A 57,671-nucleotide genomic window follows, 5' to 3' on the forward strand; every position below is an offset into this window, starting at 1 on the left:
TCTTGTGCTTTGGCCGCATAAAACGCTCCGTATTTTGCAAGGTAATTGATAAATACAAGTATTATCCTGAATTTAGCGCGAGTATTTTATTTTGCAAGTCCTTATTTGTAAAAATGTTAAATTATTTTTCAGGGACGACTAGAATAATACCATACCGTAATAGTGGATATGTTTATTGGAAGGTAACAGAAAAAACAAAAAATAAACAGACACAAAAAGTCTGCTAATATTGTAAGTCGTGAAATGACAAAGACTAATTCTTTAGAATATTGTCTATTTGAGTCAATTGCTTTTTGGTGAATTGCAGATTATCGAGAGCGTTGACGTTTTCGACGATTTGCTCCGGCCTGCTTGCGCCTATCAGTGCAGACGTAACGCGATTGTCTCGCAATACCCACGCAAGAGCCATCTGTGCAAGACTCTGACCTCTTTGCTGCGCAATCTTTTTTAATTCTGCAACTTTTTTGATAATGTCCTTTGTAACCTGTTCGGCTTTTAAAAAGCCGGATGGCTTTGCGGCACGTGAATTTTTGGGTATGCCTTTCAAATATTTATCCGTAAGCAGCCCCTGCGCGAGCGGACAAAAAGCGATGCAGCCAATACCTTCCTTTTCAAGCACATCAAGCAAACCGTCTTCGACCCATCTGTTGAGCATTGAATATTTTGGCTGATGAATCAGACAGCGATTATTTAGACGTTTGAGTATTTTAGACGCTTCCAAAGTCTGCTTGGGATTATACGAGGAAATACCGGCATATAAAGCCTTTCCGCTGCGAACAGCCTGGTCGAGAGCGGCCATTGTTTCTTCCAGCGGAGTATCGGCATCGAAACGATGCGAATAAAAAATATCGACGTAATCAATGCCCATTCGTTTTAGGGACTGGTCGAGACTTGCCAGCAGATATTTCCGTGAACCGCCGTCGCCGTAAGGACCATCCCACATTCGATAGCCTGCTTTTGATGATATAATCAATTCATCGCGATGGCAGGCCAAATCTGATTTGAGGATTTTACCGAAAGTTTCCTCTGCTGAACCGGCAGGCGGGCCGTAATTATTCGCAAGGTCGAAATGCGTAATGCCCAAATCGAAAGCGGTTTTAATCATCGCCCTGCAATTGCGCATTTCATCGATTGCACCGAAATTATGCCACAACCCAAGCGATATAGCCGGAAGCGTAATCCCGCTTCGGCCGCAGCGACTATATATCATTTTAGCGTATCTATTTGTCATGAATTGTACGGCTTTTTATTTCTGTAATTCTGTCTGTCGTCTTTGCCATCGTCATCATTTTGTCCGTTGGTAGGACGGTCATATCGACCGAAAATCATTCTGCCGGCCGAGGTCTGAAGCGCACTGGTAACAACAATTACCACCTTTTCGCCAATTTTGTTTCTGCCCTCTTCGACAACAACCATTGTGCCGTCATCAAGATAGCCAATGCCCTGCTGCGATTCTTCGCCGGCCTTGATGATTCTAACCTGCATCGTTTCGCCCGGCAAAACAACCGTTTTCAATGCGTTCGTCAAATCGTTGATATTTATGACATCAACCTGGCGGACTTGCGCGACTTTGCTCAAATTGTAGTCGTTTGTAACAAGTTTGCCGTCGCAGTTCTTCGTAAAAGCGACAAGCTTCTGGTCAACCGCTGCGTGCTCATCAACGCCCGGCGGCGGTGTATCGTCCACCTTTATCTCTATCGTAGGAGTCTCCTGCAATTTGTGGAGCACATCCAGACCTCTTCGGCCGCGAGTTCTTTTCAGTTTGTCCGCTGAATCGGCAACAAGCTGCAATTCGTTCAGAATAAAACGCGGAATCACAAGCGGAGCGTCAAATAACTTCGTCTGGCAAATATCCGCAATTCGGCCGTCAATAATTACCGAAGTGTCAAGAACCAATGGCCGAACACCTTTTGTCTGACGTGAAAATTCAACGTAAGGAATGATAAAACGAACCTCGTCCTTTGTTCGCATTATGAAACTGATCACAAAATAACAGATGCAAATTCCCATCATCCATTTTGTAAGCTTCATATTGCTGCCTTCAAGGCCAAGCCGGAAGACCTCGTTAATCATATCCAAAACGAGTGTCAAAGCCCAACTGAAGAAAATACCTACAATCAATCCGAAGAAAACGCCTGCCAGCGCACTCAATGAACGCTTGGGCAAAAGCCAGTCTATGAATAAAACTATAATCGCAAGAACCAAACCGCCGATAAACACAATCCATATCTGCGTCTGCGTAAGGCTCGCGGCTTCTTCAGGATTCTCAACCTGACTTGTGATACTTAAAAACAACGCGGCAAAGATAACAATGATAAAAATAGCTCTAATAAAGTGCAATAACATATAAATTACTCCCTAAAAAATTATGAATAGATTTTTAACGCTATTTCAAAGAGCAGATGAAAAACTTACACTAATATAAAATTTAACGCCTGACATATATTAAATTAATATACTTATAATATCGGCTAAATATTTATTAATATCTACTTTTTCAGTTTAATATGGCAAATGACCGCCAGTGCCCATAAAACACTATTTTTATCGGCCACTTTGGTCTCATATCTCTCGTTTATAGGTATCAGATGTACGCCCCTGTTGTCATTTCTTACCAGTTTACATGTTACGCCTATCGCGCCGGATAACCGCACCACCGCAGGCAACCCTTCGGCTGCGGCAACCGACGGACTGACGATAACCACATCGCCATCGTTAATGCGAGGCGACATACTGTCGCCGTCAACCTGCAACGCAAAACTATCCGGAAAAAGCCTGTGTATCGGCGGACAATTCACAAATTGCACCACCTCGTCGTCGCCGTCAACGGTTTGTACCAAATTCGCCTGCGACTTGTTTAAAGCCTGTATAACCGCTCTGGTCTGCGAATCCACAGCAACATCGGCAGACACAGAACTTACAATAGAAGCATTAAGATGTTTTTTCACCAACTGCTCAATTTGCGTTTCAACAATTTTTGAATCCGTGCCAATCGCCTGTCCCCAGTCAGCAGGAACGCCGGCAGCCGTTCTGCCCAAAACCGGAATCCGGCCGTCAGACACCTTTGTATCCATACCAGCCGATACATTAGATTCAAATATTGACTTCTCTTCCAGAAGATTTAGAAACGCCGAAATCGCTTCAACAGCTTGCGGCTGTCGGCCAATAATCTTTTGAGCCTTTTCAAGAATTTTATTATCAGGAGATAAAACCGCAACAGACATCTGCGAACTTTCACCTGTCAAAAGCCAATTCAAATCTACATTGGCGATCTGGGAGATTTTCACAAGAACCGGCACAGGCGGAACCCTGTCATTTTCGTAATAACTGTATGTAGAAGGACTTATGCAGAGAAGTTTCGCGAATTTGCTCCTGCCTCTTTCGCCGGCAAACTTAATTCGCACCTCTATGATGCGTTTTATAATGTTTTTTTCTAATTCATCCATAAAAATATTCGCAAATGCGAATTTTCCTCTTGTATTATACGTAAACGCGAATAAAATCCACAAAATCACGTACTAAGTGTGGAAATGTATCACAAAAATGAAATTTAGTCAAGGAATGGCTATGGAACGTGTGAACAAAAACAACAAGACTGCAAAAGTTACACGACGGCCGAGGACACCGCAAACGGACACATCACACAAGCAACGTCTTCAGAATTACGCAAAGCAAATGGTAACACTGCTGGCATTGCAGCAGGCAGTTATGCGAAATCTCACAAAAGAAATCGACGATAGCTAATCCTCATTTAAAATCGCTGTTGTGGAGCAGGAAGATTCAGAAATTTTATTGACACAACCGGTAGTTTTCATACAATAGACTTCAAGTGATGATGGGGGCAATGATATTTGGAGCTTTTTATGGAAGAGAGTGAAAGTCCAAAACAACAGGCAGTATCCGTCGAAACGGCTGTCAAACATATTCAAATGCTTATCGACGGGAAAAAATATAACAAAGCCGGCGAGCTGTTAAAAATCCAAATCCAAAGAAATCCAAACCAAAAAGAATTAGTAAAACTATACTCCGACTTCAGACGTCAATATATCAAAGACAAAATTCAAAAATTACAGCAAGAAGCTGATGTGTACCTTCGAAGCGGCCAAGAAGATAAAGCACAAAAAATATTTCGCGAAATATACCGATTAGACCCGACCCGAACAGAACTCAAAGACGCTTTCAGAAAGACACGCGGTGAAATAGCAAAAGACTACAACAAAAGAGTTTTTAAAACAGAAATGGTCGGCCTTTTTACACAAATACTAATTTTCATATTCATTGCCGGGCTGTGCGCAATCGGTTTGAAATTATACGACAACAACAGACATCTAAAACAAAGTGAACAATATATCTTTTCGCTAAACTTTGACCAGGCACGGCAGGAATTAGACAAATGCAGCAGATTCTTTTGCCCGCGAAAAAACGAAGTACTTCAAAAACTTCAGGTTGCTGTGGACAACCTTATCGCAAAGGCATATCAGCAAATCGAGTCAAAAAATTTCAACCTGGCAAGAGAATACCTCGATCTGGCCCTGCGAGGAACAAAAGACCAAACCAAAATCAAAGAAGCGATAGCAGTATATCAACAGCAGGAGGTCCTGTGGAACGAGGAACTCGCAAGGCAGGAACAACTGCTGAAGGCAGAACAGCAACGGCAGGAAGAACAGAAAATATTAGCAGAAAAAGCTATCGCGGCTAAAACTGAATTTGAAAAAAATCTTAACGAAGCAATTCGAAACGACGCTGAAATTGAAGCCGGTGAGATTATAGAGGCCGCCAAAGCCAAAGGCAAAAACGCTGAAAAATTATACCTGAACAGCAAGTTCGAATCGGCGCAAAAACAATGGCTTCTCGCAACCAACGACTGCAAAAAAGCAACACTGACAGCGGCGGCCATAATTGAAAAGAAAAAAGAAACGCTGGCGTTTAAAATCAAATGCTATGATATCAGCGAAAAAGGCGCAAAGATAAACGCCCCCGCCGAGGCAAACGAAATATGGCTACAGGCCGCGGCAATTTTTAACGACGCAGAAACACAATTCAAAGAACGCAAATTCGTGCAGGCATCGCAGTTATGGCAGCAGGCGGCGGATAAGTACAGCGAGGCAATCGAATTTACAAAGCAAACCCCAAGTTACACCAAGGCACTAATGTTCGCGAATAAATGGAAAATTCTCAAGCCCGGACTTACGGAAGAAAATATTCGCAATTTCTTCGGCGAACCAAAATATATTCAGGCCGATTCTGAAAAACGCGTCTGGTATTATGGAACCGCACCGGAAATCTTCAAAAATTCACAGGGCAGCTATGAATGGTCTATGCCGACAAACGGATATATTTGTTTTGCGGCCGTTAGTATGCGGATTCTTGTCGACAGAACCAACGACTATTATCAAAAACAGACGTCCGAGGAATACAGAATTCATTCAAGAATTATATCTGACCTGAACAGCCAAATTGCTGAAGAAAACCGGCTATACGACTCACGCATAAAAATCACAACGGTTACGCATCCGAGAAGAGGCCGTTATCCAGGATTGAGACAGCAGCCGAACAACGATTATTATAACGAAACCCAAAAGCATACAGAGAATATCAAAGGTCTGAACAATGCTCTCGAAACTGAAAAACAAAGGCATCAGGCAAAATTAATTAAACTTAAACATGACTGCGATGTTAAAAATTATGAACTGGCAAACGGACTGACGCCAAGAGAACCAAAATATTTCGCGGCAGAATGGCAAATGCCTGACGTCGATAACCTGAAATGCTTTATGCTGCCTGAATCTAAAATTGAAAAGCCGGCGATAAAGCCGGGATTCAAATGGCAGATTCCGGCCAAATGGCGCTCTTTGAAACTGAACATAAGCGAAGGAGACATCCGCGAAGTTTTGGGCGAACCTGATAATAAACGTGAAGAAAACGGCACATTGATTTATCGTTACGGCGAATTAGCAGATTACGGAATAGTAAAACTTGAAAAATGTTCGGACTCCATTGTCCGGGTAAAATCATGGCAAGAACCGCTCTGGGTACACGTTACGCTGCAACTTACTGAAAAAGCAAACGAAACAAATACTGACAACACCCTGTAAACAACAGGTACGGGAGCTAAATATTATTTTCAGCCTTTTTTAATTTGCGGTTTGGGTAAATCTTTTAAAATATCGAGCGATTTATTTAACGTTTCCTCCGGCAAATCATAATCGGAAAGTCTGCCTTCCATATACGCGCCGTAGCCGCTTAAATCCATCAGGCCGTGGCCACTGTAACTAAACAAAATAACTTTTTCCAGCCCTTCTTCGCGTGCTTTTATCGCTTCGTCAATCGTCGCGGCTATCGCGTGACTCGTCTCCGGAGCGCAAATAAAGCCTTCGGTCTTTGCCCAAGTAATCGCGGATTCATAACACTTTAACTGATGGTATGCCCGCGGCGCAATCAGCCCATCCACAATAGCCTGGCAAACGAGCGGAGACATCCCGTGATACCGCAAACCGCCGGCGTGAATCGCTTCCGGAACGAAAGCGTGGCCGAGTGTGTGCATCGCCAAAAGCGGAGTCATACAGGCTGTGTCGCCATGGTCGTACGCAAATTTTCCGCGTGTCATCGTCGGACAGGCTTTGGGCTCAACAGGAATAATCTCAATTTTCGCACCGTTAATCTTGTCGGCGACAAACGGAAACGCCAAGCCTGCGAAATTACTTCCACCGCCTGCGCAGCCAATAACAACATCCGGTTTTTTTATGCCAATACTCTGCAACTGCTTTTTCGCCTCCAGGCCGATGATTGTCTGGTGCAGCATAACGTGATTTAATACGCTGCCCAAAGAATATCGCGTTTGGCCGGTTTTGTCGCGGACAGCATCTTCGACAGCTTCTGAAATCGCAATGCCCAGTGAGCCGGGAGTGTTCGGCATTTCCTTCAAAATCTTGCGGCCAAATTCCGTGTCATTGCTCGGACTTGCAATGCAATTTCCGCCCCAAACCTGCATCATTAATTTGCGAAACGGCTTCTGGTCGAAACTGATTCGTACCATATAAATCTTGCACTCAAGGCCGAACTGATTGCAGGCATACGCAAGGGCTGAACCCCATTGGCCTGCGCCGGTTTCAGTTGTGATTTTCTTTATGCCGAAAACTTTATTGTAATAAGCCTGCGGAACAGCGGTGTTTGGTTTGTGGCTGCCGGCAGGACTTGTACTTTCATCCTTGTAATATATTTTTGCCGGCGTTTTGAGGAATTTTTCTAATCGCCTTGCCCTTCTTAAAGGTGCAGGCCGCCATTGATACAAAATATCCAGCACTTCGGATGGTATGTCTATCCAACGCTGCGTACTGACTTCCTGCTCGATGATGTTCATCGGAAAAACCGGCGCGAGCATATCGGGCGTTATCGGTTTACCATTCGGACCCAGCGGCGGCTGAACAGGATTTGGCAAATCTGCGGCGATATTATACCACTGCTTGGGTATGTCCTTTTCGCTTAATTGAATCTTTATGTCTTCCATCGCGTTCTCCGAAAATAAAGGAAACAAATTATTACAATTTCATACCGAAATAATTTTTCGCGTTGTTGAAACAAATATTCTCAACCATTTGGCCAAGCAGCGTCATATCATTTGGAATCAAGCCGAGTTTCACATCGTTGCCGAGCATATTACATAAAATCCTGCGGAAATATTCGTGCCGCGGATACGACAGAAAACTTCGCGAATCAGTCAGCATACCAACAAACCTGCTCAACAGGCCAAGATTCGATAACGCGGTCATCTGCTTTTCCATGCCGTCCTTCTGGTCGAGGAACCACCAGCCGGAACCGAGCTGCATCTTGCCCGCGACAGAACCATCCTGATAACAACCTATTATAGTCCCAAGCAATTCGTTATCACGAGGATTCAAATTATACAGAATAGTTTTGGCGAGTTTATTCTGCGAATCAAGGCGGTCGAGCAGTTTTACCAGCGGCCTGCCGATTTCAAAATCGCCAATCGAATCAAAACCGGTGTCCGGGCCGAGTAACTTGAACAATCTTGTATTGTTATTTCTCAACGCTCCGAAGTGGAACTGCTGAACCCAGCCTTTTTCGGCGTCCATAATCGCAAATTCATACAGCATAGCCGATTTGAATTTCAGGATTTCATCGGCGTTAATTTTTTTGCCGCAGCGAATCTTTTCAAATATTTTTTTGATTTCACTTTCTGTGTAATCTTCGGCGTAAGCTGTTTCCAAGCCGTGGTCGCTTAATCGGCAATTATTCTCGTGGAAGAAACTGTGGCGTTTGCGAATCGCAGCGAGATAACTATCGAAATCTTCAATTTCTATATCGGCCGCGGCTGAAAGTTTATCTATCCACTCGTTCATTGCAATCGTATTTTCCGCAGCCATTCCTTTGTCGGGACGCCATGCGGGATATACCTTTATCTCGAAGCCGTCGGTCGCGATTTTTCTGTGATGTCGCAAATCGTCAATCGGGTCGTCGGTTGTACAAACGAGTTTTACGTTCATTTGCCGCATTACGCCGCGGGTGCTGAACTTCGGCTGTTTCAACAACTCCGAGCACTGGTCGTAAATATCTTTTGCCGTCGCAGGAGAAAGAAGCTGTGTGACGCCGAACGGTTTTTTAAGTTCCATGTGCGTCCAGTGATAGAGCGGATTGCGCAGGCAATGTGGAACGGTTTGAGCCCAGGCCTGGAATTTTTCCCAATCGGATGCACTGCCGGTGCAGAAACGTTCTTCGACGCCATTGGTTCGCATCGCACGCCATTTGTAATGGTCGCCGGAGAGCCAGATTTGCGCGAGGTTCTCGAATTTTGCATCGTTTGCTACGAGATGAACCGGCAAATGGCAATGATAATCGTAAATCGGGCATTTTGCAGCGTGGTCGTGATAGAGGCGTTTGGCAGTTTCGGTTTCCAACAGAAAATCTTCGTGGATAAAATCAGAAGACATAATTTAATCCTTCGAAATAATTACATAAAAAAAACCCCCTGCACAGGTCAGGGGGCTAACTATCATTCGAATTATTTTAAACCGAGGGCTTTTCTTAATTTGCCAACCATATCGGTTTTTTCCCATGTGAAAGTCGCACCTGTTCTGCCAAAATGGCCGTGATGCGAAGTAACGGCGTAAATCGGGCGTTTGAGTTTAAGATGGTCAATAATGCCCTTCGGCGTAAGCGGGAATACTTCTCTAATCGCCTTTTGCAATTTGCTTTCGTCAACTTTCGCAGTGCCCTGTGTTTCAACGTGAACTGAAACCGGCTGTGCGACGCCGATAGCATACGAAAGCTGAATTTCACAAATATCTGCCAATCCCGCGGCAACGATATTCTTGGCGACATATCTTGCCATATAGCTTGCGGAACGGTCAACCTTAGACGGGTCTTTGCCGCTGAAGCAGCCGCCGCCGTGCGCGCCCATTCCGCCGTAAGTATCGACGATAATCTTTCTGCCGGTCAGGCCGCAATCGCCTTTCGGACCGCCAATGACGAATCTGCCGGTCGGGTTGATGTGGAAGATAATATTTTTATCAACCATTTTCTTCGGGAGAACAGGCAGAATGATTTTCTTAATAATTTCCGTGCGAAGTTTATTGTACGCAATGTCCGGAGAATGCTGCGTTGAAACAACAACGGTGTGGATTCTGTACGGTTTGCCGTTTTTGTATTCGACTGTAACCTGACTCTTGCCGTCCGGACGGAGCCATTTCATTTTGCCGCTCTGACGCATCTGCGCGAGTTTTGCACAAAGCGTGTGAGCAAGCTGAATCGGCATCGGCATAAGCTGCGGCGTTTCCCTGCACGCGAAACCAAACATAATCCCCTGGTCTCCGGCACCCTGTTCTTTGTGGAGACCCTGACCTTCGGTAACGCCCTGCGAAATGTCAGGACTCTGTTTGCCGATACCAACAAGCACGGCACAACTATCATAATCAAAGCCCATCATCGGGTCGTCGTAGCCTATATCCTTAATCGTCTGGCGAACTACGGCAGCAATATCAACGTTTGCTTTCGATGTGATTTCGCCGGCGATCAGTGCCATGCCGGTCTTTACGAGCGTTTCGCACGCAACTCGGCTTTCCTTATCCTTGGCCAGGTGCGCGTCAAGTATCGCATCGGAAATATAATCTGCGACTTTATCAGGATGGCCCATTGTTACAGATTCGCTTGTAAACAAATAGTTGCCATTTTTAGCTTGTGTAAGATTCGCTTTTACTTTTTTCGACATTCTAAACTCCTTATCAGTCAATTATTCCATCTGATTGAAAATTACCTTTTTAAATATAAAAAAGTCTCGGCCTTCAGGCCGAATCAACAATTTTGATTTTTTATTTAGTTAGTTATCCTGCTGATCATTCAGCTTCCAGTTATACTTTAAATATTCAATTGTGAACGTGCCCTGCTTTAAATATTGAGCGTTGGCCGGCGAAACAAAATCCTTTATAAAATTCAGCACCGCTCTGTCAACAGGCTCTCTTTCTCTGAAAAGTTTGTTTGTGCCATATCGTTTCAAAAAGACGTCCTCGTGCCATTTATACATTTTGAAAATCGGCGAAATGCGAACTATATTATTCGTCTGGTCGATTTGCAGCCCGTCAGCACGCATAAAATAATTTCGCACCTGCTCGTCAAGCTGATTGTCAATCACCTTGCCGATATAAGGCTCGTTGCGCAGAGCCGCGCTGCTTATTGTTCCATAATTTACCGCAAAACAAATACGCGGGTCTTCAAATCTGGCCAGCAGCGATTCGCTCTCAATTTCGTCCAGCGTGTATTGAATACCCATTATCATAAAAAACATCTCGTCGCGAAGGCCGCGAATGTGCATAACACTGTCGGCCGGATAGAACAAAAGCATAAACCGCGATGGACTAATCGGATACTCGTCAACAATTCCCTTTAACGTACAGATATTATAAGCGTTTATCCAGAACGCGATTTTCTCGTTTCTCGACCATGTAATAAAAACTTCCGGCTCAAGACCCGCCAGCCTGTTCAGCATCGTATTCAGCACGGCACGATGTCTTCGCAGTTTGCCGTAATTTACCAGCCCTGCCGACGTAACATAGTTTTTGAAAACTTCCGAAAACTCGATATTAAAGGCATCGCCGCCGATATAGCCTTCCGGCGAGTTGGGGCCTTCAACCTCGGCGGCATTCATCAGTTCGCTGCGGGCGTTGGTGTCATTAACGTCATTGGATTCAGCAGCAGCCGGAACATTTGCGGCTATCAGCGCAACGCTGTCCTGCGCCCCTGCCGGTTGAATCTGCAAGAGATTAAAAACAGGAAAACCAATTATAAAAATCATCAGAAATTTATTCATATTTCCCTAAATTCTAAACCAACGACTTCCTTATCTATAAGATATAAAACAGTTGATTCTAATAAAATATAAGTAAATTTCCAGACTAATTTTAAATGAAACAGCAAATTAAGGTACTAAATCGCAGAATCTATGAAATAACTTGACAGAAACGTTTATTTTGAGTACTTTCCAGGGATACTATTTTACCTATTTTCAAGTTTTTGCGGGATTTACATACAATGTACAATAAAAAAAACATATTAAGCTTACTGCTGGCACTTGTAATCTCAAGCCCCCTTTTGGCAATCAGCACTACCCAAATTGACGCCATCCGAAACAAAGAAGCTATCGCGGATACCGACTCGGCCATTATCGAGGAGTTTTTGGGCGAGGCCTTTTCCGAACTAATGGCAAAAACAGAGTTTTCAGATGTTGCCGCTCTTCGCAACGTCATTATAAGCAAAAGCTCATCCATAACGACAAGCGGAAAAATATTGTACGACCCGAAATATCTGTCCGCATTTGAAAATGAACTGACCAACGCCTTCAAAGAGGCAAAAGCAATGAAGGACGGCAAAGTCAAAAACCTTATCACTGCAAATTTACTGATGCTTGCTTACGATATCGGCCACGTCGATGCCGCCAAAACAGCACTGCCATATTTGCAGGAATCCAACATTATGATTCGCTACTGGGCGGCACAAAATTTCGCTAACCCGGCAATCATCAGTCAGCTGAATCAGGGAAATGCGACAGACAGGCCAGAGCTGGCCGCAAAAATACTCAAGGCGGCAAAGGCCGAGCAGTCAGGCAATATATTGGTCAGCTACGCACAATTCGCAGCCGGACTGAAAGACCCGACAGGCAATGAAATATTGACCGCAATCGCACAAAAACGAATCGAACAGTATCTTGCGTGGACGGTTACGGACGAAATGTCTGACGATGGCATTTTAAAAGCACTGACGGACAGAATTAAAACCGATACAGACAGCACAAAAGAAATGGCAAAAAATTTCGCAACGCTGTATTCGCTCGTTGTCCAGCGGTATATTCAGGGACAGCAGACTATCAGCGATACGAGCAAAAGCTATCTGGCTTCGGTAATTGTTCAGGGCGATAAATACGTGCCTGTGTTCATTCCGGAATGGAATGGGAATTTCAAACGCGCAATCGACAAAGACCTCGCTTCTGTACTTGCCGAAAGCGATGGCTTGTTCGGCTCGGCAGCGGCAGCGGGCAAACTTTCGACGACAGTAGGTTTCGAGTATGACGGCGCAACAAAGACCGCCCCGCCTGTGCTGACTAAACCTGCCGCACAAAAACAATAAAAGCTATTCGCACAGCGTTGCAGGAACTTTACGGCAAATGAGCCATTCCGAGGCCATAACCGCAAAGTCCTCCATATTTACGACACAGTCGCCGTTAAGGTCGCTCGATACAAATTCAGTGCACGCGCCGGCATCAACGGATAAATCAAAGTAACCCATGCCATAATCATAACCAGCAACGCGAATGTAGTAAGTTTTTCCTTTTACCGCATTAAGAATTATCTGCGAATCTGAATATCCATCATAGTCATCGTTACAATCAATAACGCTTCCGCCACAAACATTCAAAACTTCAAGGGTTGTATCAAATTCGTCGCTGGAGACAGTAATCGTATATTGCCCCGCTTTTGTCGGCTTGAATGTGTACCAGACATCCGCATAATCTCGATAACCGCAGGCTGATTGAATTTCTTCGGTTGCGCCATAATTTGTGTTGGTATAAAATTCACCTGACTGAATCTCGATAGCATCGGCACATTCATCATTTAATAAGTACATCCAAAGTTCAGTGCCGTGTATGTTTTCGTTAGCCGAGAACAGTATAAAATTTTCAATATTCGTAATATACGCAGGATGCGAACTGGCCGAACCGGCATACATATCACCCGTCATATAAGTGCCTTCTTCGGTACCGTCACTTTGCCATAGTTCAGTGCCATAGGCATCATTAGCCTGGAAAAATAATTTACCGCCGGCATCAATCAGGTTAAACGGATTTGAAAGCGTTGCACCAGGATATATATCTTTAACCAGCGAAACAGTGCCGTAATCGCCATCACATTTCCACAGTTCAATGCCATTTGTGCTGTCATTAGCAGAGAAAAACAGGACGCCATTTACGTTCGTCAAATAATACGGAGACGAGCTTGTTTCTCCTCCATATATATCCCTGACCATAATAGTGCCGGCATGCGTGCCATCGCTTTTCCATAACTCCACACCATAAATGCCGTCATTGGCATTGAAATACAACGTACCATTTACATTTGCCAGATTACTCGGAGATGCACTTGACGAGCCGGAACGTATATTCTTAACCACCGCAGTGCCGGATTCAGTACCGTCACTTTTCCATAACTCATAGCCATTAGTGGCATCTTCTGCCGTGAAAAAGAGAGTACCGTTAACCTCTGTCAGATTAGCCGGATATGAGCTTGATGCGCCTGTATATATATCTTTGACCATAACGGTACCTTTTTCCGTACCATCACTTCTCCATAGCTCCTGACCGTTTATACTGTTATTGGCCGAGAAAAACAGGGTGCCATTAACAGACTTCATATTATAAGGATATGAGCCCGATATCCCTGAACATATATCCTTAACCATCACAGTACCGGCATAGGTGCCATCGCTTTTCCATAACTCCACACCATTTGTGCCGTCATTGGCTCGGAAATACAAAGTGCCGTTAACATTCGTCAGACTTTCCGGAGTAGAGCCGGACGAGCCTGGAGATATATTCTTAACAAGGCAAGTACCGGCCGATGTACCATCGCTTTTCCATAACTCATAGCCGTTTATGCCGTCCTGGGCACAGAAAAACAGAACACCGTTGACATCAGTCAGAGACGAAGGATATGAGTGCATCCAACCCGGATATATATCCTTAACAAGGCAGGTACCTTCGGGCGTACCATCGCTTTTCCATACCTCCGCGCCATAAGTGCCGTCACTGCCATAGAAATATAGAGTGTCGTTGACCTTCGCGACATTGCTGATGGCCGAATTTTCGGAGCCGGGATTTATATCCTTCAACAGAAATGGTGAGCCTGCGAATGCAGCAAAAGAAACAGTGAATAAAATCGTAAACATGTGTGAGAAAATTTTCATTTCTTCATCCTCCTAAAGAGTATATAAGGCATGAATTGTAGCGTTTTATTAATGAAAAATCAAGAATATTATAACACGAAATGTGAGATCGTAAAATCAGGATTGATTATTTGGTAAAATTCGGGTAATCTACTTGTAAGTGTTGTCTTAAGCGATATTTAGTAAATTTAGGGAAGTTTTGATGAACGGACGCTCAAATACAAAGGAACTTGTGATACTGTTCATAGTTCTCATTGTTTTGAGCCTGCAATTTTCGTCAAAGTTTCAAATGAAACGCTTTGAGCATCGCATAGACACCCTCGAAAAAACATTCTCCAGCACCCCTGCTGCAAATCTCGCTGCCGGTAATCAAAATTATTATACGCCTGATGAAAATGACGGCGACTGGCTCATCTGGGCAATGCCGGTCGAACCAAAAACGCTCAATCTCATCTCCGTCAATGTTGATATTTACTCACGATGGATAATGTTTCCGAACGTGTTCGAGCCGTTGATGGAATATGATTTTGATGAAGTTCGAATGAAGCCGATGCTTGCGAAAAGCTGCGAAATTTCGTCTGACGGATTAGAGATTACTTACACACTGCGCGACGATATTCATTTTTCCGACGGCGTACCAATTACCGCTGACGATGTGGTTTTTACATATAAGACTATCATCAATCCACTGATTGACGCCGCCGATGTGGCGCAGCAGTTTATCGAAGTTAAAGACGTTGAAAAAATCGACAGCAAAACCGTTAAGTTCCAATTTCACCGGCCATATTTCAAGGCGATGGAAATTTCATCGTTATGGACTATCGGCGTATTTCCAAAACATATTTACGATTTCAAAGACCCGCAGGAATTCAACCGTCGAATTTCCAATCCGGTCGGCAGCGGGCCTTATGTATTCGAGAAATGGGATTCTGGCGAAAAGGCAGTTTTTACACGCAATGAAAATTACTGGAATCCGGCTGCGATGCCGAAAATCAAAAAACGAATCTATAAATTCATCATCAACGACAAGGCAAGAATTCAGGCAATCCGCAGCGGCGATGTCGATATGATGATTCCGGCACCGGAACAGTATGTTGACGCGATTAAAGATGAGAAATTTACCAAAGATTTTAAATGTCTGGCTTACTGGTCACCGGGCACGCCGTTTTACTTCATAGGATGGAATGCCGATACGCCATTTTTCGCAGACCGCAACGTCCGGCTGGCAATGACGCAGATGATTGACCGCAAATCAATTATCGAACATCTGTTGAAAAAAAGCGGCAAAGAAATCACCGGGCCTTTCTATCTTTATGGGCCGGAAAACGACCCGAATATTCAGCCGTGGTCTTATGATGTCGCAAACGCCAACCGGCTTCTCGACGAGGCGGGCTGGAAAGATACAGACGGCGACGGAATTCGAGATAAAAATGGAGTCCCGTTCAGATTTAAGTTTTCTTATTCTGCGGATTATGTATTATACCAAAACATCGCTAATGTGCTTAAAGATTCGGCAGCTAAAGTCGGAATCGAACTGGTACCGGAGCCGGTAGAATGGTCGATTCTCATTACGAACCTGCCAGACCATAAATTCGAGTCTGTGATTATGGGCTGGGGCGGAGATATTATACAGGATGAATATCAGTTGTTTCATTCTTCGCAGACAATAAACAGGGGTTCAAATTACGTAAACTTCAAAAACGCACAAGCTGATGAACTTCTTGAAGAAATACGACAAACTATCGATGAGCCGAAGCGTATTGAGTTAAGTCGAAAATTACACGGCCTGCTTCATAATGAGCAGCCATATACATTTTTATTCACAAGGCCGACATATCGTATTATCGCGCCGCGGTTTGAAAACGTAACAGTTCACAAACTCGGCCTTAGAGAAGAAGAATGGTTTGTGCCGAAAGAAAAACAAAGGTATAAATGAAACCACGAATTGACACGAAAATACACGAAAAAATAAAATAGGAATTTATATATGAATAATAAGGGTTTGATTACATTTTTGTTATTTATCCTGCTGTTGGGGATGATTGGCTTGCAGATTTTGTCAATGATTCAGTCGGATAGATTATATGAACGACTGAACCGTCTTATCGATGCAACCGCCGGCAGGCAAACCTTTACAACTACAACCACCACAGGAACGACAACACCGCCATCAGGTACCGGCTACCCCGGCGATGAAGGTGACTGGCTGATAGAATCGATAGCGGCAGAACCGGCAACGCTTAACGAATTAGTAGAATCTTCAACATGGTCAACGAGATGGATTGTCAGCGAAAATATTTTTGAACCAATGCTTTCATATGAGCCAAATGAATTCAAACTGCGCGGAATTCTGGCCGAGAAATTTTCGATTTCTGAAAATGGTCTGGAAATTTATTTCAAACTTAGAGACAACGCTCATTTTTCCGATGGCACACCTGTTACAACAGACGATATAATTTTTACTTTTGAAACCATAACAGACCCAAATGTTGATGCTGCCGGTTATGCCAATTACTTTCAGGATGTTGATAGATATGAAAAACTTAATGACAGAGAAATTAAGTTTTATATGAAAAAAGTTTATTTCCTGTCGCTCGAATATCTCGGCGGAATGCCGATACATCCCAAACATATATATAAATATAAAAATGCAAATGAATTTAATAACCGCACAAGCAATCCGGTCGGCAGCGGGCCTTATGTATTCGAGAAATGGGATACAGGCCAGCAGGTAGTTTTGAATCGTAACGAGAATTATTGGGATAAAAGTAAAAAACCAAATATAAGAAAAAAAGTTTATAAATTTATCACTAATGATACCGCAGCATTGCAGGCATTACAGGCCGGTGAGGTTGATTACCTGCGGCCGCTGCCGGAACAGTTTGGCATAAAAAGCCAGGAAGAAGAATTCAAAAACAAATTTTATTGCCTGTCCTATTGGGATGCGGGCAATACGGGATATTTCTGGATAGGCTGGAATCAGTCCAGGCCCTTTTTTGCCGAACGAAATGTCCGATTGGCAATGACATATCTTGTCGACCGAGAAGCTATACGTGAACACGTTCTGCGAAATCCCGAAGCGCAAATTCCAACAGGTCCCTTCTATATATACGGGCCACAGAGCGATCCTAATATTAAACCGTGGCCTTACGACCCAGTGAAAGCCGCTCAATTACTCGACGAAGCCGGCTGGATAGACCATGACGGCGATGGTATACGTGATAAAAATGGTGTTCCATTCAAATTCAATTATATGATTGTCAGCGGCACATCTTTGCACGAACAGATAGCGAAACTACTGAAGGACACCGCAGCGAGAGTCGGCATTGAAGTAACGCTCGACCCGTTTGAATGGTCTGTGTTTATCAAACGAGTACAGGACCGCGATTTTGACGCTGTAAGTATGTCATGGGGCGGCGGAGTTAAAAGCGACCCTTATCAAATATGGCATTCTTCGCAGATGAAACAGGGATCAAACTATGTACATTTTAACAATTCTGAAGCGGATGCTCTCATTGAAGAAGCAAGACAGACTTTGGATGAAGAGAAACGCAATGCACTGTATCATCGTTTCCACCGGATTCTTCACGAAGAACAGCCTTATACATTTATCTACACAAGACCGGAACAACGTTTTCTCGACAAAAGATTTGAAAACGTAAAAATTTATAAACTCGGCATCGACCCAATGGAATGGTATGTGCCGAAGGAAAAACAAAGATACAAATAAGTTGATAGTTGTTAGTTGATAGTGAATAGTTGCACGAATGACGACATATATAATACGACGAATACTTTTGATGATACCGACGATACTCGGCATAACCATAATGGTTTTTGCCATCAGCAGAGCTGCGCCGGGCGACCCGGTCAGTCTTTCTATGGGGCCGGGCGGACAAATGGACGCGGCTCGCGCAGCAGATGTTCGTAAAGCCCGAATGGCACTTTACGGCCTTGACAAGCCGATTCATATCCAATACTACACCTGGCTCAAACGTGTCGTCAAACTCGATTTCGGCGATTCAATTAAGCACCATCAGCCGGTAATTAAACTCATCGCCAAACGACTGCCGATTACAATTACGCTGAATGTAATTTCAATTCTGATTATCTACATAATTTCGATTCCGCTGGGCATTTTGACGGCCGTGCGGCAAGGCAAATTCACAGACAAGGTAAGCTCCATAATTTTATTTATGCTCTGGTCGCTGCCGAGTATGTGGGTCGGACAAATGCTAATCGGATATTTCTGCGGGCCGACGTTCAAGAACTGGTTTCCGCCTGCGGGCTTGAGCAGTAACTTCGCCGAGTCGCTTCCGTTCTTTCCATGGCTTGCCGACAGGCTTTGGCATTTGGCGCTGCCGGTGCTTTGCTTGAGCTACGGCGGATTCGCGTATCTGACAAAACAGGTGCGGGCTGGAATGCTCGACAATCTGCGCAGCGATTATATCCGAACCGCACGCGCCAAAGGACTTGGCAACTGGACGGTTATCTTCCGCCATGCTTTCCGCAACAGTATTATTCCTGTCATTACAATTATGGCGACACTGCTGCCTGCGATGATTGGCGGCTCGGTTATTATCGAAAGTATTTTCAGTATTCCCGGTATGGGAAGACTCGCGTTCGAGGCTATTACCACTCGCGATTATAACGTCGTGATGGCTGTAGCGACAATCGCGGGCTTCCTCGACCTTGTCGGCCTGCTGCTTGCCGATATCGCGTACGCTATCGCAGACCCACGAATCAGTTTTGAGCGGATGGATTAAATTAACCACGAATGAACACGAATATACACAACTTAAAAAATGAATGGGGTACTTCTTACGGACAGCTTGTCTGGCAGCAGTTTACTAAATACCGCGCAAATATGATTTGTATGTGGTTTCTGGTTATGCTGTTTACAATCGCGGTTCTCGCTCCGTTTATCGCCAACGATAAGCCTTTGGTAATTCACATCGACGGGAAAGTGCAGTTCCCGCTTTTCGCAACGCTGACAGCAAACGATTATTCGGTATTTCTTACAGCCATTATCGCTATCACATTGGTTCTGCTGATTAAACGCAACAGCAGAAAGGTTGACCCTTTTATGCGGGCGTCTGTTTTGTCGCAGCAGGTTTTTGTCTGCGTATCAATATTGATTTTCGGCATCGCCTCGCTGCAATATTTTCTTCCGCGTAAACTCGATGCGACGGATTACAAACAAATGCTCGAAAGCGGAAAGGCATCAAACGCTGTTTTCCCCATCGTTCCTTATGGCTATGCACGAACGGATATCAAATTAAGCCAGCTGCCGCCGACCAAAGAACACTGGCTCGGCACTGATGATGTCGGCTCGGACGTTTTGTGCAGACTGATTCACGGCACAAGAGTTTCACTTTCGGTTGGCTTTGTCGCGGTCGGCATATCGAGTGTTATCGGCATTGCTTTCGGCGCTTTAATGGGCTACTTCGGCGGCAAAGTCGATTTCCTCGGAATGAGACTGCTGGAGATTATGATGTCTGTGCCGACGTTCTTTTTGATTATTACGATTGTCGCGTTTTTTCCGCGAAGCCTTTTCAATATTATGGTAATCATAGGCCTGACAAGCTGGACCAGCGACGCAAGATTCGTCCGCGCCGAATTCTTCAAGCTGCGCAATCAGGATTTTGTGCAGGCGGCGATTTCACTCGGTTTGCCTTTGCGGAGCATTCTGTTCAGGCACATGCTGCCAAACGGTATCGCGCCGGTTCTTGTAAATCTGACTTTCGGTATCGCAGGCGCGATATTCATCGAAGCAGCGTTGAGCTTTTTGGGATTCGGTGTTGCCCCGCCTACACCGAGCTGGGGACAAATGTTGAGTACAGGCTTGAGCACTTCCGGCCAGTTCCTTTGGTGGCTGTCATTGTTTCCCGGCCTGGCTATATTTTTTACTATTACCGCTTACAACCTGCTCGGCGAAGGACTGCGCGACGCAATCGACCCGAAATTGAGAAAGGCAGTATGACAGGCAGCGAAACACTATTATCCGTACAGAATCTTTCAACGTGGTTCGAGACTGAACTTGGCACGGCAAAGTCTGTGCAGAATGTTTCATTCGATATTGCAAAGGGCAAAACTCTCGCGCTTGTCGGCGAAAGCGGATGCGGCAAAAGTGTTACATCCCTTTCAATTATGAGACTGATTCCGACGCCGCCGGGCAGAATCGTATCGGGCAAAATACTTTTTGACGGCCAGAACATTCTCGATTTTTCCGAAAAGCAAATGCGAAAAATCCGCGGCAACAAAATCGGTATGATTTTCCAGGAGCCGATGACAAGCCTTAATCCGGTTTATACTATCGGTCAGCAGATTATCGAAACGATTACGCTGCACCAGAACAAAAGCGAACAGCAGGCATGGGCAATGGCCGAAGAAATGCTCACGAAGGTTCATATTCCCGAACCTGCCCGCAGAATGTATGAATATCCGCATTTGCTATCGGGCGGTATGCGGCAGCGTGTGATGATTGCGATGGCGATTTCGTGCAAGCCTGCGCTTTTGATTGCAGATGAACCAACAACTGCGCTGGACGTTACAATCCAGGCACAGATACTGGATTTACTCGACGAACTTCAGCACAGCGAAAATATGAGTATTCTGCTGATTACGCACGACCTTGGCGTTGTGGCGCAAAGAAGTGATGACGTCGCGGTGATGTACGCTTCGCGAATCGTCGAGAAAAGCTCTTGCAAGGAACTTTTCAATAATCCGCTGCATCCGTATACGCAGGGACTTCTGAACTCGCTTCCGCAACTCGGCACAAAAAAGAAAAGACTGAATACAATAGCCGGCAATGTACCTGAACCAATGAGTTTCCCCACCGGCTGCAAATTTCATCCCCGCTGCCCTATCGGATGCAACGATAAAAAATGCCAGACCGTCGAGCCGGAGTTAAAAGAAGTTTCTAATGGTCATTTTGCTGCATGTTGGCACGCACCGGGATACGAAAAATAATATGAGCGATAATATTTTAAAAGTTGAAAATTTAAAGACGTGGTTCGCCATCAAAAAAGGCTTGCTGCGCAGAACGGCCGGTTATGTACGGGCGGTTGACGATGTCAGCTTTGAAGTTCCCACCGGCAAAACATTCGGCCTTGTCGGCGAAAGCGGCTCCGGCAAAACTACCACCGCAAGAACTATCGCGAGACTGATTCCCGCAACAAGCGGCAATGTGATTTTCGAAGGCAAAAGCATTCTGAATCTTCACCAGTCACAACTGCGGAGTATTCGCAAGGATATTTCTTATGTTTTTCAGGACCCGTACAGTTCACTGAATCCGAGAATGACTGTCGGCTCGATTTTGGGCGAGCCTTTGCGTGTTCATAAAATCGCAAAAGGTTCGGAACTAATCGACAGGATTTCAACGCTGCTGAAAAAAGTAGGTTTGCAGTCGAGTCATATCAACCGCTATCCGCATGAATTTTCCGGCGGTCAACGGCAGCGAATCGGCATCGCGCGTGCGCTTGCGCTTGAGCCGAAACTTGTAATTTGCGACGAGCCGGTAAGTGCACTTGACGTTTCAATTCAATCGCAAATTCTAAATCTGCTAAAGGATTTGCAGGAGCAATTCAACTTAACATATCTTTTTATCGCGCACGATTTGTCGGTTGTGCAATTTATCAGCGATATGGTTGCGGTAATGTATCTCGGCAAAATTGTCGAAATCGCACCATCGACGGCGTTGTACGAAAAGCCGTTGCATCCATATACAAAATTGTTGCTTAACGCGATTCCGATGCCTGTTCCGGAGCGAAAGAAACACACCGGCCAGATGATTGCCGGCGGCGAAAACTGCCCGAATGGCTGTCCATTTGCACCCAGATGCCCCCTTGCCGACGCCGGCTGCCGACAATCGGCGCCACCGCTCAAAGAGGTCGAAACCGGTCATAGTGCAGCTTGTTTCAAAGTTTGACATTGAATATTGACAGTTTTGACGCATTATGATACCATACATCCGTAAGTGCTGAATAATTAGACGTTTAAAGCATACTATTTTAGCGGATGATTTGCGCAGGGTACAGATATGGAAAATAATATTCGCTGGCAGCAGAGATTTGATAATTTTGAAAAGGCTTTTGCTTTGTTAAAGGGAGCTTTTGAGAAAGATGCTGCGGCGATGTCTGATCTCGAAAAAGAAGGTGTTATTCAGCGGTTTGAATATACTTTTGAGTTGGCGTGGAAAACTCTCAAGGATTATCTCATTTTCAATGGTGTGTCTTTTGACCAGATCACACCAAAAAGCGTAATAAAACAGGCGTTTGCCGCGAAAATTATCGCAGACGGCCAGTTATGGATTGATATGCTCGAACAGCGAAATTTGATGTCCCACACATACAGCAATGAATCCTTTGAGAGTATTTTTGACAATATCGCAAAGCCTTATCTTAATGAATTGGAACAGTTATATAAATGGCTGAAGAAGCAAAAATAAAAAAATTCGGACTTGCACCAAAGGCCGCAGACCTTATTAGCGATGTGTTCCACCGTCATCCGGAAATATCCAAAGTTATGGTGTTCGGCTCAAGAGCAATGGAACGGTTTCAGGACTATTCGGACGTCGATCTGGCAATATGGGGAGAGGTAAATTTAAACGTCATCGGACGCATTATGCGTGAACTTGACGAACTGCCTTTGCCGTATAGTTTTGACGTAAAGGCTTATGAAATGATTAATTACGCTCCTCTAAAGCATCATATCGATAAATTTGGGAAAATACTATATTCCGCGTAGGATGCAAAACTTGCTCGACTTTTCCGCCGATATTGGTATAATTAGAACAGCTTCGGTCGAAAGACCGAATCATCCATTTTGATTTTTAATTTTTGAATTTTTAGTTCAGTTATATGACCGACTATAATATCACAAAAATAACGACTGACAACGCTATAACGACACTTTCTTTCAACGTCGCAAGTTTGGCGGCAGGCATCGATATGGATGCCGTGGCCAGGCAAATTTCGGACTTTATCGCCAAACAGAAACCCCAAAATCTGATTGTCGATTTCGCCGGCGTAAAATTCTTCTCATCGCAAACACTCGGTGTTCTTATCGACGCAAGAAAAAAAATGGCCGCAATGAAAGCGAATATGGTTATCAGCGGAATTAACCCGCAGCTATATCGCGTTTTTAAAATTACCAACCTTGATAAATTGTTCGTCTTTTATCCGGATGCGCAAAGCGCGATCAGCGAACTGGGAAAAAGTCAAAAAAACTAAACGTTCCATGTCGAAATTTTGAAAGGAGAACGTATGGAAATGCTAAAACAATTCTCAATTTTTATGGTAAACAAGCCCGGCATTCTGTCTCGAATCCTCGATGAATTCACCAAATCAAAAATCAATATTAGCGCTCTTACAGTTATGGATTCTGTGGAGCACGGCGTTCTGCGGGTTGTTCCGGAAGACGCCGACAAATTGCGCAACGCGCTGAATAAGACTAACATTCAGTTCAATGAAACCGAAGTGCTTTGCGTAACACTGCCGAATAAATCCGGCGCATTTGCGTCTATAACCGACAAGCTCGCCAAAGCACATATCAATATCGCGTACGCTTATGTAACTTCAGGTGCTAAAGGCGGAAAGACAACTGCGGTGATGAAAGTCGCCGATGTCAAAAAGGCAATGAAAGTCCTGCAAAACACCGGCACTCCTTCGGACAGCAGAAGATATGCCGAACGCAGAACCAAGGCCGCTCGCAAAGGCTGACGCCAATAGTTTTGAGTCTTGAGTTTTTAGTTTCGAGTTACAGACTAAAAAAAATATCAAAATATTTCTTGACATTTTTCTATGGAAAATATATTTATGATTTCTCGTTTAGAAATTTAATGGAAATTTTAATGTTCGAGTCTACGACAAATTGGTTTAAACATCTTTCAACCGCTACAACGGGCAGGAAGATGGTCTGCGTTTATGCCATTATGCCGGTGATTAAGGAGAATAATCCCTAAAAGACTTTGAACATATATTATGATTTTAAAAAGCCTTGCAGGGAACAAACCTTGCAAGGCTTTTTTATTTGTCCAAATAAGGAAATTTAAAATGAAAAAGCATCAAAACTGGTATGAAGACAAAAATCTGTGGAAAAATCTCGAAACAACGCTGTTCAATCCGAGACGTATCGCGGCGGCTAAAGATGAAATGAAGCAGGTTATTAAACTTTCGAGAATGCGCAAAGGCGCACGAGTCCTTGATTTGTGCTGCGGAGTCGGCAGACATTCGCTGGAGTTGTCACGCAGAGGCTTTAAAGTTGTCGGCGTTGACCTGACAGAACAATACGTCAATACGGCACACAAAGCAGCCCGCGCGGAAGGTCTGAACGTACAGTTTATTCGTGATGATATGAGACGATTCTGCCAGCTCGATTATTTCGATGCGGTAATCAATATGTACACGGCGTTCGGTTATTTCGAGAGCCCTGCCGACGACAGGCGAGTTATAAGTAATATTTATTATTCGCTGCGCAAAGGCGGGACGCTGATTATGGAAACAATGTCGAAAGAGATTCTGGCACGCATATATCAGCCGCGACTGTGGTCTGAAGAAAACGGCGTTATCTGTTTGCAGGAACATAAAGTTTCGCAAAACTGGTCGTGGGTCGAGAATAAATGGCTGCTGCTTAAAGGCAGGAAACGATATGAAATCCGGTTCGGTCATCGGCTTTATTCGGCGGCGGAATTGACCACCCTGCTCAAAGACTGCGGCTTTAGTTCGGTAAAAATATTCGGCGATTGGGATTGTAACGATTATGACCATAACGCAAAAAGATTAATTGCGGTAGCAAAAAAATAAGAAAGGAATATACAATGAAACAGTGGTATGAAACTTTGTATGAGAATAACGCGAAAAAATATGACTCTGAACGTTTTGTACAGGGAACAGTTGGCGAAGTTGATTTTATTGAAAGGGAGTTGAGTTTTGATAAGACAAAAACAATTTTGGACGTCGGCTGCGGCACCGGCAGGCATTCCATTGAATTAGCCAAAAGGGGCTATAAAGTTACAGGTATCGATTTGTCAAAAGCACAGATTGAAAGAGCAAGGCAGAAAGCCAAAGAGGCAAACGTGCAAATTGACTTCATACAAAAGGATGCGCGTAAATTACAGTTCAAAGAATGCTTTGACGCGGCAATTTTGATTTGCGAAGGCAGTTTCGCATTAATGGAAACAGATGAAATGAATTTTAAGATTCTTCAAAATGTCTCAAAGGCTTTAAAGGAAGATGGCAAATTCATTTTAACGACATTAAACGCCTTATTTCCGCTTACGCACGATAAAACCATCGAAGACCCCAATTTTAAACAGATAGATTTTAATATAACGACTTTGAGAGAAACAGTTATTCTGAAATTTAAAGATGATTCTGAAAAAGAAAACCAGATTACATGCAACATACGGTATTACTGCCCTTCTGAAATTACATGGTATTTGAAGTCATTGAAATTCAAAGACATAGGAATGTTCGGCTGTAAACTCGGAGCATTCAACAGAAAAGACAAACTGTCAAAAGATGATTATGAAATACTGGTTGTAGCTCAAAAGTAACTTAAGGATTACAAAATGAGTATTATCACATTTTTAATGATAAAAAGCGTAAGGGATAAAGAGCAAAGCGACGACGAGCCTGACAAACGGCAAAAACTAAGAAGCGGTCTGCTAAGAAAAATTGCAGGGAAAACCGCAAAATCGCTGCTTAGGTTAAATAATAAGAAAACAACTAAACAATAAGAATACAGGAATACACAAAAATGGCTAAAATACCTGAATGGCAATACGATGAATTTAAACACTGCGGCGTTGACTTTTCCAATCCGGATGAGGTCGAAAGCTACCAGAAGACTCATCAGCGAATGAGAGACTTTAAACACGAAACGCAGGAAATGATAAAGTTTATTGGGATAAGCGATAAAGATACCGTTATTGATTTCGGATGCGGGACGGGAGCGTTTGTTCTTAATGCCGCCGATATGTGCGGAAAGATTTATGCGGTTGATGTTTCGAAAGCAATGCTCGGCTTTTGCAAAAATAAATGCAAAGAGGCTAAAATATCGAATGTAAAATTCAAACACGCAGGCTTTCTGACTTACGAACATAAGGCAAAGTCCGCTGATGTGATTATTACTAAATTAGCATTGCATCATCTGCCGGACTTCTGGAAACTGGTCGCGTTAAGGCGAATGGCAACGATGCTAAAAAAAGGCGGCAAACTTTATCTTTGCGACATCGTGTATTCATTCAAAATAAAAGATTATAAGAAATCTATTGAAAAATGGAGAAACGTAACGGCTAAGAAAAACGCCATGGATTTTAAACGTAGAATCGAAATACATATCGGGCAGGAATTCAGTACGACCGATTGGATAATGGAAGGCCTGCTCAAACAGGCAGGTTTTAAAATCTTAAAAACTGAGTATAAAGACGGTTTCTTCGCAACATATTTATGCAGCAAACGTAACTAAATTATTCGACAGTAACGCTTTTTGCAAGATTTCTTGGTTTATCGACATCATGGCCGCGAAGCACTGCAGCGTGATACGCAAGAATCTGCAATGGTACAACCGTAACCATCGGCTGAAGTTCTTCGGCAACTTCAGGAACCTGAATCAGAAAATCTGCGTACTGCTTAATGTGGTCGTCGCCCTGATTTGCGACAACAATCGTTCTGCCGCCGCGGGCACGAACTTCTTCGATGTTGCCGATGACTTTTTCATACTGCGAACATTTGGTCGCGATAAATACCGCAGGCATACCTTTGTTGATAAGTGCAATCGGCCCGTGCTTCATTTCCGCTGCCGGCAGGCCTTCGGCGTGAATATAACTAATCTCTTTTAGTTTAAGCGCACCTTCCAAAGCGACCGGATAATTAAATCCGCGGCCCAAAAAGAGCCAATTCTCCCTGTCGCACGTCGCTTCGGCAATTTTTTTAATATGTTCTGACAATGAAAGAACCTGTTCGATTTTAGATGGAATTTTTGAAAGCTCGTCAATGTAAAATCTCGACTGTTCGCTGCTCAAATGTCTGCGTCTGCCAAGTTCAATCGCCAACATCGCAAGAACGGCAACCTGCGCGGTGAAAGCCTTCGTACTGGCGACGCCGATTTCCGGGCCTACTCTCAAATACACGCCGGTATCAGTTGTCCGCGCTATCGTTGAACCTACCACATTAACAATGCCTAACGTTACAGCGCCACGCTCCTTTGCCTGTTCCACCGCGGCAAGAGTATCGGCTGTTTCGCCGGACTGGCTGATAGCGATTACAATCGTACCATCTTCGATAATTGGATTGCGATATCTGAACTCACTTGCATATTGAGTTTCGGTATTGATTCTGGCCAACTGCTCAATTAAAAACTCGCCAATCAGACCCGCGTGCCAGGCGGTTCCGCAGGCGTTAATAACAATTCTCTTTGCTCTGGTAATTTCACGCCAGTATTTGCTGATACCGCCCAGGACTATTCGGCCATCCCGCAAATCCAATCTGCCGCCAAGGCAAGTGGCCAATGATTTTGGCTGCTCACAAATTTCCTTGAGCATATAGTGCTTGAAGCCGTCCAGTTCAATCGCGTCGAGTGAAAACTCAAGCTGCTTCATTTCTTTGTGTATCTCAACGTTGTCAATTGTTTTGGTATGAAAACCTTTGTGCGTTATCGTAACCATTTCATTGTCGGCAAGATATATAACCTGCGTTGTATGCTGGACTATTGCCGAAGCATCTGAAGCGATAATATATTCGTTCTTGCCCAAACCCAAAATCAGCGGACTGCCCTTTTTAGCTCCGATAAGCATATCAGGAAAATCAGTGCAAACTATTGCCAGACCATAAGTTCCGACCAATTCATTCAACGCGTGCTGAACAGCCCATTCAAAGCGATTCTGCCCTTCTTGCGGGCACTCCTGACTGTCAGTGTTAGCATACAGATAACCGATTAAATTTGCTATAACTTCAGTGTCTGTCTCGCTTTGAAATTTGCAGCCCTTGCTGATTAAAAATGTTTTTAGCGCGCTGTAATTTTCAATAATTCCATTATGAGCCAGCGCGATTTTGCCTGTGTAGTCCAAATGAGGATGGGCATTTATGGTGTTTGGCTCGCCGTGGGTCGCCCAACGTGTATGGCCGATGCCCAAAACTTCGGCGGTGTTCGGCTCGCGCAGCAGAGATTCAAGAACGCTGATTCGGCCGCTCGACTTGATTACTCTAATAGCATTACCGTTGATAAGGCCGACACCTGATGAGTCGTAACCCCTGTATTCTAAACGCTTTAGACCCTCAATCAAAATCGGTTGAGCAGGTTTGCTGCCCAAATATGCTACAATGCCGCACATAATGTTTATCCTAAAAAAACAATCAAAAATTCGTAAATCATTATATCGGCTAATATCAATTTGTAAATAATCAAAGTCCCTATTGCAAATTGGACTTAAATATAGTAGTATCCAATGTCTACCGGGGTGTAGCTCAGCTTGGCTAGAGCGTCTGGTTTGGGACCAGAAGGCCGTAGGTTCGAATCCTATCACCCCGATTTTGAGCAAAGCTCAAAGTCAGAGCAGTAGAAGAGAGATAGTAGAAAATAGAACAATTCACCTACTCCGCAGACAATTATGATGGTTGGGTTACTTAATATCTCTACTGCGGTCAACCGTTGTCGCCGGCTTTGTAAATATCAAGTCCTTTGATATACGGATAGGCAAATTCGCGCAAAAAGACGCACAAAAGTCAAAAATGTGCAAAAAACAGGATAAAAATATTATATCCTATTGACAAATAATGGAATGTGGATAATATCATATTCTATATATTTAATTCGTTCATTGGAGAAAGTGATGGGTATGGAAATGAAGAAGATTTTCCTATTATCAACAGCGGTTGTAATATTACAGTTTTGTTTAAGCTCTTATGCGGAAACGTACAGCGGCGGAAGCGGAACAAGCACATCACCCTACTTAATCGCAACAGCAGCAGACATCAACACACTCGGCTCAACTTCGGCAGACTGGAACAAATGCTTCAAAATGATCGCCGATATCAATATGGCAAGTTTTACCGGTACGCAATATAAAATTATTGGCAACGGCTCAACAGCATTCACCGGCGTATTCGACGGCAACGGTCATAAAATTTATAAACTGAATTTCATTATTTCAACCACTTCTTATGCTGGTTTCTTTGGAAATGCCCACAATGCAACAATTAAAAATTTGGGTATAGAAGACGTTAACTTATCAATGTTATCAGTAAACTATTCTGGCGGTTTAATAGGGCGGGTGTCATCGTGTACCATTTCAGATTGTTATATTACAGGTAAAATTACAGCCGATTTCATCGGCGGTTTGGTAGGATATCAAAGCAACCGTACCATCATAAAAAATTGCCATAGCACACTTGACATCACTTGTTTTATGGGAGCTGGCGGATTAGTTGGTGGACAGGAAGGAAACATATATGATTCCTATAGCACAGGTACCATTAGTTGCAGTTCTGGTTCCTCTTCAAATGTAGTGGGTGGGCTTGTTGGTGCACAAAATATTAATACAGAGACAAAAAATTGTTATAGCACAGTCAACATTTCTTCGAATGTAAGAGCTGGCGGTTTAGTTGGCAGATGCGATGGAAGCCTTATAACAAACTGTTATGCGGCAGGCTCTATTAATGGTTATTGTGCAGGTGGACTAGTTGGTTATTTTAGAGGTACCATTAAAAATTGCTATTCAACTGGCGCAGTTAATGGCACATATATGTTTGGAGGATTAATTGGCTACACATATAATTCCGGAGTCACCTTCCAAAATTGTTTTTGGGATACCGAAACTTCTTTATGCAGCAATGGTGTTGGAACAGGTTCGTCGGTCGGTATTACAGGCAAAACAACGGCGGAAATGAAAATGCTGGCAACGTATGCAAACGCAGGCTGGAGTATAGGTGATATTTACGGAGACGATTCAGTCGTCTGGCTTATGATGCCTGACGGACAGGATTATCCAACATTTCAGTACTTTTATTGGTTTGAACGCTTTGCAGCAACACCTCCGCTATCCGGCAGCGGAACAGAGGATGACCCATATCAGATAAATTCCGCGGAAGATTTTAACGCATTGGGCAATTCTTGCATTGCGTGGGACAAATACATAGTTTTAACGGCTGATATTAATATGGCAGGCTATCCGGTTGTGCCTATCGGTAACGCTTACTACAAATTTATCGGCGATTTCAATGGTCAGGGCTTTATCATTCGCAACGTAACGATGGATATGCCGAACAAAAATTATGTCGGCCTGTTCGGACGTGTCTGCAACGACGCTGTTATTGCCAATTTAGGCGTTGAAGATGTAAATATTGCCGGTAAAAAACTCGTCGGCGGTTTAGCGGGATTCAACAGCGGCGGAACAATTTCAAATTGCTATGTAACAGGTTGCGTAAAGCCGAACTCGTCGGCTTTCGCAGGAGGCCTTATAGGCTTCAGCGGACGCGGTACAATTACAGACTGCAATGCAGATGTCGATATAATAGGTTCAGGCCAGAACATCGGAGGTCTTGTAGGATGCAATGCGAAAAGAAATACTGTTTTCAACTGCTTCGCAACCGGCACAATTACAGATGCAAACGCAAAAAGATTTGGTTCTTCGGCAGGCGGACTTGTCGGCAATAACTCCGGCAAAATTCAGCAGTGTTACGCTGATTGCGACATTACAGCAAATCTCAATTCATCTTCCGAACACTTCAACATCGGCGGTTTAGCAGGCGATAATACTTACGGCCTGATTTCCCACTGTTACGCAAACGGCAATGTTAATTTTGTTACATCAGCTCCGTCAACTGCATTAATCAATACCGGCGGAGTGTTGGGATCCAATGTTTATAGCGATGTCAACGATTGCTATTCGACAGGTCAGATTACTTTTAATTGCGGCACTGAAACGCAATATATTGTCGGCGGCGTTGTCGGGTGGAATCTTGGCAGAACAATCAATCGCTGCTATTCAACTTGCGCAATTGGTTCCGGTTCATCGCCCGAAGCAGACTACGGTGTCGGCGGAGTCGCAGGCCTCGATTCTAACAGCGTTATACAGGGATGCTTCTGGGATATCCAGACAAGCGGCAAAACTATAAGCGGCGGCGGCAAAGGTTTGACAACCGAGCAAATGAAAACAATGCTGCTTTATCAAAACGCCGGCTGGACAGGCAACGGCTGGGTCATGAACGACGGTATGGATTATCCGCGATTAGCCTGGGAGAACACCGGCGGCGTTGCGATTCCTGCAGAACAACTGCCACCTTTGACAGGAAGCGGAACAATAGAAGACCCATATCAGATATGGACAGCGGCTGATTTTGCGTATTTGAGCTGGTACAAATCTATTATCGATAAACATTTCATATTGATGGCCGACCTCGATTTGCAAAATGTCAGAATTCATCCGATTAGCGAGTTTGGGCCGTTTACAGGTACATTCAACGGCAACGGACATAAAATTAAAAATGTCTCTATCTATGAACCGGCCGCCTCTTATACAGGTTTGTTCGGTCGTGTAGGTACAGGTGCAGTTATAAAAAATCTCGACATCAAAAACGCCAACATTGTCGGCGGCGATTATACAGGCGGATTGATAGGCAAAAATGACGGCGGAACTATCAGCAAATGCGGCACCACGGGCACCGTCGATGGTTTCACTTGTGTCGGTGGGTTAATTGGCAAAAATACCGGAACGATTGACTGGTGCTATTCAACGGCTGATACTACCGCGTGGGAAGATATGACTTCCTGTGTCGGCGGCCTGATTGGACGGTCGAGTAATAACATTACCTATAGTTATGCAACCGGCGATGTAACATGCCGTTATTCTTCAAATTCTTATATCGGTGGTCTGGTCGGACGTGTTTATTCCGTCTCAACAATACAAAAATGCTATTCTGTTGGCTATATATCGGCCACTGGAAAAAATATAAAAAAAGGCGGCCTTCTCGGCGATTTATATCCAGTCAGTATTATCCCCCCGTATAATCCTGTTAATATTACTGTTACATCCTGTTATTGGGATATACAAACCAGCGGAATGACAACAAGTGCCGGCGGAACAGGTGCTAAGGGTAGAACCACTGCACAAATGCAAATCCCAAACTCAAGCACCTTTACAAATTGGAGCATCGGAGATTCTAAATGGTATGGTGCATATATAGCATATCCTGCTCATTATCCGTGCCTGTCATGGCAGCTTGATATACCTGCTCCCGATGTGATCGCAATGCCGCAGGCGGATGCCAATAACGCCATCATTGCCGCCGGTTTTACAGTTGGAACAATAACTAAAGCCTATAGCGATTCGATTCCGGTTGGTTGTGTTGCAAACCAAAATCCTGCCCCAGGAGAAAAAGTAATAACAGGCGTACCAATTAATATTGTAATAAGTTCAAATATTAGCGAAGATGGGACTGTGATAACACCAGTTCTGATTTCCGATGTCAATGGTTTATTAGCAATGGCCGCTGCGCCGGCAGAATACAATAAATACTTTATCCTCACGGCTGATATTAATATGGCCGGTCGGACTTTTTACGGTGCAGTTATTGCCGCCGATACTGACGCAAATAGTACTTTTCACGGCACCCCCTTTACTGGTATATTTGACGGCAAAGGTCATAAAATTAAAAATCTTAGGATATCTTTTTCAAGCAAAAGCTATATTGGTTTATTTGGCCGACTAAATGGCGGAACGGTTAAAAACCTTGGTCTTGAAGATTTGTGGATCAACGGTTCTACAAATTCTTTTTATATCGGCGGTCTTGTTGGATATAATTATGGCGGAAGCATTAATAATTGTTACTCAACTGGTCATGTCTACGCTTCTCAATCTCCTTATACAGGCGGACTTGCGGGAGTAAACCTTAGTGATATCAGCAATTCCTATTCAAAATGTTATATCACTTTGTCGCCTTATTCCGGCGGTTTGGTTGGATACAACACCAACACAGGCAATATTAGAAATTGCTATTCAACAGGCGTCGTCAGCAATTATCCCCCTACTATCGGCGGTTTGGCAGGATACAATAGTGGCAATATTTCCGACTGCTTCTGGGATGTCAACTCTTCCGGAGTAACAACAAGCAACGGCGGGACAGGAAAAACAACAACTGAAATGAAAACTCTTTCCACTTTCACAAATGCTGGCTGGGATTTCAATACCCCTGTCTGGAAAATTTGCGATGGAACAAATTACCCAAAACTTGCGTGGCAAAGACCTTTAGCCGGCGACTTCGTCTGTCCTGACGGAGTTGATATGTACGACCTGACTGTTCTGGCTGGTCAGTGGCTTTACGAAAATTCCGCTTCAGATATTAATGGAGACAGCATTGTGAATATGCGTGATTTCGCGAAATTCGCGGAAAACTGGATGAACGAATAAATTAAAATTTCCGGCTGTCATACGCCCAATGTAAAAGCGCCTGCCGCTGTCTTGGCCGGCATTTGCAATCGCCCTTCTTACAATTCAATTTTATCTGCGCGATATGTCTGCGAATCGCTTTCCATCTTTTTATCTGTCTGCGGTCTTCATCGCCGAGTCGTCGCCCCATATAATATCTGCAATACCACTGAAACCAGCCGCGCGGGTCGTCAGCATATATCCAGCCCTTTTCTCGCCAAACAGATAACGGCTGACTTGCGTCAACGCCGAAGAAATTCAATTTCGGATTGCGCTTTTCAGGACTAAATTTTGCTTTGGCAAACCAATCATCAGGAAATTCGTCGCGACAATCTGTCATATACTTGCCTGCAAAAACGCCAAGACGAAGCATTTCCTTCGGCGTCAATTGCGGATGAAAATCTGTATCGAAATTCCGCCCCATCGGCTCGGCAAGCTCGTAACGACAATTCCTCTCCATCTTATCGTTCACAATAACGGTTATCTTTTTTGCTCGTGGCATAGTGAAAGTAAACTTCACAGCCTATGGTAATTCACAACAACAATATTGTCAAGAATTGACAATTCGTTTGTTGGAAATTGGAGTATTTGGAATTTAGAAACTCAATCGAAAGTTTGAAATAAAAAAACGCACGTTTTGGAAACACCGATTTTTCATTTCTACGTTTTTTGGCAATTTTACTGCTGTTTACTATTGTTTTACTTAATTCCAGTGCATTCTACCGTCATTTTGTGATTTTTTTTGTTTGCGAAACTTGCATCTTGCGCGATTTTGCGACAAAAACGCGCACGTTCTATTGGCTACCGGCTACTGACTACTACATATAGTGTATGTGAAATTTTGCGCACGCGAAAACCTGCGCCGATTTTGCGATTTTTCGAAAATTTTGATTTTTTAGAAGGATTTTGATGTGTTTTTTGGCATTTTGCCGAATACGTGCGCATTTTAAACAGTGTTTTTGATGAAAAATTGAAAAACGACAAAAAACGATAATCTGATATATGTCAAATAGTTAGAATGATTTTCGTTGAAAACATGCGCATTCTTACTTTGAGCAAAAACGCTTATAACCCTTTATTTTTCGTTGGTGTGCAGGATACGATAGATGCGCGAAATAACACTGTTTTTAAAATTCGGGGATTACTTCGGGATATAACAAACCTGTCGGCGTGATTCTGAAAATATAAATCAGGCCTTTGCGAAGTTGCGTGTATGTAACAGAACCATAAATCGCTGTAATTCCATACTCGGCCAACTGGTCAGGATTATTAGCCAAATCCCAAATCGCCGACCAGAAAATCTGCCGGTCTTTGAGCGACAGCTCTTTAAAAATTTCATTATATCTCTTTGATGGTGAGCCGAAATCCTCAATTGGAAAGCCTGAATCAGGCGTCATTTTTTCGCCGTAGATTCTCCGCCAAAGGTACAGACTGCGTTTTCTGCCGTCCATTACCATATTGTCGGAAAACTTCACAATCAGCGCGTCAAAATGGACAATATCGCCTTCAATCGTGTATTCCCGTTCAAGAACTTTTTCCAGTTCATTGTCGCGGGCAGTTTCGACAAACCGCAGTGTAGTCTTTAAAATCTTGCCTTTTTCGTCTTTTGTCTGTCCGACAACCTTGGCGTAGCCGATTTTGCTCTCTTCGGTGAGGTTTGTGATGGATTTTTTGAGTGTTTTGTTCTCTGTCAGCAGGTCATTAAGAGCCGTTCCGCCGCGATAAATGCCGATAGCAACCAAATAGATTGCCCCAATTATTATAAGACCAAAGGCAAGAGTCGGCAGCGCGCCTAAAATTTTGAATATTTTCCGTAATACAGCCATATCCCCGCCAATCGTCCTGAAAAAAGATTTCTATTGAATTCTTACAGCTAAATAATACAGTCTATGGGCGGTTTTGTCAAATTTTAACATAGAGCCAAATACGCTTGACAAGCGTTTAAAGAAGTTGATAATGTTACACATACTATACGGATCTTAACAATTTGAAAGGATTTAAGAAATGAAGAAAATAGCGTTGTTACTTATATTTACATCTATAGCCCTTTACCAGACAGGGTGCCAGCAAAAACAGTTGTATGAAGAATACAAGAGCCCCGATGTTTTTGAGCAAATAACTCCCTCGGCACAAACCGAAATCGGCCTGGCTGAATCCGTATCGCAAAAGCGTATGGAATATCGTTCTGAACTCGAAAAAATGAAATCTTATTACGAGCAAAGCGGCAACCAGTTAAAAATTGACTGGGTAGATAGAGAATTGAAATTCATCAACGATGCCCCAAGATACACCTATATTATACAGGCTGAAGTCGCAGGCAGTGACCTTCGCGCAAAAGACCTAATACCTAAAGCCGACGTGATTTACAGAAAAGCAGTCACACGGTATGAAAACGCCTGCATCCTTCCGCTGCCCGGCACGCCAATACTCACAGGCAAGACCCTCATAAGCAGACGAAGAATGCAAATCGCGCTGAACTGGTTCAACGAAGTAATCACCGAGTATCCGACAAGCGATAAAATCGATGATTGTGCATGGTACGCGGCGAAAATTCACGACTTTTTCGGCGATTATTCAATAGCCGTTCTGTATTACAAACGCGCGTTCCAGTGGGACCCGGCAACGCCATATCCGGCAAGATACTGTGCAGCCAAACTGCTGGATTATAAGCTGATGGAAAAAGACCAAGCGGTTGAGCTTTACAGGGAATCGCTTGAAAGAGAAGAGGCTTATCATAATAACAACTCCGCAATCGAACAGCGAGTCAGACAACTGACCAATCCTGTCGGTGAGGGAAATGATATTCAGCTTCAATAAGTTTTAGTCATTATGGTTGACATTGACGCAGGCCTGTACAAAAATACAGGCCTGTTTTTTTAGGTATGTATGCAAACAATCGAAAAGAAAGTTGAAATATTTATCAGGCAAAAGAATCTGATGCCGGCGGACGGTAAGATTCTTTTGGCGGTCTCCGGCGGCGCGGATTCTGTCGCCCTGCTCTGCATACTTCATAAACTATTTCCCGGCAATCTGCATATCGCTCACATCAACCACCAACTTCGCGGAACAGACAGTTTAAACGATGAATATTATGTTCGGCAGCTTGCTGAAAAATATAAACTGCCTGTTACAACAAAACTTGTCGATGTAAATACATTCGCAAAAAAACAAAAACTTTCCATCGAAACCGCGGCGCGTCAGCTTAGGCTCGAAGCACTGACTAAAATCGCAGACAAACACAACTGCACCGCAATCGCAACGGCTCATCATAAAAACGACAACGTAGAAACCGTGATTCAGCGAATACTGCGGGGAACAGGTTATAAGGGGCTTGCGGGCATAAGGGCGAAAACCGTATTTAACGAAAAAACTTTTGTCAGGCCCCTGCTTTGTCTGTCGAGAGATGAAATTGAAAAATATCTTAAAACGCAAAACATCTTGTGGCAGAACGATTATACAAACACTGATACCAGATTCACACGAAACCGTATAAGGCACAAACTTCTGCCCTATTTAATGGAAGAAAGTCCCGGTATCGTCGAAACACTAAATGACCTCGCTGACAAATGTGAGCGACTGAATAGTAATATTAAAAATCTCTGCGAAGCTGCCGCGGTTGATTGTTTTATTGCGCAGAACAAAAAACAAATCACTATTGATATATTAAAATTTACAAATCTGCCAAAACCTGTGCAGGTGGAACTGATACAAAAAGCACTGACGCAGATTAAGTGCGGCCTGCAAAAATATACTTTCGAACATTATAAAAAAATAATCGATTTCATTAGTTCCGCAAAAGCAGGAAAAAATCTTGCGATTCCGGGAAAAATTAACATCACGAAAGGTTATGACAAATTTTTCATCGGAACATCAAAAATTAAGGATGATGAAGTTGGGTCTGTAACTTTAAATTTGCCGGGCAAAACAGTTTTTGAAAATTATATAATTGAGACGGAAATTCTGAAAAACACAGGTATCAAAAATATCAAAAACAGTAACAACCTTGTCGAATTTTTCAATTTTGAACAAATTACGCCGCCTTTAACCGTGCGTTGCCGCCAAAAAGGCGATAAGTTTAAACCTTTTGGCCAAAACAGCCTGAAAAAAGTCGGCAAATTTCTTACTACCGAGAAAATCGATGTCGAACAGAAAAACAAAACCTTTATCATCTGCGATAATGATTCAATTATCTGGGTTGCGCCGATTCGACGCAGTAATAAAGCGATAATAGACTCAAATGCACTTAAAACCCTCAAAATTACCATCTCATATATACATTAAACATTTTGTTAATTTTTTTGGATTTATATTGACTTTAATACCACAAATTTGGTAAGATGAGCAAGATTATATACTGCTGATTTGCTGTTTCAGTGTTGAAAAGCGGCAAATTGGTTAGGGAGGTCGAGAAAATGGATAGGACGAGAAAACTATATACAGTTGCGCTCTGCATAGCGGCAGTGCTGTTTGCGTGCGCGGGGGTAAACGCCTCGGTTTTGAATGTTTCAGATATTCAAATTTCCAATCCGGGCACATTCTATAGTTACGCATCGGGAACAGGCAGTTTAAGCCTCAATTCATCTATCACAGGTTTGCTTAAACTCACAGGCGAATCATATAATTATTCCTTCACTAATGCTTCAATAAGTATGAGTTCTACTCTTGTTCAGGATACAAGCACCGGCGGCCTGGCAAACGGTCTTTTCAGCGGCGGCCAAACAATAACAATCACAGGGACAATCAAATACACCCCTACCAATACAACTGTATATACCGGAACGATCCTTGCCGCGACAATGTGCATCGATTCAAGTTGCCAATGGATACTGACCGAAAGCACATCCGGCGCAATTAACGGCAATGTAAATTTCATTCCGTTAACAACTGTCGGCCTTGGCAGCGGAATCACTTTCGGCAGTAATGTTCTTAAAATTGGAGATTTCAGAAGCGATTTCGCGTTCAAAGGTTTGCTTACAAATCCGACTAAATTTGCCACGACACAAACATTAAGGGGCGTGGCGAGTACAATCCAGATAACAGCGATACCTGAACCGACATCCATAGCTATATTTGTATTATCTTTAGTAACATTGGGACTTAAAAAAAAGTAAGACAGTGAAAAATAGTATAAGACCGAACAGATAATTATATTTGGGAGTGAACGAAATGAAGAAGTTGATAATGTTGGGCATAGTGCTGCTATTTTCAGCACAGGTGCTTTACGCTGAAACAATCGAAGCGTTAGGCATTGATATTGCGCAGGCTATGGGCGCAAGTTCCGGCTATGATGCAGGCACAGGAACTATAACATGGTCCGGCGGCGCAGCAGGTTGGGTATTAACAGACAACGGCACATTCCATTTCTTTGACAGTGTCGTTAATATCGACATCGCAGCGGCAATCAACGGAGTTACCGATTTGAGCAGCGGCGGCATTGCAAGTGCAAGTTTCAGCGCGGCATTATGGAATATTAACCTGACCATCAGCGGCTACGCAATTCCGGTCGCAAGCATTTCCGGACATCTGTCAAGCAACTACGTTGAAACAGAAGTCGATACCGATATGCTTGAAGGACGCGCGATTGTAGTTGTTGATTCAGCGACATTTAACGATGCGTATTGGACGGCTGTTTTAGGCCAGCCAATTACGTGGAATGGCGTCGGCGACCTTGCGGGCATTATCGCAAACACAGCCCTGCCGGATGGAACAAATTATCAAAGCTACGCACAGAGCTACACATCGGATAACCTGATTGTAACACTTTATGCGGATGAAAATCAGGTTCCTGAACCGGCGACAATCGCAATTCTCGCACTTGGCGCTTTGGGAATGATTAGCAGAAGAAAATAGTAAATGCTGCAATGTGTAAAGCAGCTTTGTTTAGTATATTTTGAGAATGGGAAAACGAGAAAATGAAGAATGTAGTATTGTTGTGTGGATTATTGGGAATCTTGGCACTGCCAATGATAGCGGATGCCTGCATGGTACAGTATTCTGTTACTGTTACAGCCAGCTTTGACGGTAAGTCATTTACAGAGACCTTCAGCGGTCAGGGCAAAACTGATGCGGCCGGTTACCTGGAATGCACTCTTGTCGATAAATTGCTTACTATGGGCGATGACGGTGCAGAAATCGAAAAACTTGTGTTGAAAATGAATGCTGACCCGGAAGTCGGCGTTGAGTTCGGCGTTCGCGCAGGTTCTTCTGCGACAACATACAGCGTTTTGTCTGATGTTGTAACATTTGACACGCTGGTAAATCCGACGGCTTACGCATCAGCAGGTGTTTCGCTGACAGACAGAAACAGCAATGGCGCACAAATTACAGGATTGTTCAGCGGCGGCAAAGTTCATCAGGCAAGATATAATAGTTCGTCGGTATATGCCAATCTGGTAAACGGCTTCAGCGTTGCAAACGGCGGCTCATCAGGTGGTTACGAAGATGTCGGCACTGACGTGATCAGCGGTTCTGTTTCGAGCATCGAATCGGAATTCCGCTTCACGCTTTCAGCCAGAGATTCAGCATCGGGCACAAGCACATTTGCTGTTATTCCTGAACCGGCGACAATCGCGATTCTTGCTATCGGTGCGTTGAGTCTGATTAGAAAGAAATAAATTGTAATAGTGAGTTACGTCGGCATATATTTTATGTGCCGACTTTTTATTTTAAGATTATTTTTTTGGAATTGGAGAAGAAGAAAATGAAGAAAGCATTATTGGTCTGCGCACTTTTAGCATCTATTGTCGGAACAGCAAACGCTATGGCAATCCCAACCACCAACGCTTATGTGGCAACGGTTCTGGGTTCAAACGCCTACACAATTCAAAACGGTGGAACACAATTGTATTTCCATCCGCAGCCGGATACTCAATATACCTGGAATGAAAATAACGGTTCTGCATCAGAAACACTGGCAACGTACACTTATAACGGCGTAACATATAACCGTGATGGAATGAAAACTTTCGCATGTTCAAGTGTTGCTTACGGTAAAACATTAGGCAGCGTAAAAATCGAATTCGATTATTATACAGGCGCTGACCCAACCACCGGAATCAATATCGTTTATTATCCAACCGTCAACTTTTTTGTAACAGATGGTACAGGACATTATGCAATATGGTCCGCAACTTCCGGCGGTACTCCTTTTAGTACAGCCGCAACAGGCGAAACAGGCTGGTCTCGTTTCACCCTTGATTTGACAAGTTTATCAAACAGTACATGGGGTCAAATGAATGAATACAATGGCGGCACCACCGCCAAGCCTTATTGGGACACAATTAAAAATTGGACAATCGCAGGTTTTTATGATTATCAGCGTACACCCGAAGGCGGATTCGAAGCATGGGACAACACACTTTGGGCGGATATCACCAATGTCGGAACACTTGATACAACGCTGAATCAATATGGCATTTCTCTTAGCTGGGGCGATACAGTCGGCGGAATGTACGAAGATGGCAACGGCGAAATCGGATCAGCAGCAAACAGACCTTACGGACAGGCTGGACGTATGATTAAAGATTATACCATTTCTGTCGGCGAAACAACTTACGATGTAGTATTCGTTCCAGAACCGGCGACAATCGCTATACTTGGATTGGGTGCGTTCTGTCTGATTCGCAAAAGAAAATAAATTTCTATGCAGTGTCGCTGAAACGGCACTGAAAATTATAGATTGCCTGCACCAGAGGTTAAGCCTTTGTTGCAGGCTTTTTTGTTTACTTATTAGCAGAATAAAGCGTTACTGTGCCGAAGGTTAAAGGCTCCGCTTTTATAGCCGCAAAACCGGATTTTTTCAGTATTCGGCAAAAGTCTTCGCCATACGGAAATGCCTGTATTGTTCGGCTTAAATAACGATACGGTGTAAAATCGCCTGTGATGATTTTACCCAGCAACGGAATCCAAAAATTCAAATAAAGCAAATGCAAAAACCTTATCACGGAATTTTGCGGAAGTGAAAATTCAAGTATTCGCAGTTCGCCGCCGGGCTTCAAAACTCTGAACATTTCGTTCAGTCCGGTTCGCAAATCCTCGAAATTTCGCACGCCAAACGCGCAGGTTACCGCATCAAAATTATTATCAGGATATGGAATCGCTTCAGCTTTGGCCTGTTTGAAATCTATTCTGCCGCAGTATAATTTCTTTTTAGCGATTGTCAGCATCAGTTCCGATATATCTATCGCCGATGCCGATGAGACTTCGCAATACTTCAATAACGCTGACAAGACATCCCCTGTGCCAATCGCCACATCAAGGACTTTTAAACCCTTTTGTCCATTCAGTGATTGAGCTAATTTTCTGCGCCAGCACTTGTCTAAGCCGAAAGATGAAACACGATTGAAAATGTCGTAGCGACAGGCTATTCCGTCGAATAATTTTTCAATATTCATTTATCGCTTTAATTCGATTCTGTCCGACAGACGTTTGCCCTCGGCAGTAAAGCACACCGCTTCAAGAACGTAAGTCCCAGTCAATTCGCTGTCGAGATTCAACTCAAATTTATAACAGCGCAAATAATCCTGCCATAAAAGATTATTCTCTTTGGCATCCGTCAAATCAAAATCCGGCCAGAGTTTTATTCTGCCGCCTGCTGGGTCGGCCGAACGCTGGACTTTGGAATAAAGTTCAAACTGCCAAATGCCCTGCGCTTTTAATCGGGAATTAAACTGGTCGCTGACATCAATATACGCGGTTATCTGCCAGGGTTTGGAAAATTCCGTGAGCTGATTAAAACTGATTTTCTGTGGAACAAAAATGCTCGCCTTTTGAAATATTCCGAAATGCTTTTCCGGCGCTTTTTCAGATACCTGACAACCGGACATGGCCAGTAATGACAATGTCATTACTAAAATTCGAATATCTAATTTTGAAATCCTAAACAAATTCAAATTACCAAAATTCAAATGCTTCAAACTTCTGTCATTTTGCACATTTAAAAATTCGGGTTCTGAATTTGTTTCGTATTTCGGATTTCGTGTTTCGTGTTTTTTCATAAGTCCTCACTTAAAATATGGCCGAATCTGACTTTTTTTGTTTCAAGGTATTTTTTGTTGTGCGGGCCGGCCTTTGCCTGCAACGGAAGCTGCTCAACAACCTTGATTCCGTACACCTCAAGACGCGAAACCTTTTTGGGATTATTCGTAAGTATCCGAACCTGCCGCAATCCCAAATCTCTGATTATCTGTGCGCCGATTCCATAATCGCGTTTGTCAGCACTGAAGCCAAGCTGCAAATTCGCATCTACGGTATCAAGCCCCTGCTCCTGCAATTTATACGCGTGCAATTTGTTGGCAAGACCGATGCCTCTGCCCTCCTGACGCAAATAAATCACTGCGCCGCGGCCTTCCTTTTCAATCATCTGCATCGCGGTAATCAACTGCTCGCCGCATTCACATCTCTGCGAATGGAACAAATCGCCGGTAAGACATTCCGAATGAACACGAATAAGCACCGGCTCGTTTATCACAATCGGATTGCCCTTGTCATCCACTTTGCCGACATCACCCTTACATACCGCAAGATGCGGCTCGGCGTCGGTAATGCTCTGAAATGCGATAAGCTGAAACTCGCCGTAGTCGGTCGGCAAAAATACCGATTGAATGCGTTTTATCTGGTTCTCACGCTGGAGACGATATTCGATTAACTTGGCGATTGATGTAATTTTAAGACCGTGCTTTTTGCAGAATTCCAAAAGCTGCGGAACGCGAGCCATCGAGCCGTCCTCGTTCATAATCTCACAAATAACGCCGGCAGGTTTCAAGCCTGCAATTCTCATCAAATCGACAGAGCCTTCGGTCTGGCCTGCACGAACGAGCACGCCGCCGTCTTTTGCGCGAAGCGGAAAGATATGCCCCGGCCTCGCGAGGTCTTTTGGTTTAGCTTTATCCGCGATAGAGACAAGAATCGTGTGCGCCCTGTCGGCTGCGCTGATGCCGGTGGTGATTCCGTTCGCTGCGTCGATACTGACGGTAAACGCGGTGCCGAGCTTGGCGGTGTTTTCAACAGCCTGTGGATAAAGGCCGAGCGCATCGCATTTTTCGCCTGTCATCGGCAGACAAATCAAACCACATGCGTGCCTGACCATAAAGTTTATTATTTCAGGCGTTACCAGTTCCGCTGCGCAGACGAGGTCGCCTTCGTTTTCCCTGTCTTCGTCATCGACAAGGACTATCATTTTACCTTTTTTAAGGTCTTCAAGTACTTCCGGTATGCTACTAAACTCTACCATAGTTAAATCAACTTACTTTCAATTCATATCAAATATCAAAATTTAAAAATCAAAATGACATATAAAAATTTAAAAATATCATATTACAATGTCCAGCCGCCGTCAACTGTGATAGTTTGGCCGGTAATGTAATCATTTTCAATCAGGAATTTTACTGCCGCTGCGACTTCTTCCGCCAATCCTTCGCGACCGGCAGGAATACGAGATAGAATTCCCTTTTTCTGTTCGACAGTAACGCCTTTCTGCCAATGTACAACGCCCGGCGCAACGGCGTTGACAGTAATATTCGGAGCCAACTCCTTCGCAAGAGAAATCGTCGCGGATTCAAGTGCCGCTTTGGACGCGGTATAAACGCTATATTCTTTTGGATGCTTTTCGATTGTCGCATCGGTAATATTAATAATTTTTCCGGCTTTTTTATTTTTCTTGAGCAGTGCAGCAAATTTTTGTGTCATTACCATCGCTGAAGTGAAATTCAAATCGAAAATCTTCCGGACATAATCACCGGTGATTTTTTCGCTCGGCATTTTCTCGAAAACAGCCGCGGCGTTAATTAAAATCTCCGGCTGTGAGAATTTTTTAATCTTCGTAAAGATTTTTTCGACATCCTGTGGTTTCGTAAGGTCAGCCGCAAGGGAAAGACTCCTGGCACCGTTTTTTTTAATTGCCGATTCGAGTGCGTTTGCCGCTTTTTTATTTTTATGATAAACGCAGATGCAATTCACCCCTGCCTGCGCAAGCGATAATACTATCGTGCGAGCAAGTTTTCCGGTCGAGCCGGTGATTATTACGGTTTTGCCTTTAATATCCATAGCCTTGCATTATAGCCGTAATTTGCGATAATTTAAAGATGTTTTTCGCTTGCTGAAATTGTACGTTTTTGTATAATTCTGCCGGAAGTTCGATTATGACCCATTTAAGTGTAAATCTGAATAAAATTGCGCTGCTTCGAAATGCGCGTTCGCTGGATATTCCAAGCGTAATCAAAGCGGCAAAAACCTGCATCGCTGCCGGTGCGTACGGAATTACCGTGCATCCCCGGCCGGACGAGAGGCATATCAGATACTCCGATGTTTATGATTTAAAGCCGATCGTTGCCAGCGTTGAGTATAATATTGAAGGCAATCCGTTTACCGGCAAGTTTATGGATTTAATGCCTGACATTCATCCCACACAGGCGACGCTTGTGCCGGATGCAATCGGTGCGATAACGAGCGACCACGGCTGGAATCTCGATAAAACCAACTGCGAAAGACTAATTCCGGTTATTGAGAAGTTAAAGCGTCTCGATATCAGGGTAAGTCTGTTTGTTGACCCTGTTATCGAGACTGTCGAAATGGCAAAAAAAATCGGAGCAGATAGAATTGAGCTTTATACCGAGCCTTACGCAAGCGCGTTCGCATCGAAAAATAATCTCGAATCCCTGACGGCAAAATTCGCAGCCGCCGCGAAGCACGCAGGCCAAATCGGACTGGGCGTAAACGCAGGCCACGATTTGAATCTTGATAATCTTGGGTATTTCTGCAAGAATGTAAAGCCTGTGATGGAAGTTTCAATCGGGCACGCATTAATTGCTGATGCGCTCGATATGGGGCTTTCGGCAACGGTAAAAGCTTATATAAAAATATTAAATGATAACTCATAATTAGGAATTTAAAATGTTTAACGGAGCAATGGTAGCGTTAATTACACCGTTCAATAATGGCGAAGTAGATTTCAATACACTCGATGAACTGGTGCATTTCCAACTCAAAAGCGGAACTGACGGCATCGTTCCATGCGGCACAACAGGCGAATCGCCGACACTTTCACATCCAGAACACAAACAGGTTATCGAACGCATAGTAAAAATCGTCAACGGCAAAGTCCCTGTCATCGCAGGCACCGGCTCGAACAGTACAGCCGAGGCAATCGAACTGACCGCATTCGCAAAAAAAGTCGGCGCAGACGCTTCTTTGCAGGTAACGCCATACTACAACAAACCAACACAGGAAGGTTTCTTTCAGCATTTCGCGGCGATTGCCGAAGAAGTCGATTTGCCGATGGTGCTTTACAATATTCCCGGCAGATGCGGCGCGGGCATGACGGCTCAAACAATCGCACGTCTTGCGAAAATTGAAAACATCGTCGCGGTAAAAGAAGCGACAGGCCAGTTGGACGTCTCCAGTGAAATCGCGAACCTCTGCGACCTGACAATCCTTTCGGGCGATGACTCTTTGACGCTGCCGATAGCCTCTGTCGGCGGCAAAGGTGTTATCAGTGTTGTTGGAAATATCGTCCCCGGCGATGTAAAAGCTATGACCGATTTGATTCTTGAGGGCGATTTGGTTTCGGCAAGAAAATGGCACAATAAACTTTTCAAACTCGCAAGAACAATGCTCGGCATCGCGACAAACCCGATTCCGATTAAAGCGGCAATGGCAATGCTCGGCATGTCTTCAGAAGAAATGCGTCTACCGATGACGCCGCTCGAACCGGCACAGAAAGAAACGCTCCGAAAGCTGTTAAAAGAATACGGCTTGAACGTTTAGACATAATAGAGGCGAAAAATTATTACAGCAAAGGCAGCGGCGAAGCACATTGTCTGGTTTCGCTGTATATTTTCAGTAGTGTGCTGACCATTGAGCTTACCGAATTGTTTTTACGAAGCTGATCCTGCAGATTCATCGCCAGTGTGCACGTTCTCTGTTTGTCATCGAGAAGTTTTTGCAGCACAGAATAAATGCTCAACTCGTCATTACGGTCAAAAAGAACCGCAGAGAAATCTTCCTGCAGTAATTCTTCGACGTTGTTTCTGTCAGCGGCGACAGCCAAACCTGCGCCGGCCGCTTCTATAATCACAGGGTCAAAACTGCCGGAATAGTTTGTGTGAATCAACACGTCGCAGCCGCGAAATACCGAACGCATCGGCCTTACCGGAGGCGAAAGAACGACCGTTTGCGACAGACCAGTCTGCTTGACAAAATCGCGAATCTGCTTTTCTGCCCGTCCCTGCCCCATAAAAATCACGACAAAATCATATCCGTCAACGGCAAGATGACGAATCGCATTAAGCAGCGGCTCGAAAATCTTGAAATTGTCGAACCGGCAGAGCGTAATCATACTCGGCAGCCGTGCAGGCGACGAAAAGCAACTGCATACATCATCGGTAAAAGCCCCGGGATTAACCTGTGTGATTTTTTCTTTTGCGAAATATTTTTCAAGACCTGTACCAATTTTGGCCGAAGGCACAATAATTTTTTCAAAAAACCTGTCGATAAGCATACGATACGGCAGTGACACATTTGTGGAATTGATAGTAATAACCGCAGGGATATCGAGATGCTCGGCGACCGACTTGGCAAGCATTGATTTTGCAGTGCCGAAACAATGAATAATACCTGGCCTGACTTCCTCGATACGCTCGAGCAGATTCTTTTTGTTATGTGCGTAAAACAATGGAAAACGCAGTACCGGATGCTCGATAATCCTTGCACCGGGAAAGAGAAGAAATTCAATATCGCTTTTAGGCGGCACAACTATCGCGGTTCTGACGTCCTGCGCTTCAAAACCGAAAAGCAAATGCCTGAACGACGAACAATACTGATTGACCGTTACCCTGTCGGAAATAATCAAAGGCCGGATCGTACTTTCGGTTTCATTTTGATTTTCAATTTCTGTTTCGCTTTGAAACATAATTCTACCATGCTTAAATTAACATTTCCGATAATCCGCGGGTAATATTTTTACATAAAACATCACGGTTTTTATCGCGGAAGTTTCTTACCCTTAAGGGTATCACCCGATACTTTTAATAAGTTTCTCGTATTCGCCCGGCTTCATGTGATAACTGTGCTCATCATCAGGAAAAACGCCCTGCTTAATTTGACTGTTATATAGAGCAATGGCCTCAATAGCTGCTTTGCCGATATTGCCGAAACCTTTTGAAAATTTCGGAACAGGCCCTTCTTTTAAATTTAAAATATCCGGCAAAACCAGAACCTGTCCGTCGCAATCAGGACCGGAACCGCAACTGATAACAGGCACCGACACTTTCTGTGTAATGATTTTTGCAACCTCTCTTGCTGTGCCTTCAAGCAGAAGCATTTGAGCGCCGATTTTAACGGATTTTTCTGCAAGTTCGATAATTGCCGCGCCAACCTCGGCGGTGGTACCTTCCGCTTTGTACTTACCGGTTTGAGGCCGAATACCAAGATGCGGCATAACCGCGATACCGGAATCGATTATAGCTTTTATCGTATCGAAATCGGACTCGGCAGCCTCAATCTTCACAATGTCCGCACCGCACTCATCAACGAACCGTCTGGCATTTTTAACCGTTTCATCTCTACCTTTGGAACAGCCCTGATAAGGCATATCCGCAACAAGCAGCAAATCAGAATTTGCCCTGCGAACGCCTGCGGTTATAGCAATCATAAAATCCATTGAGACGTCAACAGTATTGGTAAACCCGAGCATAAACTGCGACGCCGAATCGCCCACCAAAAACACATCGACCCCGGCCGCGGCACAAAGAACCGCGCTGGTATAATCATAGCAGCTCACCACGGAAAACTTCTGTCCGTGCTGCTTGGCCTCTCGTAATGTAGTAATGGTAACTTTCATATAGGCAATGCTTTAGGATATTTCAAAAACATCGTATTGGCAAGCAGATTTTGACGTGCAAAAAATTTTTATAAATTTAGACTTGATTTTTAAATTTTATATGTAATAATGTTCAGCTTATTGAAGGACATTTACCGGCTATTTTAGTCGGTTTTTCAAACTTTTTCATCACCCTCCTCCTAAGCCAGATTCTGATAACAAATTAGGGTCTGGCTTTCTTTATATTTAGTGTTTACAAATACACAATGTTTCTATTTCAAGCAAGAACAAAAATTTTATTTGAACAAAAGTAATCATACTGTATAATTTACAAAATTGTATTTTCCTGTGTTTTGCTAACAATTTTGTAACTATAATGAAGGCATAAAAATGACCGGTAAAATTTCCGATGGCGTAATGCTTTTAGGCGATATGGCAAGGGCTTTTGCTGAATCGCTCAACCTTGAGCTGACGATGAAAGCTATTTTGAAGTCCCTGGACACACACGTCAAGCTGCAAAAAGGCACCATTACCCTTTTAGACCCGGAAACAGAAACAATCAATATCAAAGTCGCGCACGGTTTAAGCGAAAAATCCAAGCAGCTCGGCAGCTACAAAGTCGGCGAAGGCGTTACCGGCACAGTTGTTCAAACCGGTAAAGAAATTGTCGTGCCGGACATTTCCAAAGACAACAGATTTCTTCACCGTACACATGCCAGAAAAGATTCTGAAGGCAAACAGATTTCATTTTATTGTGTGCCAATCAAACTTGAAGGCAAAACTATCGGTACATTGAGCGTTGACAGACAGGCACATAAAACGGACGATGTTCACTCGGTTCTCAATCTTCTGAATGTAATCGCGACAATGATTGCACAGGCTGTCAAGCTCAACAAACTTGTCGAATCGGACAGAAGACAGCTTTCAGAAGAAAACATTCGCCTGCGACAGGAATTAAAAACGCATTTCAATATAGATAATATGGTCGGCACAAGCAATGCCATTAAGCAAATATACCGGCTCATCGAACAGGTAGCCGACAGCAACGCAACGGTGCTGATACGAGGTGAAAGCGGAACAGGCAAAGACCTCGTCGCGCACGCAATTCACTATAATTGCAGCAGAGCAAGCAAACCGTTTGTAAAGGTAAACTGCACCGCTTTGCCTGAAACGCTGCTGGAAAGTGAATTGTTCGGCCATGAGAAAGGCGCTTTTACAGGCGCAACAGAAAGAAAAATCGGCAGATTTGAAAAAGCCAGCGGCGGAACAATCTTCCTCGATGAAATCGGCGACTTTTCAATGAATTTACAAGTTAAACTGCTGCGAATCATTCAGTTCAAGGAATTTGAACGTGTCGGCGGAACGGATACAATCAAAGCGAATGTAAGAATTGTCGTCGCGACAAATAAAAACCTCGAAGAACAGATAAAAGAAAAACTTTTCAGAGAAGACCTGTATTACAGAATCAATGTTTTTCCGATTTTCCTGCCGCCGCTGCGTGAACGCAAGGACGATATTATGCTGCTTGCGGATTATTTCCTTGAACAATTCGCACGCGAAAACAACAAACGCATCACGCGCATTTCCACTCCCGCGATTGAAATGCTGACAAGCTACCACTGGCCCGGTAATGTCCGCGAACTGGAAAACTGCATCGAAAGAGCGATATTGCTCTGCAACGATGATGTGATTCGCTCGGAACATCTTCCGCCATCTCTTCAGATGATTAAGAAAAGCGAATCGCTGACCGGTCGATCACTTACGGAAATCATAGAAAACAAAGAAAAGGAATTAATCATTGATTCGCTGAAAAAATACAGCGGGCAACAACGAAAAGCCGCCACCGAACTTGGATTAACAGAACGAATCCTCGGTTATAAAATTAAAAAGTACGGAATATTTCCGAAACTGTTGTCATAAAATTACAAAAACGTAACTTTTAAACATCGTTATACATTTTTGTATATTTTTATATAATTGTACCATCTATCGGTTTTTGCCATAACCATCTCATCACAATAAACTTACGAAATCATTTTTCATCTGGCACGCTTCTTGCTTTTATATCAAACAGTTGGTTTTTAATTCTTAATACTTTTACGGAGAAATGAAATGAGAAAGTTAGCAGCGTTGATTTTGGTTTCGCTCTGTGCCTCGGCGGTACTGGCAGAAGATGATGACAAGATTGGTGTTACGCTTACCAGTGATTTCAACAGCAAGTATGTTTGGCGCGGCCAGTTGCTGAACGATGATTTTGTTTTTCAGCCCGGTGCAACAGTAACGTACAAAGGTTTCTCGTTCAATGCCTGGGGCAACATGGGACTTACTGAATACAATAAGGGTTTGGGATACGACAGCGGTGAATTTACAGAATGGGATTTCACGTTAAGTTACAGCGGGAAATTCAGTCCAGAAGGAAAACTTGGCTATAACATTGGTATGATTCACTATCAGTTCCCAAGTTCATATTTGGATACAACAGAATTATTTTGGGGACTGACTTATGATACGTTCCTTAGCCCGACACTTACAGTGTATCACGATATCGATGAAGCCGGCGGCGGTATATACGCAAACTTCGCAGTATCGCACAAAATAGAAAAAATAATTAAAGTTACTGAAAAAATTTCTGCCGACCTTGTGCTTGGTGCATCTGTGGGCTGGGGCAATACGGAATACAACGAATGGTATTGGGGCGCACAATCAGCCGACAGCAGACTCAACGATTTGGTATTCAAAGCTGCGTTGCCTTTTGCACTGCCGGGCGACTGGTCAATTACTCCGAGTATAAGTTTTGTTACTCTGGCTGACGGCAACATACGAAATTCAGATATGTATAGTACATCAAGCGATTACTTCATCGCGGGTGTAAGTATTTCAAAATCTTTCTAAGTTAAAAAATTTACTAACTAAATTTAAGGAATTAATAAAATGAAAAGGGTAAAATTATCTTTGGCGGGACTTGTTTGCGTCCTGATTGTCGCGATGCCTGCGATATGTATGGCTGAAGACGCGGCACCAACCCTCGAAAGCATCAAAGCAGAATTGCAAATGAACATTAACATTGTCTGGACATGTGTCGCGGCGTTTCTGGTGTTCTTTATGCAGGCCGGCTTCGCATTGGTCGAGACAGGCTTTACACGCGCGAAAAACGCAGTGAATATTCTGATGAAAAATCTTATGGACTTTGTAATCGGAAGTCTTGTATTTTTCCTTGTCGGATTCGGATTGATGTTCGGCGTATCGAACGGCATTTTCGGAACATCTATGTTCGGACTTGCCGGTACTGAACCAGGTTCAAGCTGGAACTGGACGTTTCTGATTTTCCAAACGGTCTTTGCCGCAACTTCCGCGACAATCGTTTCTGGTGCGATGGCAGAACGAACTAAATTTATCAGCTACCTGATTTACAGCGCGATTATAAGCCTTGTAATTTATCCGGTATTCGGCTCGTGGGTATGGGGTAATCTGCTGCTGACCGACAACAACAGTTGGCTGGCAAAACTGGGCTTCCATGATTTCGCAGGTTCGACAGTCGTACATTCAATCGGCGGATGGCTCGCACTTGCAGGCGCTATCACATTAGGCCCGCGTATTGGAAAATACGGTCTAAACGGAAAACCTCGTGCGATTCTCGGCCACAGTATGCCGCTGGCAACATTGGGCGTTTTCATTCTCTGGTTCGGCTGGTTCGGCTTCAACCCCGGCAGCACAACCGCAGGCAACGGGTTGGCAGGCTACATTGCTGTTACTACAAATTTAGCCGGTTGTGCCGGTGCTTTGACCGCGTTGATAGCATCCTGGAAAATCATTAAAAAACCTGATATTGGTATGACGCTCAACGGTGCATTGGCAGGTCTGGTCGCAATCACCGCACCGTGCGACGGAGTATCGCCGGTAAGCGCAATCATCATCGGAGGCATCGCGGGTGTGTTAGTCGTACTTAGCGTATTGTTCTTAGATTATGTTCTTAAAATTGACGACCCGGTCGGTGCTGTCAGCGTTCACGCAGTCAACGGATGCTGGGGAACTTTATCTTACGGTTTGTTTGCCATCAACGGCGGCCTCTTTACCGGCGGCGGCATTAAACTGCTCGGAATACAGGCTCTCGGTGCAGGCACTGCTTTCGTATGGGCATTTGGACTTGGCATAATATTGTTCTGGATTCTTCGCAAAACCGTTGGTCTGCGTACCTCGGCCGAAGAAGAACTTAAAGGGCTTGATATCGGTGAACACGGAAACGAAGCTTACGCAGGCTTCCAAGTATTCACTAACGAATAACGGAGACACTAAAAATGAAACTAATAGTTGCATACATACAACCACATAAACTTAACGATGTAAAACAATCGTTGTACAAAGCCGAAGTTTACAAAATGAGCGTAACAAACTCATTGGGCTGCGGACAGCAAAAAGGTTATCACGAATCGTATCGAGGCGTAGATGTCGAAGTGAATCTTCTGAAAAAAATCCGTCTCGAAGTCGCAGTCAACGAAGGGTTCGTTGAAAAAACCATCAAAGCCATTATCGATGGCGCCAGGACAGGGCAAATCGGCGACGGCAAAATATTTGTTCTCGAACTGCCGGAGTGCATTAGAATCCGCACAGGCGAACGAGGAGGTGAAGCTATTGGCTGATATTCTAACATTAAACAGTCGTCCATAGAAACAGGCACCACTTCCAACAGTGCCAAAGATTTAGGGGCTTTGTGTAAGGGCAAAGTCCCTATTTCTGTATATTTAAAAACTACAAAATTGTCCGTACAGTGAATATAATCTACAAAATTGTATTAAATAAGTTTTTAATATATTTTTAACCACCAACGCACAAATACTTAGACGGCAGACACTTACGATAAACGATATTCACTGGCACACTTCTTGCATTAATACAAATAAGTTAATTATGTATTTTTGTTTATAGAAAGGAAGTGGTGCTATAATGGTCAGCGCTCGTACATTGTTAATTTGTGGAGTATTGTTGCTCATCTCATCGTCAGCAAGTTTTGCCGGCGACTCCCCCGCTCCGTCAATCGACACAGGCGACACGGCATGGATGCTCATGGCGACAGCATTGGTTATGCTAATGACGCCGGGGCTTGCATTTTTCTACGGCGGCCTGGTTCGCAGAAAAAATTATTTGAGTATCCTGATGCAGTGTTTTATCGCACTGGCATTGATAAGCATTCAATGGGTGCTGTTCGGCTACAGTTTATCGTTCGCACCGGGAGCAAGCTGGATTGGCGGCCTGCAATGGTTCTGCCTTAAAGGCGTAGGACTTGAACCATATCCCGACTACGCGGCAACAATTCCACATCAATTATTTATGATGTTCCAGGCAATGTTCGCAATTATCACTCCCGCCCTTATAATTGGAGCGTTCGCGGAAAGAATGAAATTTTCAGCGTTTCTGCTTTTCACTCTGCTTTGGGCAACATTCATATATGACCCTGTCGCACACTGGGTATGGGGCGTCGGCGGATGGCTTAGAAATCTGGGCGCACTGGATTTTGCAGGCGGTACCGTTGTTCACATCAACGCTGGTATCGCGGCATTGGTTAGCGCAATTGTTATCGGCAAAAGAACCAGCTATATAAAATATTCAGTAGCTCCGCACAATCTTCCGTTCAGTGTACTGGGCGCAGCATTGCTGTGGTTCGGCTGGTTCGGCTTCAACGCAGGAAGCGCACTTGGCGCAAACGGCATTGCAGTCAACGCGTTTGTCGTAACCAACACCGCAGCGGCAGCGGCGGCATTAAGCTGGGCTTTCCTTGACTGGATATTCAATGGCAAACCGACAATGCTCGGTACAATTTCAGGTGCGGTCGCAGGTCTTGTCGCCATCACACCGGCGGCAGGCTACGTCGGCGTTGGCTCTGCGATAATAATCGGCCTGCTTGTCAGTGTGTTCTGCTTTATCGCGGTAAGCTTTATCAAACACAAATTAGGATACGATGATTCACTTGACGCCTTCGGCGTGCACGGTATAGGCGGTATTTGGGGATCGCTGGCGACAGGATTATTCGCGTCAAAAGCTGTTAACCCCGCAGGCGCAGACGGCCTTTTTTTCGGCAACCCGCATTTGCTGTTGGTTCAGTTCGGCGCAACAGCAGTAACGATAGTTTACGCTTTTGTCGGAACTTTAATTATCTACAAAATAATCGACGCATTGATCGGCGTACGAGTCGCGGATGAAGACGAGGCAATCGGCCTCGACCTTACCCAACACAACGAACGTGCGTACACAATGCTTGAGTAATATCAAATAACTGAAAGGATAAAATACAATGAAACTTGTAATTGCTGTAATTCAGCCGCATAGACTCGAAGAAGTAAAAGAAGAACTTTACAAAGAAGAAATAAACCTGATGACTGTAAGCGAAGTGCTCGGCCACGGCAGACAAAAAGGCGTTACCGAAGTTTATCGCGGAATGAAAGAAACAGGAAATCTGTTACGAAAAATCCGACTCGAAATAGCGGTAAATGATAATTTCGTAGAGCGTGCAATCTCTGCAATCGCCAGAGGCGCAAAAACAGGCAAAACCGGTGACGGCAAAATCTTTGTCGTTGAATTGCCCGAATGCGTCAGGATTCGTACCGGCGAAAGAGGCAGCGAAGCTATCGGTTAATTCCACCTGCCGACATACTTGTCGAATATCGAGACAAATATGTAAAAAATACAAAAATGTAGTTTTATTAAGAAAAAACTACATAAACGTAAACATTCAACTTTTCTGTTGAAATTAAATTGTGATGTAATATCTTTACCAGTAATGCCATACGGAATTTTTTATCCGTCCGGTAATACTGGTATAGAAATTGCATAAAATATTAGGTGTTTGAAGGTGTTTAAAACTTTTTAGGAGTATGAAAATGACTGAAAACTGTGAATCGGTTACGGCCGTATTCGGTAAGAATGTGTTCAACGACGTTGTTATGAAAGAACGTCTGCCAAAGGTAGTATATAAAGAGTTCAAGAAGACAATCGCCGAGGGCAGATTCCTCGATATGGCACTGGCCAACATAGTCGCCAATACGATGAAGGATTGGGCAATCGAAAAAGGCGCAACGCACTTCTGCCACTGGTTCCAGCCGATGACAGGTTTGACTGCTGAAAAGCACGATTCATTTATCTCGCCGACTCCTGAAGGCACAACCATTATGGAGTTCAGCGGCAAGGAACTCATTCAGGGCGAACCTGACGCTTCGAGTTTTCCGTCCGGCGGATTGAGAGCTACATTCGAAGCTCGCGGTTATACAGCATGGGACTGCACAAGCCCGGTATTCATTAAAGAAACCGGCAAAAATATCACGCTGTTTATTCCGTGCGCATTCTGCTCATATCACGCAGAAGCACTCGACAAGAAAACTCCCCTGTTGCGTTCAATGGACGCACTGAACAAACAGGCTCTTAGGGTTTTGAAGGTATTGGGCAATACAACAACGAAAATCGTCAACGCTACATTAGGTCCGGAACAGGAATACTTCCTGATTGACAAGAAGTACTATGAAAAACGGCTCGACCTTATGCTGACCGGCAGAACACTCTTCGGCGCAGCGACTCCTCGCGGTCAGGAAATGAGCGATCACTATTTCGGCTCACTGCACGAAAGAATCGCGTCTTATATGCACGATTTAAATTTCGAGCTTTGGAAACTCGGCGTTTCAGCCAAGACACAGCACAACGAAGTATCGCCTGCACAGTATGAGCTTGCTCCGGTATTCAGCACCGTGAACGTCGCGACGGACCACAATCAGCTCGTGATGGAAACGATGCAGAAAATCGCATTAAGACACAATTTCGTCTGCCTGCTTTATGAAAAACCATTCAGAGGCGTTAACGGCTCCGGCAAACACAATAACTGGAGTATGTCAACTGACGACGGTCTGAACCTGCTCGAACCGGGCAGCACACCGCACGATAATATGATATTCCTTGTTATGCTTTGTGCGGTTATCAAAGCGGTTGATAAATATGCCAAGCTGCTCCGCGCAAGCGTCGCTTCGCCGGGCAACGACCACAGACTCGGAGCTCACGAAGCACCGCCCGCAATCGTGTCGATATTCCTCGGCGACCAGTTGACAGACATTGTTGAACAGCTCGCAATCGGCAGCGCAAAGGCTTCAAAGGCCGGTGGTCAGTTGAAACTCGGCGTATCTTCTCTGCCGCAGCTTCCGAAAGACAGCACCGACAGAAACAGAACTTCGCCGTTCGCTTTCACAGGCAACAAGTTCGAGTTCCGTATGGTTGGTTCAAGCCAGTCAACAGCAGGCCCGATGTTCGTATTGAACACCATCGTGGCACAATCTCTGATGGAAATCGCGGATGAACTCGAAAAGAGCAGCAATGTAAAAGCTACCGCACAGAAGATTCTGACGAAAATCGCAAAGGAAAACAGCAGAGTCATCTTCAACGGCGACAACTACACTGAAGCATGGGCAAAGGAAGCTGAAAAACGCGGCCTGCCGAATATTAAATCGTCTGTTGACGCGACAAAAATTATTGCTGACGAAGAAAACATTAAATTGTTTACAACGCACAAAGTGCTGTCAAAGCCTGAACTGAAGGCAAGAACTGAAATTCTGCTCGACGCATACAGCACGACAATTATTATCGAAGGCAAGACGGCTTTGAACATGGCACAGCGTCAGATTTTGCCGACAGCAATTGAATATGCTTCAAAACTGGCAAAAGCTATCGATCGTATCAGTAATGCCGGCAGCAATCCTGACACCGAGAAAACTATTCTCGACAAGACCTGCAAACTCATTACAGACCTTAATAACAGCATGGAAGAACTGAAAAATGCAATTTCCAAGGCAAATGACATTGACAGTACCGCCAAAAAAGCGGAAACTTGCAGAGATACTATAGTAGTCGGTATGAATGCGGTCAGAAAAGCCTCTGACGAACTGGAGTTAATCGTTGACGCGAAAATGTGGCCCCTTCCCACTTACGCGGAAATGCTTTTCGGCAAATAAAAAG

The 57,671-nt window shown here is 44.0% G+C and carries 50 protein-coding genes and 1 tRNA gene; 34 read left to right on the forward strand and 17 right to left on the reverse strand.

Annotated elements, in window-relative coordinates; all coding sequences use genetic code 11:
- Positions 1-253 precede the first annotated feature (253 nt).
- From mgrA to LLF92_10820, 3 genes are all read right to left on the reverse strand, one after another.
- Entirely contained in the window at positions 254-1,231 is a 978-nt protein-coding gene (mgrA, locus tag LLF92_10810) for an L-glyceraldehyde 3-phosphate reductase (protein ID MCE5341595.1), read from the reverse strand.
- Positions 1,228-2,346 carry a TRAM domain-containing protein gene (locus tag LLF92_10815; protein ID MCE5341596.1) on the reverse strand — a complete coding sequence of 373 codons (1,119 nt, stop codon included), beginning with the start codon at positions 2,344-2,346 and terminating at the stop codon, positions 1,228-1,230. The genes mgrA and LLF92_10815 overlap by 4 nt, the downstream gene beginning before the upstream one ends.
- A gap of 143 nt (positions 2,347-2,489) precedes the next feature.
- Positions 2,490-3,446 carry a helix-turn-helix domain-containing protein gene (locus tag LLF92_10820; GenBank protein ID MCE5341597.1) on the reverse strand — a complete coding sequence of 319 codons (957 nt, stop codon included), beginning with the start codon at positions 3,444-3,446 and terminating at the stop codon, positions 2,490-2,492.
- 121 nt (positions 3,447-3,567) lie between these two features.
- Here LLF92_10820 and LLF92_10825 point away from each other — a divergent pair, with 121 nt between their 5' ends.
- Both LLF92_10825 and LLF92_10830 read left to right on the forward strand, forming a co-directional pair.
- Positions 3,568-3,744: a hypothetical protein gene (locus LLF92_10825; protein MCE5341598.1), complete on the forward strand. Its 177-nt coding sequence runs from the start codon at positions 3,568-3,570 to the stop codon at positions 3,742-3,744.
- 119 nt (positions 3,745-3,863) lie between these two features.
- Complete coding sequence (locus tag LLF92_10830) at positions 3,864-6,095, forward strand: hypothetical protein (protein MCE5341599.1); 2,232 nt, start codon at positions 3,864-3,866, stop codon at positions 6,093-6,095.
- Between the two features lie 29 nt (positions 6,096-6,124).
- Here LLF92_10830 and LLF92_10835 read toward each other — a convergent pair whose 3' ends face one another.
- The 4 genes from LLF92_10835 to LLF92_10850 form a co-directional block, all read right to left on the reverse strand.
- On the reverse strand, positions 6,125-7,507 hold the full coding sequence (locus LLF92_10835; protein MCE5341600.1) for a TrpB-like pyridoxal phosphate-dependent enzyme: 1,383 nt from the start codon (positions 7,505-7,507) through the stop codon (positions 6,125-6,127).
- A gap of 31 nt (positions 7,508-7,538) precedes the next feature.
- On the reverse strand, positions 7,539-8,948 hold the full coding sequence (uxaC, locus tag LLF92_10840) for a glucuronate isomerase (protein MCE5341601.1): 1,410 nt from the start codon (positions 8,946-8,948) through the stop codon (positions 7,539-7,541).
- Positions 8,949-9,019: 71 nt separating this feature from the next.
- A complete protein-coding gene (gene metK / locus LLF92_10845) occupies positions 9,020-10,225 on the reverse strand; it encodes a methionine adenosyltransferase (GenBank protein MCE5341602.1) in 1,206 nt (401 codons plus the stop codon).
- Positions 10,226-10,333: 108 nt separating this feature from the next.
- Positions 10,334-11,320: a DUF547 domain-containing protein gene (locus LLF92_10850; GenBank protein ID MCE5341603.1), complete on the reverse strand. Its 987-nt coding sequence runs from the start codon at positions 11,318-11,320 to the stop codon at positions 10,334-10,336.
- A 221-nt stretch (positions 11,321-11,541) separates the two neighbouring features.
- Between LLF92_10850 and LLF92_10855 the strand changes: the two genes are divergently transcribed.
- On the forward strand, positions 11,542-12,633 hold the full coding sequence (locus LLF92_10855; protein MCE5341604.1) for a hypothetical protein: 1,092 nt from the start codon (positions 11,542-11,544) through the stop codon (positions 12,631-12,633).
- Between the two features lie 3 nt (positions 12,634-12,636).
- On the opposite strand, the gene LLF92_10860 is transcribed toward LLF92_10855, so the two are convergent.
- Entirely contained in the window at positions 12,637-14,466 is a 1,830-nt protein-coding gene (locus tag LLF92_10860; GenBank protein MCE5341605.1) for a hypothetical protein, read from the reverse strand.
- Positions 14,467-14,647: 181 nt separating this feature from the next.
- Here LLF92_10860 and LLF92_10865 point away from each other — a divergent pair, with 181 nt between their 5' ends.
- From LLF92_10865 to LLF92_10930, 14 genes are all read left to right on the forward strand, one after another.
- Positions 14,648-16,381 (forward strand): ABC transporter substrate-binding protein, encoded by a 1,734-nt coding sequence (locus tag LLF92_10865; GenBank protein ID MCE5341606.1) that lies wholly within the window; start codon positions 14,648-14,650, stop codon positions 16,379-16,381.
- 51 nt (positions 16,382-16,432) lie between these two features.
- The gene (locus LLF92_10870) at positions 16,433-18,175 is read left to right on the forward strand and encodes a peptide-binding protein (GenBank protein ID MCE5341607.1); all 1,743 of its coding nucleotides are present in this window, start codon (positions 16,433-16,435) and stop codon (positions 18,173-18,175) included.
- A 37-nt stretch (positions 18,176-18,212) separates the two neighbouring features.
- Positions 18,213-19,211: an ABC transporter permease gene (locus LLF92_10875; GenBank protein MCE5341608.1), complete on the forward strand. Its 999-nt coding sequence runs from the start codon at positions 18,213-18,215 to the stop codon at positions 19,209-19,211.
- An 11-nt stretch (positions 19,212-19,222) separates the two neighbouring features.
- Positions 19,223-20,428, forward strand: coding sequence for an ABC transporter permease (locus tag LLF92_10880; GenBank protein ID MCE5341609.1), 1,206 nt, complete (start codon positions 19,223-19,225; stop codon positions 20,426-20,428).
- Positions 20,425-21,417, forward strand: a complete 993-nt coding sequence (locus LLF92_10885) for an ABC transporter ATP-binding protein (protein MCE5341610.1) — start codon at positions 20,425-20,427, stop codon at positions 21,415-21,417. The genes LLF92_10880 and LLF92_10885 overlap by 4 nt, the downstream gene beginning before the upstream one ends.
- 1 nt (position 21,418) lies before the next feature.
- On the forward strand, positions 21,419-22,375 hold the full coding sequence (locus tag LLF92_10890) for an ATP-binding cassette domain-containing protein (GenBank protein MCE5341611.1): 957 nt from the start codon (positions 21,419-21,421) through the stop codon (positions 22,373-22,375).
- 111 nt (positions 22,376-22,486) lie between these two features.
- Positions 22,487-22,894, forward strand: coding sequence for a nucleotidyltransferase substrate binding protein (locus tag LLF92_10895; GenBank protein MCE5341612.1), 408 nt, complete (start codon positions 22,487-22,489; stop codon positions 22,892-22,894).
- Complete coding sequence (locus LLF92_10900; GenBank protein MCE5341613.1) at positions 22,873-23,193, forward strand: nucleotidyltransferase domain-containing protein; 321 nt, start codon at positions 22,873-22,875, stop codon at positions 23,191-23,193. The genes LLF92_10895 and LLF92_10900 overlap by 22 nt, the downstream gene beginning before the upstream one ends.
- Positions 23,194-23,306: 113 nt before the next feature.
- Entirely contained in the window at positions 23,307-23,678 is a 372-nt protein-coding gene (locus tag LLF92_10905; GenBank protein MCE5341614.1) for an STAS domain-containing protein, read from the forward strand.
- 33 nt (positions 23,679-23,711) lie between these two features.
- Positions 23,712-24,167, forward strand: a complete 456-nt coding sequence (locus LLF92_10910) for an ACT domain-containing protein (protein MCE5341615.1) — start codon at positions 23,712-23,714, stop codon at positions 24,165-24,167.
- Between the two features lie 333 nt (positions 24,168-24,500).
- Positions 24,501-25,250 carry a class I SAM-dependent methyltransferase gene (locus tag LLF92_10915; GenBank protein ID MCE5341616.1) on the forward strand — a complete coding sequence of 250 codons (750 nt, stop codon included), beginning with the start codon at positions 24,501-24,503 and terminating at the stop codon, positions 25,248-25,250.
- A 14-nt stretch (positions 25,251-25,264) separates the two neighbouring features.
- Positions 25,265-26,002, forward strand: a complete 738-nt coding sequence (locus tag LLF92_10920; protein MCE5341617.1) for a class I SAM-dependent methyltransferase — start codon at positions 25,265-25,267, stop codon at positions 26,000-26,002.
- 15 nt (positions 26,003-26,017) lie between these two features.
- The gene (locus LLF92_10925) at positions 26,018-26,185 is read left to right on the forward strand and encodes a hypothetical protein (protein MCE5341618.1); all 168 of its coding nucleotides are present in this window, start codon (positions 26,018-26,020) and stop codon (positions 26,183-26,185) included.
- A 20-nt stretch (positions 26,186-26,205) separates the two neighbouring features.
- Positions 26,206-26,916, forward strand: a complete 711-nt coding sequence (locus tag LLF92_10930; GenBank protein MCE5341619.1) for a class I SAM-dependent methyltransferase — start codon at positions 26,206-26,208, stop codon at positions 26,914-26,916.
- Position 26,917: 1 nt separating this feature from the next.
- Here the strand turns inward: LLF92_10930 and glmS are convergent, their stop codons facing one another.
- Positions 26,918-28,780, reverse strand: coding sequence for a glutamine--fructose-6-phosphate transaminase (isomerizing) (glmS, locus tag LLF92_10935; GenBank protein ID MCE5341620.1), 1,863 nt, complete (start codon positions 28,778-28,780; stop codon positions 26,918-26,920).
- A gap of 122 nt (positions 28,781-28,902) precedes the next feature.
- On the opposite strand from glmS, the gene LLF92_10940 reads away from it, so the two are divergent.
- Together LLF92_10940 and LLF92_10945 are read left to right on the forward strand one after the other, a co-directional pair.
- Positions 28,903-28,977, forward strand: a tRNA-Pro gene (locus tag LLF92_10940).
- Between the two features lie 301 nt (positions 28,978-29,278).
- A complete protein-coding gene (locus LLF92_10945) occupies positions 29,279-33,853 on the forward strand; it encodes a PASTA domain-containing protein (protein ID MCE5341621.1) in 4,575 nt (1,524 codons plus the stop codon).
- Between the two features lies 1 nt (position 33,854).
- Here the strand turns inward: LLF92_10945 and LLF92_10950 are convergent, their stop codons facing one another.
- Entirely contained in the window at positions 33,855-34,373 is a 519-nt protein-coding gene (locus tag LLF92_10950) for a hypothetical protein (GenBank protein ID MCE5341622.1), read from the reverse strand.
- A 625-nt stretch (positions 34,374-34,998) separates the two neighbouring features.
- Positions 34,999-35,697: a hypothetical protein gene (locus tag LLF92_10955; protein MCE5341623.1), complete on the reverse strand. Its 699-nt coding sequence runs from the start codon at positions 35,695-35,697 to the stop codon at positions 34,999-35,001.
- A gap of 178 nt (positions 35,698-35,875) precedes the next feature.
- Here LLF92_10955 and LLF92_10960 point away from each other — a divergent pair, with 178 nt between their 5' ends.
- The 6 genes from LLF92_10960 (at position 35,876) to LLF92_10985 (ending at position 41,507) form a co-directional block, all read left to right on the forward strand.
- Positions 35,876-36,688, forward strand: a complete 813-nt coding sequence (locus LLF92_10960) for a hypothetical protein (protein MCE5341624.1) — start codon at positions 35,876-35,878, stop codon at positions 36,686-36,688.
- 69 nt (positions 36,689-36,757) lie between these two features.
- Complete coding sequence (tilS, locus tag LLF92_10965; GenBank protein ID MCE5341625.1) at positions 36,758-38,152, forward strand: tRNA lysidine(34) synthetase TilS; 1,395 nt, start codon at positions 36,758-36,760, stop codon at positions 38,150-38,152.
- Between the two features lie 131 nt (positions 38,153-38,283).
- A complete protein-coding gene (locus LLF92_10970; protein MCE5341626.1) occupies positions 38,284-38,982 on the forward strand; it encodes a PEP-CTERM sorting domain-containing protein in 699 nt (232 codons plus the stop codon).
- Between the two features lie 55 nt (positions 38,983-39,037).
- Positions 39,038-39,721 carry a PEP-CTERM sorting domain-containing protein gene (locus LLF92_10975; protein MCE5341627.1) on the forward strand — a complete coding sequence of 228 codons (684 nt, stop codon included), beginning with the start codon at positions 39,038-39,040 and terminating at the stop codon, positions 39,719-39,721.
- Positions 39,722-39,783: 62 nt separating this feature from the next.
- The gene (locus LLF92_10980; protein MCE5341628.1) at positions 39,784-40,485 is read left to right on the forward strand and encodes a hypothetical protein; all 702 of its coding nucleotides are present in this window, start codon (positions 39,784-39,786) and stop codon (positions 40,483-40,485) included.
- Between the two features lie 86 nt (positions 40,486-40,571).
- Complete coding sequence (locus tag LLF92_10985; GenBank protein ID MCE5341629.1) at positions 40,572-41,507, forward strand: PEP-CTERM sorting domain-containing protein; 936 nt, start codon at positions 40,572-40,574, stop codon at positions 41,505-41,507.
- An 85-nt stretch (positions 41,508-41,592) separates the two neighbouring features.
- Here LLF92_10985 and ubiE read toward each other — a convergent pair whose 3' ends face one another.
- The 4 genes from ubiE to LLF92_11005 all read right to left on the reverse strand — a co-directional run bounded on the left by ubiE (position 41,593) and on the right by LLF92_11005 (position 44,914).
- Positions 41,593-42,264, reverse strand: coding sequence for a bifunctional demethylmenaquinone methyltransferase/2-methoxy-6-polyprenyl-1,4-benzoquinol methylase UbiE (ubiE, locus tag LLF92_10990; protein MCE5341630.1), 672 nt, complete (start codon positions 42,262-42,264; stop codon positions 41,593-41,595).
- Entirely contained in the window at positions 42,265-42,867 is a 603-nt protein-coding gene (locus LLF92_10995) for a hypothetical protein (protein MCE5341631.1), read from the reverse strand. It abuts the gene before it with no gap.
- The gene (locus LLF92_11000) at positions 42,864-44,102 is read right to left on the reverse strand and encodes a bifunctional 3,4-dihydroxy-2-butanone-4-phosphate synthase/GTP cyclohydrolase II (protein ID MCE5341632.1); all 1,239 of its coding nucleotides are present in this window, start codon (positions 44,100-44,102) and stop codon (positions 42,864-42,866) included. The genes LLF92_10995 and LLF92_11000 overlap by 4 nt, the downstream gene beginning before the upstream one ends.
- 83 nt (positions 44,103-44,185) lie before the next feature.
- Positions 44,186-44,914 (reverse strand): SDR family oxidoreductase, encoded by a 729-nt coding sequence (locus tag LLF92_11005; GenBank protein MCE5341633.1) that lies wholly within the window; start codon positions 44,912-44,914, stop codon positions 44,186-44,188.
- Positions 44,915-45,009: 95 nt separating this feature from the next.
- On the opposite strand from LLF92_11005, the gene LLF92_11010 reads away from it, so the two are divergent.
- Complete coding sequence (locus LLF92_11010; GenBank protein ID MCE5341634.1) at positions 45,010-45,747, forward strand: pyridoxine 5'-phosphate synthase; 738 nt, start codon at positions 45,010-45,012, stop codon at positions 45,745-45,747.
- 13 nt (positions 45,748-45,760) lie between these two features.
- The gene (gene dapA, locus LLF92_11015) at positions 45,761-46,633 is read left to right on the forward strand and encodes a 4-hydroxy-tetrahydrodipicolinate synthase (protein ID MCE5341635.1); all 873 of its coding nucleotides are present in this window, start codon (positions 45,761-45,763) and stop codon (positions 46,631-46,633) included.
- Positions 46,634-46,655: 22 nt separating this feature from the next.
- Here the strand turns inward: dapA and LLF92_11020 are convergent, their stop codons facing one another.
- Together LLF92_11020 and panB are read right to left on the reverse strand one after the other, a co-directional pair.
- Positions 46,656-47,777: a glycosyltransferase gene (locus LLF92_11020; GenBank protein ID MCE5341636.1), complete on the reverse strand. Its 1,122-nt coding sequence runs from the start codon at positions 47,775-47,777 to the stop codon at positions 46,656-46,658.
- Positions 47,778-47,879: 102 nt separating this feature from the next.
- Positions 47,880-48,707 (reverse strand): 3-methyl-2-oxobutanoate hydroxymethyltransferase, encoded by an 828-nt coding sequence (panB, locus tag LLF92_11025; GenBank protein ID MCE5341637.1) that lies wholly within the window; start codon positions 48,705-48,707, stop codon positions 47,880-47,882.
- Positions 48,708-49,076: 369 nt separating this feature from the next.
- Here panB and LLF92_11030 point away from each other — a divergent pair, with 369 nt between their 5' ends.
- From LLF92_11030 to LLF92_11060, 7 genes are all read left to right on the forward strand, one after another.
- A complete protein-coding gene (locus LLF92_11030; protein MCE5341638.1) occupies positions 49,077-50,606 on the forward strand; it encodes a sigma 54-interacting transcriptional regulator in 1,530 nt (509 codons plus the stop codon).
- A gap of 192 nt (positions 50,607-50,798) precedes the next feature.
- Entirely contained in the window at positions 50,799-51,578 is a 780-nt protein-coding gene (locus tag LLF92_11035) for a hypothetical protein (protein ID MCE5341639.1), read from the forward strand.
- 39 nt (positions 51,579-51,617) lie between these two features.
- Positions 51,618-52,967 carry an ammonium transporter gene (locus LLF92_11040; GenBank protein ID MCE5341640.1) on the forward strand — a complete coding sequence of 450 codons (1,350 nt, stop codon included), beginning with the start codon at positions 51,618-51,620 and terminating at the stop codon, positions 52,965-52,967.
- Between the two features lie 14 nt (positions 52,968-52,981).
- On the forward strand, positions 52,982-53,323 hold the full coding sequence (locus LLF92_11045) for a P-II family nitrogen regulator (GenBank protein ID MCE5341641.1): 342 nt from the start codon (positions 52,982-52,984) through the stop codon (positions 53,321-53,323).
- A 418-nt stretch (positions 53,324-53,741) separates the two neighbouring features.
- Positions 53,742-54,944 (forward strand): ammonium transporter, encoded by a 1,203-nt coding sequence (locus tag LLF92_11050; protein ID MCE5341642.1) that lies wholly within the window; start codon positions 53,742-53,744, stop codon positions 54,942-54,944.
- Positions 54,945-54,972: 28 nt separating this feature from the next.
- A complete protein-coding gene (locus tag LLF92_11055; GenBank protein MCE5341643.1) occupies positions 54,973-55,314 on the forward strand; it encodes a P-II family nitrogen regulator in 342 nt (113 codons plus the stop codon).
- A gap of 244 nt (positions 55,315-55,558) precedes the next feature.
- Entirely contained in the window at positions 55,559-57,667 is a 2,109-nt protein-coding gene (locus LLF92_11060) for a glutamine synthetase III (GenBank protein MCE5341644.1), read from the forward strand.
- Positions 57,668-57,671: the final 4 nt, after the last annotated feature.

It is taken from the genome of Planctomycetaceae bacterium, assembly GCA_021371795.1.
Lineage (GTDB): Bacteria > Planctomycetota > Phycisphaerae > Sedimentisphaerales > UBA12454 > UBA12454.

What these genes read in the sequence shown, in the direction of transcription:
- mgrA (MCE5341595.1), bottom strand. Translation starts at nt 1,231, where the DNA reads ATGACAAATAGATACGCTAAAATGATATATAGTCGCTGCGGCCGAAGC.
- LLF92_10815 (MCE5341596.1), bottom strand. Translation starts at nt 2,346, where the DNA reads ATGTTATTGCACTTTATTAGAGCTATTTTTATCATTGTTATCTTTGCC.
- LLF92_10820 (MCE5341597.1), bottom strand. Translation starts at nt 3,446, where the DNA reads ATGGATGAATTAGAAAAAAACATTATAAAACGCATCATAGAGGTGCGA.
- LLF92_10825 (MCE5341598.1), top strand. Translation starts at nt 3,568, where the DNA reads ATGGAACGTGTGAACAAAAACAACAAGACTGCAAAAGTTACACGACGG.
- LLF92_10830 (MCE5341599.1), top strand. Translation starts at nt 3,864, where the DNA reads ATGGAAGAGAGTGAAAGTCCAAAACAACAGGCAGTATCCGTCGAAACG.
- LLF92_10835 (MCE5341600.1), bottom strand. Translation starts at nt 7,507, where the DNA reads ATGGAAGACATAAAGATTCAATTAAGCGAAAAGGACATACCCAAGCAG.
- uxaC (MCE5341601.1), bottom strand. Translation starts at nt 8,948, where the DNA reads ATGTCTTCTGATTTTATCCACGAAGATTTTCTGTTGGAAACCGAAACT.
- metK (MCE5341602.1), bottom strand. Translation starts at nt 10,225, where the DNA reads ATGTCGAAAAAAGTAAAAGCGAATCTTACACAAGCTAAAAATGGCAAC.
- LLF92_10850 (MCE5341603.1), bottom strand. Translation starts at nt 11,320, where the DNA reads ATGAATAAATTTCTGATGATTTTTATAATTGGTTTTCCTGTTTTTAAT.
- LLF92_10855 (MCE5341604.1), top strand. Translation starts at nt 11,542, where the DNA reads ATGTACAATAAAAAAAACATATTAAGCTTACTGCTGGCACTTGTAATC.
- LLF92_10860 (MCE5341605.1), bottom strand. Translation starts at nt 14,466, where the DNA reads ATGAAAATTTTCTCACACATGTTTACGATTTTATTCACTGTTTCTTTT.
- LLF92_10865 (MCE5341606.1), top strand. Translation starts at nt 14,648, where the DNA reads ATGAACGGACGCTCAAATACAAAGGAACTTGTGATACTGTTCATAGTT.
- LLF92_10870 (MCE5341607.1), top strand. Translation starts at nt 16,433, where the DNA reads ATGAATAATAAGGGTTTGATTACATTTTTGTTATTTATCCTGCTGTTG.
- LLF92_10875 (MCE5341608.1), top strand. Translation starts at nt 18,213, where the DNA reads ATGACGACATATATAATACGACGAATACTTTTGATGATACCGACGATA.
- LLF92_10880 (MCE5341609.1), top strand. Translation starts at nt 19,223, where the DNA reads ATGAACACGAATATACACAACTTAAAAAATGAATGGGGTACTTCTTAC.
- LLF92_10885 (MCE5341610.1), top strand. Translation starts at nt 20,425, where the DNA reads ATGACAGGCAGCGAAACACTATTATCCGTACAGAATCTTTCAACGTGG.
- LLF92_10890 (MCE5341611.1), top strand. Translation starts at nt 21,419, where the DNA reads ATGAGCGATAATATTTTAAAAGTTGAAAATTTAAAGACGTGGTTCGCC.
- LLF92_10895 (MCE5341612.1), top strand. Translation starts at nt 22,487, where the DNA reads ATGGAAAATAATATTCGCTGGCAGCAGAGATTTGATAATTTTGAAAAG.
- LLF92_10900 (MCE5341613.1), top strand. Translation starts at nt 22,873, where the DNA reads ATGGCTGAAGAAGCAAAAATAAAAAAATTCGGACTTGCACCAAAGGCC.
- LLF92_10905 (MCE5341614.1), top strand. Translation starts at nt 23,307, where the DNA reads ATGACCGACTATAATATCACAAAAATAACGACTGACAACGCTATAACG.
- LLF92_10910 (MCE5341615.1), top strand. Translation starts at nt 23,712, where the DNA reads ATGGAAATGCTAAAACAATTCTCAATTTTTATGGTAAACAAGCCCGGC.
- LLF92_10915 (MCE5341616.1), top strand. Translation starts at nt 24,501, where the DNA reads ATGAAAAAGCATCAAAACTGGTATGAAGACAAAAATCTGTGGAAAAAT.
- LLF92_10920 (MCE5341617.1), top strand. Translation starts at nt 25,265, where the DNA reads ATGAAACAGTGGTATGAAACTTTGTATGAGAATAACGCGAAAAAATAT.
- LLF92_10925 (MCE5341618.1), top strand. Translation starts at nt 26,018, where the DNA reads ATGAGTATTATCACATTTTTAATGATAAAAAGCGTAAGGGATAAAGAG.
- LLF92_10930 (MCE5341619.1), top strand. Translation starts at nt 26,206, where the DNA reads ATGGCTAAAATACCTGAATGGCAATACGATGAATTTAAACACTGCGGC.
- glmS (MCE5341620.1), bottom strand. Translation starts at nt 28,780, where the DNA reads ATGTGCGGCATTGTAGCATATTTGGGCAGCAAACCTGCTCAACCGATT.
- LLF92_10945 (MCE5341621.1), top strand. Translation starts at nt 29,279, where the DNA reads ATGGGTATGGAAATGAAGAAGATTTTCCTATTATCAACAGCGGTTGTA.
- LLF92_10950 (MCE5341622.1), bottom strand. Translation starts at nt 34,373, where the DNA reads ATGCCACGAGCAAAAAAGATAACCGTTATTGTGAACGATAAGATGGAG.
- LLF92_10955 (MCE5341623.1), bottom strand. Translation starts at nt 35,697, where the DNA reads ATGGCTGTATTACGGAAAATATTCAAAATTTTAGGCGCGCTGCCGACT.
- LLF92_10960 (MCE5341624.1), top strand. Translation starts at nt 35,876, where the DNA reads ATGAAGAAAATAGCGTTGTTACTTATATTTACATCTATAGCCCTTTAC.
- tilS (MCE5341625.1), top strand. Translation starts at nt 36,758, where the DNA reads ATGCAAACAATCGAAAAGAAAGTTGAAATATTTATCAGGCAAAAGAAT.
- LLF92_10970 (MCE5341626.1), top strand. Translation starts at nt 38,284, where the DNA reads ATGGATAGGACGAGAAAACTATATACAGTTGCGCTCTGCATAGCGGCA.
- LLF92_10975 (MCE5341627.1), top strand. Translation starts at nt 39,038, where the DNA reads ATGAAGAAGTTGATAATGTTGGGCATAGTGCTGCTATTTTCAGCACAG.
- LLF92_10980 (MCE5341628.1), top strand. Translation starts at nt 39,784, where the DNA reads ATGAAGAATGTAGTATTGTTGTGTGGATTATTGGGAATCTTGGCACTG.
- LLF92_10985 (MCE5341629.1), top strand. Translation starts at nt 40,572, where the DNA reads ATGAAGAAAGCATTATTGGTCTGCGCACTTTTAGCATCTATTGTCGGA.
- ubiE (MCE5341630.1), bottom strand. Translation starts at nt 42,264, where the DNA reads ATGAATATTGAAAAATTATTCGACGGAATAGCCTGTCGCTACGACATT.
- LLF92_10995 (MCE5341631.1), bottom strand. Translation starts at nt 42,867, where the DNA reads ATGAAAAAACACGAAACACGAAATCCGAAATACGAAACAAATTCAGAA.
- LLF92_11000 (MCE5341632.1), bottom strand. Translation starts at nt 44,102, where the DNA reads ATGGTAGAGTTTAGTAGCATACCGGAAGTACTTGAAGACCTTAAAAAA.
- LLF92_11005 (MCE5341633.1), bottom strand. Translation starts at nt 44,914, where the DNA reads ATGGATATTAAAGGCAAAACCGTAATAATCACCGGCTCGACCGGAAAA.
- LLF92_11010 (MCE5341634.1), top strand. Translation starts at nt 45,010, where the DNA reads ATGACCCATTTAAGTGTAAATCTGAATAAAATTGCGCTGCTTCGAAAT.
- dapA (MCE5341635.1), top strand. Translation starts at nt 45,761, where the DNA reads ATGTTTAACGGAGCAATGGTAGCGTTAATTACACCGTTCAATAATGGC.
- LLF92_11020 (MCE5341636.1), bottom strand. Translation starts at nt 47,777, where the DNA reads ATGTTTCAAAGCGAAACAGAAATTGAAAATCAAAATGAAACCGAAAGT.
- panB (MCE5341637.1), bottom strand. Translation starts at nt 48,707, where the DNA reads ATGAAAGTTACCATTACTACATTACGAGAGGCCAAGCAGCACGGACAG.
- LLF92_11030 (MCE5341638.1), top strand. Translation starts at nt 49,077, where the DNA reads ATGACCGGTAAAATTTCCGATGGCGTAATGCTTTTAGGCGATATGGCA.
- LLF92_11035 (MCE5341639.1), top strand. Translation starts at nt 50,799, where the DNA reads ATGAGAAAGTTAGCAGCGTTGATTTTGGTTTCGCTCTGTGCCTCGGCG.
- LLF92_11040 (MCE5341640.1), top strand. Translation starts at nt 51,618, where the DNA reads ATGAAAAGGGTAAAATTATCTTTGGCGGGACTTGTTTGCGTCCTGATT.
- LLF92_11045 (MCE5341641.1), top strand. Translation starts at nt 52,982, where the DNA reads ATGAAACTAATAGTTGCATACATACAACCACATAAACTTAACGATGTA.
- LLF92_11050 (MCE5341642.1), top strand. Translation starts at nt 53,742, where the DNA reads ATGCTCATGGCGACAGCATTGGTTATGCTAATGACGCCGGGGCTTGCA.
- LLF92_11055 (MCE5341643.1), top strand. Translation starts at nt 54,973, where the DNA reads ATGAAACTTGTAATTGCTGTAATTCAGCCGCATAGACTCGAAGAAGTA.
- LLF92_11060 (MCE5341644.1), top strand. Translation starts at nt 55,559, where the DNA reads ATGACTGAAAACTGTGAATCGGTTACGGCCGTATTCGGTAAGAATGTG.